This window comes from Methylophilus methylotrophus DSM 46235 = ATCC 53528 (genome assembly GCF_000378225.1).
GTDB classification, from domain to species: Bacteria; Pseudomonadota; Gammaproteobacteria; order Burkholderiales; family Methylophilaceae; genus Methylophilus; species Methylophilus methylotrophus.
In genome coordinates this window covers 228,814-286,484 of record NZ_KB905141.1, presented here as the reverse complement: position 1 = coordinate 286,484, position 57,671 = coordinate 228,814, and the positions used below count along the sequence as shown (strand labels likewise).

Sequence of the window (57,671 nt, the reverse complement as noted above, 5' to 3'; positions counted from 1 at the left end):
TGGCCTGAAATCCGAGAGCGTGATCAACGCTAGCGAATTTAAAAATGCTCAAGGCGAGCTGGAAGTTGCTGTTGGCGACTTCGTTAAAGTAGCGATTGAAAAACTGGAAGATGGTTTTGGTTCTACACAACTGTCTCGCGAAAAAGCGAAGAAAATGCAAGCATGGCTGGATCTGGAAGAAGCCATGAACGAAGGCCGCGTAGTTAAAGGCTTTGTAAGCAGCCGCGTTAAAGGTGGTTTGCGCGTATCCGTGAGCGGCATCATGGCATTCTTACCAGGCTCACTGGTTGATATTCGCCCCGTAAAAGATACGACACCTTACGAAAACAAAGAATGGGACTTCAAAGTCATCAAACTGGATCGTAAGCGTAACAACATCGTTGTTTCTCGCCGTGCCGTTATGGAAGACACTCTGGGTGCCGACCGTGAAGCATTGCTGGGCAGCCTGACAGAAGGCGCAGTGATCAAAGGTATCGTTAAAAACATCACTGACTACGGCGCGTTCGTTGATCTGGGTGGTATCGATGGCCTGCTGCACATCACTGACCTGGCATGGCGCCGTGTGAAGCACCCATCTGAAGTTCTGACCGTTGGTGAAGAAGTTGAAGCCAAAATCCTGAAATTCGATCAAGAGAAAAACCGTGTTTCCCTGGGCATCAAACAATTGGGCGACGACCCATGGGTGGCATTGAGCCGCCGTTACCCAGTAGGCACACGCCTGTTCGGTAAAGTGTCTAACCTGACTGACTACGGCGCGTTTGTTGAAGTAGAACCAGGTATCGAAGGTTTGGTACACGTGTCTGAAATGGACTGGACCAACAAGAACATCCACCCAGGCAAAATCGCTCAGCTGGGCGACGAAGTTGAAGTGATGATTCTGGAAATCGACGAAGACCGTCGTCGTCTGTCACTTGGCATGAAACAGTGCAAACCAAATCCATGGGATGATTTCGCTGCGACTCACGCTAAAGGCGACAAAGTGTCCGGCCAGATCAAGTCTATCACTGACTTTGGCGTGTTCATTGGCTTGCCAGGTGGCATTGATGGCCTGGTCCACTTGTCCGACCTGTCATGGACACAGTCTGGCGAAGAAGCGATCCGTAACTTCAAAAAAGGTGACGAACTGCAAGCCGTTATCCTGGGCATTGACGTGGAAAAAGAGCGCATCTCCCTGGGCGTTAAACAGTTGACTGAAGACCCAAGTGGCAACAGCGCACCAATCGGCGAAGACAAAGGTGGCAAACCAAAAGCCAAGAAAGCCAAAGCTGATGATGTGATGATTGACGAAGCTTCTGCAGGGACAACTAACCTGGGTGCTTTGTTGAAAGCCAAACTGGACAGCAAAAAATAAGAAGGCTTTAGATCATGACACGATCTGAACTGATAGACCTGCTTGCCCAGCGCTTTCCGCAATTAGTGCTGAAAGATGCCGAGTTATCCGTCAAAACCATCCTGGATGCAATGACGGAAAACCTGGCCACAGGCGAGCGTATCGAAATACGCGGTTTTGGCAGCTTCAGCCTCAATTACCGCCCGCCCCGTTTGGGACGTAACCCGAAAACAGGCACTAAGGTGCAAGTTCCGGCTAAATATGTCCCTCACTTTAAGGCTGGTAAAGAGCTGCGTGACCGCGTAGATGCTATCGAATCTTAATTTTCTGTGATTAACAGTCAAAAAAACGGTATCTTCGGATACCGTTTTTTTTACCTGTCATTTGTATATACATGGCGCATCCTTAGCGGCTTGGGTAAAATAAGGCCTGTTCTGAAAAGAGACCTCCTATGCTGGTTGAATTTGAATACTGGTGGCTATTGATTTTGCCACTCTTTTTTACTTTGGGCTGGATTGCAGCCCGCGTGGATATCAAGCAACTGATTGCCGAGTCAACCTCCCTGCCAGCCACTTATTTCAAAGGGCTGAATCTATTGATTGCAGATCAATATCACAAAGCGGTGGATGCGTTTAGTGAAGCACTTTACCTGAATAAAGATTCCCTGGAGCTGCATTTTGTGCTTGGTAGCCTCTTCCGCCGCACAGGTGAAACTGACCGTGCAATTCACCTGCACATGAATCTTTTGGAAAACTATGAGCTGACTGAACAGCAATCAACGTCTATCAAGGTAGAGCTGGCCCAAGATTACTTCAAGGCCGGGCTATATGATAGAGCTGAAGAGTTGTTCCTAACCTTGCGCCATACGCGTTATGAGCAGGCCGCCCTGCGCCACCTGCTTGAAATCTACGTGAAGGAACGGGAGTGGTCGCAAGCCATTGCGATTGCCATCGAGTTAGAGCGCTCATCCGGCATTTCTTTCCGTAAAGAGGTTGCACAGTATTATTGCGAGTTAGCGGTCAATGCCATGATCAGTCAGGATTGGAAACACGCTAAAGCCCAACTGGAACAAGCGCTAGATGCGAATAAAAATTGTGTGCGTGCCAATGTATTGCTTGGTGATATTGCGGCGCAACAAGGCCATCATAGTGACGCGATTGCTTTCTGGAAGCGTATTGAAATGCAATCTCCAGAACATTTAGGTCTGGTTGCACAGAAAATGCTCAAAAGCTATTCACTGCTGTATGGTGAAAGTGACGCTGAAACCAGTCATCAGATTGGCAAGGGACTGAGCGAGGGTTTAAACCAGCTGCATGAATATCTGGAAACCTACCAGATCAGCAGCATCATGTCGGTACTATATGAAGCCACACTGCAAACAGAAGGTGCTGAAAAGGCCGCAAAGCTTGCACGTAACGAACTCATCCGCAAACCCAGCCTGAAATCACTGGATCAGTTATTACAGGCGCGAGCCATGCAAGATGATGCTCAACATGATCTTCAGTTGATGCAGCAAACTGTTCGCAATGCGATTGGCGACCGTGCAGCTTATTATTGCGATCAGTGTGGTTTCCGCGCCAAGCAATATCACTGGCAATGCCCTGCCTGTAATGCTTGGGAGTCCCTGCCGCCAGAGCCTACAGAGGCCACCATTCGCGATATCAAATTACTCAAACGCAAGTGATGCGCCCTATTCAATCCATCTTTTAAATCTTCATATGACTGATAGCAAAATAATTGTCGCCCTCGATTATGCCGATGCAAGCGTTGCCATGGCGCTTGTAGATCGCCTCGAGCCCTCACTCTGCAAACTCAAGGTTGGCAAGGAACTCTTCACTGCAGCAGGCCCTGCTTTTGTCGAATCTTTGGTCAAGCGCGACTACGATGTGTTTCTGGATCTCAAGTTCCACGATATCCCTAACACTGTCGCAAAAGCCTGTCAGGCGGCTGCCAATTTGGGAGTATGGATGCTGAATGTGCATGCCAGCGGCGGCTTACCTATGATGCAGGCTGCCCGTGAAGGCCTGGATAAAGTGTTTGGCGACCGTGCTCCCCTTTTGATCGCAGTTACAGTGTTGACTAGTATGGATGAAGCCACATTACATAGTCTGGGTATTCAGCGTTCGTTAAAGGATCATGTCTTGGCACTAGCGACCCTTACTAAACAAGCCGGCCTGAACGGGGTTGTTTGCTCTGCACAAGAGGCCAGCATGCTCAAGCAATCTTTAGGTGATGACTTTTGCCTGGTCACGCCTGGCATCCGCCCCCAAGATGCCAGTCAGGATGATCAAACCAGAATAGTTACACCTGAACAGGCGTTGTCGCTGGGAGCCCATTACCTTGTTATAGGCCGCCCCATTACACAGGCCGCAGACCCAGTTGTTGCAATAAACACAATAATTAAAAATATTTAACATATTTTAATAAAATGGTGGGTGCGAATCCTTTATCAGGATCCCCTCTATGTAGAATAAAAACAGGCTTAGGAGCCTGTTTTTATTTTTATAACGGAGGATTTATGAAAAAAGTCATACTGGGTTATTTGATGTATTTCATGTTGTTGCCTGCTGCATATGCAGTTGTGGATATCAATGTTGCCAGTCAAGCGGAATTAGAAAGCCTAAACGGCATTGGGCCAGCAAAAGCACAGGCCATTATTGATTACCGCAAAAAGAATGGTGGTTTCAAATCTGTAGAAGAATTAGACCAAGTCCCTGGTATTGGCCAGGCTACATTGGCAAATCTTAAAAAGGATGTCAGCATTGGCGGCAAAAAAGCACAACCCGCTGAAGCTATCGTTAAAACAGAAAAATTAGGTGAGAAGAAGAGATAAATAGAGTATTTATAGGGTAACAAGATATAAAAGCACCCTAATGGGTGCTTTTATATTTTGTGCAGAGAGAGGGATTGTGGCGATGCTATCTTTCGGCATTCGCCTCAAGACCGCCTCCGCTGTCGGCGTCCAGGCTTCACTGATGTTCAGGCTGGTCGAAGCTGCCCTTTATTTATACTCGGGTTCGTATCCCTCTCACGCATAAAAAAAGCACCTTAGAGATGCTTTTCGTATTTGGCGGAGAGAGAGGGATTCGAACCCTCGATAGAGTTGCCCCTATGCCACCTTTCCAGGGTGGTGACTTAAACCGCTCATCCATCTCTCCGAAAGAAGGCGCGATTATACCCATAAAACGTCATCCCGCCAAATCATTTGACAGAATTTTTCTGGTTATTGGATTCATGAATTTCACAGCAAAAGCCACTCTAAAATACCACTCTGATATCTTATAAATCATCAAGAACTTAGTTAAAAAAGCTTGCTTTTGTGACTATGAAGGTTTAATGTTTAGCACACGAACAGACGCCTGAGCCTTATAAAATAAGGATTTAGTGTATGTTTATCGCGATATTCAATTGCGATTGTATGTCAGCGGTTTGGAGAGCAGTTCTGCTACGATATTAATAGAAAAAGCACAGGAGTAACTATGAGTTTGGATCTTCTTAAGGCCATGGGCGTAAAAGTGCCCTACAAAGCCAAGTATGACAACTTTATCGGTGGCAAATGGGTAGCCCCGGTCAAAGGTGAGTATTTTGATGTGATATCACCCATTACAGGGAAACCATATACCCAGGCTGCCCGCTCCAGCGCTGAGGATATCGAGCTGGCATTGGATGCTGCGCATGCTGCAGCAGATAAGTGGGGCAAAACGCCTCCTGCTGAGCGCTCCAACTTGTTGTTGAAGATCGCTGACCGCATTGAGCAAAACCTTGAACTGATTGCTACCGCAGAAACAGTCGATAACGGTAAACCGATCCGTGAAACCATGAATGCGGATATTCCATTGGCAGCTGATCACTTCCGTTACTTTGCTGGCGCATTACGCGCACAGGAAGGTAGCCTGAGCGAACTGGATGAAAATACCGTTGCTTACCATTTCCACGAGCCATTGGGTGTTGTAGGTCAAATCATTCCCTGGAACTTCCCTATCCTGATGGCAGCCTGGAAACTGGCACCGGCCGTTGCGGCAGGTAACGTGGTAGTGATGAAACCAGCTGAATTTACACCTATCAGCCTCTTAATCCTGCTGGAAGTGATTGCTGATCTGATCCCTCCAGGTGTGATCAACGTCGTAAACGGTTTTGGCCGAGAAGTGGGTGCACCACTGTCTACTAGCAAGCGCATTGCCAAGATTGCGTTTACCGGCTCTACAGCCACTGGTCGCTATATTGCACAGGCAGCTGCGAGCAATTTGATCCCGGCTACTTTGGAACTGGGCGGCAAGTCCCCCAACATTTTCTTTGAAGATATCATGGCTGCTGATGATGACTTCCTGGATAAGGCTGTAGAAGGCTTGGTGCTGTTTGCATTTAACCAGGGCGAAGTTTGTACCTGCCCTTCCCGCGCGTTGATTCAAGAGTCTATTTATGACAAGTTTATGGAACGTGTCCTCCCACGCGTGGCTGCCATCAAGCAAGGTAACCCGCTGGATCCAAACACCATGATCGGTGCCCAGGCATCGCAAGACCAGGTCAACAAGATCCTGTCTTACATGGACATCGGCCGCCAGGAAGGTGCGCAACAGCTATGTGGCGGTGAGCGTAATATCCTGGGTGGTGATCTGGCTGAAGGGTATTACATCAAACCGACTTTGTTCAAAGGCCATAACAAAATGCGTATCTTCCAGGAAGAGATTTTTGGACCGGTATTGGCAGTGACGACCTTTAAAGACGAGGCTGAAGCATTGAGCATCGCCAACGATACCATATTCGGCCTGGGTTCAGGCGTATGGACTCGTGATGGTAGCCGCGCTTACCGTATGGGCCGTGGCATCAAGGCTGGCCGTGTTTGGACCAACTGCTACCATGCTTATCCAGCTCATGCTGCTTTCGGTGGTTACAAAGAGTCAGGAATTGGCCGTGAAACCCACAAAATGATGTTGGATCACTACCAGCAAACCAAAAACCTGCTGGTCAGCTACAGCCCGAAAAAATTGGGATTCTTCTAATTTCAGGTTAAGTGTTTGGAATAACAAACGGCTATTAAAAGGAGCGAATTTTTCGCTCCTTTTTTTATCTATAATAATGCTTACTACAACGGGGGAATGCAACATGACAGATCGCGTTTCAGCAACACCGGCCGCAATCGCGCTCATCGAACAATTGACCGCACAACATGGTCCTATCGTTTTTTTTCAGTCTGGCGGTTGTTGTGAAGGCAGTGGCCCGATGTGCTTGCCGGCTGCTGAGTTCAAAGCCAGTCCGGCTGATGTCAAATTGGGCGAATTGCCCGGTGGAGCGATTTTTTACATGAGTGATAGTCACTTCAGCTTTATGCACAGCACGCATACCATACTGGATGCCATGCCCGGTTCAAGTGGCTCTTTTTCGCTGGATTGTGGCAGTGGTATGGCATTTATAACGCGTGGACGACTGTATTCGGATGAGGAGCTAGCGAATCTCCAGCCAGAGCAGCGTATTGGCTTTCAATAAATAAAAAAGCATCCGAAGATGCTTTTTTTATACAATCATGGCGATGACTCAGCTTAGAAGCTAGAAGCCCAAGCTATCCAGTAAATCATCTACCTGCTCTTGGTTAGCGACCACATCGACAGTATTATGTGGATCAATTTGTGGACCATTGAGCAAAGAGTCTTCATCTTTTTTCACGGCAGGTGCAAAGTCTACTAACACCTGAACCAACTGTCTTTCGAGGTCTTGTGCCAGGGTCGTCACTTTTTTGATCACCTGACCAGTCAGGTCCTGAAAGTCCTGCGCCATCATGATATCCATCAACAACGACTTGGTTGTCGCGGTATGGTCATTGGCTAACGATAAATATACTAATGTCTCTTTTACAACAGCGTCATATTCCGACTTGAGTGCCGCACGTTGCATCACCTCTTCCCAGCGCTTTTTAAGTGATGCGGCACGGTCAGACAATTCTGATTGTAGAGGTGTTGCCATATCCGTTGCATTCAACACGCGTTCGGCTGCCTGCTCGGTCATTCTTGCCACATAACTTAACCGGTCACGTGCATCAGGGATCTCCTGTGCAACCTGCTCAAGTACCTTGTCATAGCCAAGAGCGCTCAGGTTGTCATGCAGCGCGCGGGTCATATGACCAATCCGGCTGATCATGTCTTCTTGCTGGGTTTCATTCAGGCCGTGCATCATGGTAGAAGCAATATCTACGACGAGGTTTTCCTGCTTCGGATTGACAGCTTCGGTCATGGTTACACCTCGCCTTTTTCCATTTTCTCAAAGATTTTGGAGAGTTTTTCTTCTAGGGTGGCCGCTGTAAAAGGCTTCACCACATAGCCACTAGCTTTAGCCTGTGCTGCAGCGATGATATTCTCTTTTTTGGCTTCAGCAGTCACCATGAGTACTGGTAGTTTAGAAAGCTTGTTATCGGCCCGGATGTTTTGCAACATGGTTAAACCGTCCATGTTAGGCATGTTCCAGTCTGAAACAACAAACTCAAAGTCACCATTGCGCAGTTTGTTCAATGCGTCTGCACCATCTTCGGCTTCTTCCACATTGTTATAACCCAACTCCTTGAGCAGGTTACGTACGATTCTACGCATGGTGGAAAAGTCGTCCACTACCAGAAATTTAGTATTAGGGTTGCCCATTTGTTACTCCACTATCATTAGTTACCTATCCCGTAGCGTTGATTATCTACTGTTTTATGTGCAGTGTTATTGCCGATAAAACTGGGAATTGTCGGTTTATTCGCCGCTACGCTATACACGCAGGGCACGTTCACTATTAGTAGCTAAATAATGCAGCACCATTCGCGGTAGGTCTTTCAGATGGCCGACTTCATGGACGCCACCATGTGCGACTGCTTCACGTGGCATGCCATAGACGACACAACTTTCTTCGTTCTGTGCAAAATTGTACGCACCAGCATTTTTCATACGCAACATGCCGGCAGCACCATCTTTGCCCATGCCAGTAAGGATAATCCCAATCGCATTTTTACCTGCATTGGTCGCTGCAGAATCAAACAATACATCGACTGAAGGCTTGTGTCTATTCACCGGTTCAGCATCCGATAACTTGGTGATATAGTTTGCCCCGCTTCTTGCCAGCAACAAGTGCTGATCGCCAGGAGCAATATAAGCATGGCCTGGAAGCACACGCTCGCCATCGACGGCTTCCTTCACAGAAATCTTGCAAAGACTGTTGAGGCGCTCGGCAAAGGATTTGGTAAAACCTGCCGGCATATGCTGGGTAATCAGAATGCCCGGACAATCTGAAGGCATTTGCATCAAGACTGATTTAATCGCCTCGGTGCCGCCGGTAGACGCACCGATGATTAGCAGTTTTTCACTACTGATGAGCGGGTTGCGGATGGCGCTTTGCTGTACCTGGCTGTTGGACGCCTTGGCAATACTCTGCAAGGTACTGACTTTAGCACGTGAGGCGGTACGGATCTTGTCGGTAATTTCGTCTGCGTACTGCTGCATGCCTTGTGAAATCCCCATTTTGGGTTTGGTCACAAAATCTGTGGCCCCCAGTTCCAACGCGCGTAGCGTGATTTCTGAACCTTTTTCGGTCAGGGTAGACACCATGAGCACTGGCATAGGCCGTAGACGCATGAGTTTTTCCAGGAAGTCCAGGCCATCCATACGCGGCATTTCCACGTCCAGCGTGAGCACATCCGGGTTTAGTTGCTTGATCATTTCACGAGCCACCAGTGGATCCGGGGCGGTTCCTACCACTTCCAGATCCTTGGTGTCATTGATAATTTCACTCAGCAAGCTGCGTATCAGTGCAGAGTCATCAATCACAAGCACTTTAGTTTTCATGGCAATTCCTCTTTTAATTATTATTAGAACAAATCGATATCCCCACCCACATCGTTTGTCTGCAGCTTGCTGGAGTAAGCTTGCTCGCGTTTGACCAATGTGTAGTTGTTCAGTTGTTTCAGTTTTTTGACCAGCACCTTACCGGTTTTGGGAAAGAAGTAGACTTTGCGTGGATAGATATCCAGCAAGTCCTCGCCAGTCACTTTGATGCCCTCTTCTTTGAGGTATTTTTTGACGAAAGCAGCATTGCGGTCGCCAACGTTATTGGTCGTAAAGCTGCGCAAGACGTTGCCGCCACCAAAAATCTTGGCTTCCAGGTTTTCACGTTTGGCACCATTACGTAACAATTGGTTTATCAATACTTCCATGGCATAGGTCCCATAGCGCATTGATTCGGAAACCGGGCTGTCTTTATCGGCACTGCCTCCTTCCGGCAGCATGAAGTGATTCATGCCACCAATGCCGGTACGGCTGTCGCGGATACAGGCTGACACACACGAACCAAGCACGGTGACGATCAGCATGTCTTTATCTGTATAGTAATACTCCCCTGGCGAGATTTTGGCAGCGTTACAATTAAATGTTCTGTCAAAATACAGGGTGTTCGAAATTTCTTCTTGCATGACACTCATGACGATTTCCTATTCGTAAACAGGCTGGAACGTGCCGCGCCACTGGTTTTTAATTTATAGACGGTTTTCCCCAACAGCTGCAGGTGATCAGACACATACAAAAAGTTTTCTGAGTGCCCTGCCAACAACAAGCTGTCTTCATGCATTAAGGTGACAAATTTATCAATGATTTTGCCTTGCGTTGGCTTGTCAAAGTAAATCATGACATTGCGGCAGAAAATCACATCAAAGCCGTCATGAAATGGCCATTGCGCATCCAGCAAATTGAGCTGATGGAAATGGATCAACTCGCGTACCGCTTTTTTTACGCGCACCAGACCGTCGTGTTTGCCGGTGCCCTTCTCAAAAAATTTGCGTACCCTGGAGTCTTCCATTTTTTTGATGCGATCCACTGGGTAAACACCAGCTGCAGCCGTTGCCAACACATTGGTGTCAATGTCGGTTGCAATAATTTCAACTGGTGGCTTAAGCGAGTTAAATGCTTCGCATGCCGTCATCGCAATCGAATATGGCTCTTCCCCAGTCGATGCTGCAGAGCACCAGATGCGTATTGGTTTGGCATGCCTGCCAGTTGCGAGTTTGGCCAGATGGTCTGCCAGAATCGGGAAATGATGTTCTTCCCTGAAAAACGACGTCAGGTTAGTGGTCAGGGCATTGGTAAAGGCCTGCCATTCATCTGCATCATTATGCTGTTCGAGTGCATCCAGATAATGCTTAAAGCTTTGCATATCCAGTGCACGTAATCTTCTGCCGATACGGCTATAAACCATATCGGTCTTTGCATCGGACAAAGAAATGCCTGCATGGCGATAAATCAGACTTTTAATCCTGACAAAATCATCGCGCGTAAACAAAAACTCGCGCTCTTCCTGTTCTTGTTTTTTCAATGCACTCACTTCGTTATCCTATGCAAATCCGTTGACGTTGCTTGAAATTAAGCTTTAGTGGTATCGACACGTTCTTTCATTTGTGCGACTGCCAATTCAAGCTGTTTTTCTTCTCTGGCCTTGGCTTCTGCACTCTTGCGTACATAATGGCTACGCTCTTTCATTTGCGAAATCGCCAGAGCAGCTGCCTGGTCATCCGCACGGCGGTTTTGTGCTTCTGGTGTTTGTGCTGCAAATGGGTGCAATGCTTCTTTGTACTGTTTCACAACATCAGCAGCTTTAGGCTCACGGGCAACTGCGGCTTTAATCGCTATTTTGGTTGCACGGTAGTTCCAGTCCTGAATACGGTCATCCATATCAGCCTTGCTGTCGATAAATACGCCCACACAGATAAATACGTCATCTGCTTCTTCCAATGGGATGGTGCCATCAGCGACGCAATCCATCACAGCCATGGCTACGCCACGTTGTGCCGGACCAAACATTTGTGTTGCCTGGCGACCATCTTTGATCGTCACTTTGTTAAACATCACAGTATTTGGTTTTACCATCATGTTTGGCGCTGCAATCGCCAATAAACCGTTTACCCCTTGTTTTTGGTCGGTGAGCGTACGACAAAATGCGTCTTCTGCAGCGCTACCGCGTGGGCCCATAATTAAGTCAATGTGAGCCACATTTTTCAAATCCAGGCCACCTTCTGGACGTTCTTCGATGACCAAACCTTCACCAATCAATACTCGATCAATCACTGCCATTTTTAACTCCTGATAAAAAGTACTACGTTATTAAAGGGCGAGAGTTCACTTGCCCTAACCGTTGCTGACAAAGCGATAATTTTCGCCTAAGCCCGCATTTACTGCTTTGTGGCCGGACGATGCCGCATGTCCATCCACGATAAATACACCGACGGCGGTTGCCAGCTCGTTGGCATGATCCATGAGAGATTCGGCAGCCGCAGCTGCTTCTTCTACCAGAGCCGTATTCTGTTGTGTGACATCATCCATGCGGATAACGGCATCATTTACCAGAGCAATCCCGGCACTTTGCTCATTTGAAGCCGAAGCAATTTCGCCGATAATGACACTGACTCGTTTTACGGAGTCCACAATCTCATGCATGGTTTGGCCAGCCTCTTCTACCTGGCGGCTACCCTCTGCCGTTTTATTGACGGAGTCAGTAATCAATTCTTTAATTTCACGCGCGGCCACTGAAGAACGTTGTGCAAGATTGCCAACTTCGGCAGCCACTACCGCAAAGCCACGGCCTTGCTCGCCTGCACGTGCCGCTTCTACTGCAGCGTTCAAGGCCAGGATATTGGTCTGGAAAGCAATACCGTCGATGACAGAAATAATGTCTTCAATTTTGCGAGCACTTTCATTGATATCGCTCATGGTGCTCACGACTGCATTCACCACCTCACCACCTTTTACAGCCACCACTGACGCTTGTGATGCCAAATGATTGGCTTGCTTGGCATTTTCTGCATTCTGTTTCACAGTTGATGCCAGTTCATCCATACTAGAAGCGGTTTTTTCAAGGTTAGCAGCCTGGTCTTCGGTACGACGACTGAGATCCGCATTGCCTTGAGCAATCTCCTTGGCAGCAATGTTGATCGACTCAGCAGCCGCTTTCACTGTCAGCACTGGTTCAATAATCATGTCTAGGGTGTTATTCATGCCCTCAACAATCTTGCGGTAGTCGCCAGGATGTTTTTCAGCATTAGCCCTCACAGTCACGCGGCCTTCACGAGCAGCCTCCGCAAGCATCTGCGCATCGGCATTCAATGCTTTCAGGTTGCTGCGAACCTTCTCAATCGTTTTATTGATTTCTGCTTTCTGGCCAGGGAACTGTTCCAGTGGTGCATCAAAGTTACCATCGCCAAACGCTTGTACGCAGGCCATGGCTTTCTGGTTCAATTCAATGTGGCCAGTCACAATATTGTTGATGCTGGTTGCCAGCAGAGAAAACTGGCCTTTAAACATATCGGCACGCAAAGTCATGTCGATATTGCCTTTTTCATGTTCGGCATTCACCCAGTTAACGGAGTCCACGATGCCCTTCAGGTTGCCGCGGATACGGTCCACACTCTTGTTCATGGCTACTTTTTTACCTGGCATCGCTTCCAGTTGAGCAGTTAAGTCACCGCGGCCAATGCTGTCCATCACGGCAATGAATTTCTCAATTTCTGCCACATAGGCATTGACCATCGTATTAACACCATTGGCGATCGTTCTAAAGTCACCATCAAAATGCTGGGGATCCATGCGTGTTTCTGTTTCGCCATTGGCATGATCGGCAGACATGGCTGACATTTCCTGAATCAGCATCTGGACGTTGTTTTTTAATCCATCAAACCCTTGGTTAAGTACTGCAAGATCACCAGGCAATGCTTCGAGTTGCGCATTGAAATTACCTTGGCCCAATGCCTGTATGGCCACACTGGTTTTATGCAGTGTCTCGATATGCATGCTCAGCAAGCGATTCATGGCTTGTGCCATGTTGCGGTATTCGCCAGTAAATGCATCTACATTGATGATTGCATGGATATTGCCTTTTCCATGCTCAGATTCAACGCTCTCCATTTGCTGCTTTAAAGCAGCAAGCGTCTCTTTTGACAGGTTCAATGCACCAATCAGGCCATCTTGTTCCAGCGCTGATGTATGGCTAAAATCGCCATCCGCAATGGATTGTGCTATTGCACATGCTTGGCTTGTAGTACGTTGGACTGACGAGACGAACAGCAAACTGGTGATCACAGCGATAGGCGCAAAAATGCCATATGCAATCCAGTGATTATTGATAAGCAAAGGCGAGACCATGCAGATACCAACGCTGGCAAGCAGGATCCCCAGCTGAGATGATAGTTTTACATGGGAGAATTTCCCCACCAAGGCACTCCAGTTCTCTCCGGACATGTGTGCTACTCCTTTTTGATTCCAAATCCATTAATCGCCAACTCGTTTTTATTTATCGGCTTATGTCAGCGATTATTCAACATTCAAGGTGGATTTGAATCGCATGTAAAAAGGGAAATATACGCTCTGTTGCTTTAATTGCAAGCCTAAAGAAATCAGAATTGGCGAAATGCAGGCTTAAAACTAAGTGAAAAAGTAACCCCAGAAATCCAATCCTGCCCGAATCAAGTCAAACCAGAAAATAACTCATTAAGGTTGGTAAAAAACAAAACCGACTGCCTTGGCAGTCGGTTTTGTTTTGTTGCAGATAGCCCTCTAGAATTCTTCCCAATCACTGTCATCGGTACCCGTTTTGGCCGTCATCTTGGGACTGCCGGACGAGGGATTTGGTTTATCCACATATCCTGTTGGCGCCGAGACTGACCTGCCGCCGATGCGGTTATCAGCAACCGTCCTTGGGGCTGACGATACGCTGGCACTGGCAGTAACAGATTTGAAGCTTCCATGACTTGTATGGCTAGACCCACTGCTAATCCGCCCTTCAAGTTTGAACTGGCTGATGGCATCTGCCAGCTGATTGGCTTGATCAACCAGGGATTCAGCCGCAGCTGCCGCTTCTTCCACCAACGCCGCATTCTGTTGTGTGGTTTCATCCATGCTGGTTACAGCCTGGTTCACCTGGTCAATACCAGTGGTCTGCTCGGTAGACGCTGCTGAGATCTCACTGATAATGTCAGCCACACGCTGGACGGATGAAACCACCTCTTCCATGGTGTTACCCGCATTCTCAACCAGCTTGGTCCCCTCGGTGGTTTTATTCACTGAGTCAGTAATCAGCTCTTTGATCTCTTTCGCAGCACTGGCTGAACGCTGTGCCAGGTTACGTACTTCGCCTGCCACCACTGCAAAGCCACGGCCCTGCTCACCTGCTCGCGCCGCTTCTACCGCTGCGTTCAAGGCCAGGATGTTGGTCTGGAAGGCGATACCGTCAATGACAGAAATAATGTCTTCGATCTTCTTGGCACTTTCGTTGATCGCACTCATGGTGGCAACCACTTCATTGACCACTTCACCGCCTTTCACGGCGACGCCTGAAGCCGTCAGTGCCAGCTGGTTTGCCTGTTTGGCGTTCTCAGCATTCTGTTTCACGGTAGAGGCCAACTCTTCCATGCTGGCCGCCGTTTGCTCCAGGCTGGAAGCCTGTTGCTCAGTACGGGCAGACAAGTCTGAGTTGCCGCTGGAGATTTCATTGGCGGCTGTGGTAATGGTTTCCACGGCTTCTGTCACGGCAATGATCGGTTCTACGATCATGTCTAAGGTGTTGTTCACCCCTTCGATGATCTTGCGGAATTCGCCATTATGTTTGTCGACATCCGCACGGACGGTGATGCGGCCATCATTTGCGGCTTCAGTCAGCAAGTCAGCATCTGCGACCAGCATGTTAACTGCATCAATACAGGTATTAAGGTTGTTCTTCAGTTCGTTGAAATCACCATTGTAATGGTCGGTAATCCGCTCAGGGATATCGCCTTTGGAGATACGGTCTACGTAGTTCGCAGCCACATTCAATGGGCCAATCACAGAGTCCAGGGTGTTGTTGACGCCTTCGACAATCTTGCGGAAGTCGCCATTGTGTTTGCCAGCATCGGCTCGGGTTGAGAGCTGACCATCGACGGCTGCTTGTGACAGCATGTTGGCGTCTGCCACCAGGGCGTTGACGGCGTCAATACACTGGTTCAGGTTGTCTTTAATAGTATTGAAGTCACCATTGTAGTGATCGGTAATCTTGGCCGGGATATGGCCTTGGGAAATGTCAGCCACGTATTTGGCCGCCACATTCAATGGGGTAATCAACGCATCCAATATCTGATTAATGCCTTGGCCAATTTCTTTGACAAATCCCTCTGGTAGCTTGCTAATATCAACGCGCTCTTTCAAATGACCAGCCGCAGCAGAGTTGACCAGCCTGAATACTTCCTGCTGTCCCATGTACTCCGCTGTTTTATCCTCCCATTGTGTCATGCGGCCAAGATACTCTCCCTGAGTGTTAAATGCAGACATTACGGCAACCTGCATTTTTTTGCCGTAAATAGAAAGTTCTATCACCCGGGGTGTTCTTGAGACCTCTGAAAATGTTGGCCGGATATCCTCAGGAAGATAATTCGCCAAGTTGTGACCAATCATATCCTCCACTTTAAACTCTGGGTGAGCCCTGACAATATCAGCGGCCATCTCTTCCCACAGTTTACGCGCGGAGTCATTCATGTATTGCAATTGTTGACGACTGTCACTGTAGGTAAAAGCCGTAGCACTCTGGTCGAGTGCCGTTTGTAATCGGCCTGCTTCTTCAGCCATTTTTCTAGAGTCATTCACATCAAATCCAATCTTGATTTGCATGGATTTGAGTGCCTTCATCAAACTGCCAAATTCATCATTGCCACGGGTGTCTATTTTGCAGTTGAGTTCACCACCGGCCAGGCCTTGAATGGCATCAGTCATCACAGCCACTGATTGTTTCATCTTAAGTGAGAATAAGCCTCCTGCCACGATGGCTGCAGTCAACCCCAGCCCCATACCTAACCAAGCATCAGGATGATGACGATAGAAATCAAAGCCAGACATCACAGCGACCGGTGTCAACATGGCGGCTGAAAGCTTATAGAGAATCGGCAAGTCTTGAACTTTTGCAATCAGTGCTTCGCCCCAGGCAGGTTTTGGCATTTTTCCCTCGCGCATTTGCTGATAGAGCTTTTCCGCCTGCTCAATCTGCACTCGGGAAACTTTATTACGTACAGACATATACCCAACCACCGTGCTGCCTTCACGGATGGGAGCCACGTTGGCCTCAACCCAGTAGTGATCACCATTTTTACAACGGTTTTTCACCATGCCATTCCATGGTTTTCCTGCCTTCACCGTACGCCACAAGTCCTCAAATGCCGCGGCTGGCATATCCGGATGACGAATAATGTTATGATTTTTTCCAATCAATTCGGATTCGCTGAATCCGCTGATCTCAAGAAACTCCCGATTGATATAGGTAATTGCCCCTTTCAAATCGGTTTTGGATACGATAGAGGCCCCCTCTTTAAGCTCAATCTCTTTTTGAGTCACTGGTAAGTTGATTTTCATAATCAGATCTCTTTCGCAAACTTGTACTTTCACTAGGACGAAATTACATTTTTCACTTCTATCATTCAGTCTAATCCATTGCTGCAAAATCAAATGCGCAAAAGAAACGGGTATTTTTGCTTCAATACCTCCTTTAGCAAAAGAAAAAGCCGACCTGCTGATCGGCTTTTCATGATGCTAGGCAATCAAAATATGAGGGCGCTGAAATAAGTATTGACGATGCATCACATTGGATAACCAATCAGCAGAGAGGCCCAAAGTTTCAATGCCTCAATGAGCTTTTCAACCTTAGTAAGAACTGCATACATTATGCACCCCCTTTGAGACTGCATTAGAACATTAGAACTCTTCCCAATCCTGATTATCGGTGCCGGTTTTAGCGGCTTTTACGGGCTGATGACTGGTTTGCTGGCTGGCTACAGAAGGTTTGGGCTGGCGCACAGGCATGGAGGCCACTGGCGCGCGACTGGTCGCAGGGCGGGCCACATGCGACGTTTGACTTGAGCCACGCAGTTTAAACCTGTTCACTGTATCCATGAGGTTAGATGCTTGCTCTACCAGGGACTCCGCAGCTGCTGCCGCTTCTTCGACCAACGCCGCATTCTGCTGTGTCACTTCATCCATATGGTTCACAGCATCATTGACCTGGTTAATTCCAGAACTTTGTTCTGCGGATGCAGCCGTAATTTCGCTCATGATATCGGTCACGCGCTGTACTGAAGTGACGACTTCATGCATGGTTTCACCAGCTGTTTGCACCAGTTTGGTCCCATCAGCCGTTTTATTCACAGAGTCGGTAATCAATTCCTTGATTTCCTTGGCTGCACTGGCTGAACGCTGGGCCAGGTTGCGTACTTCACCAGCCACTACCGCAAAACCTCGTCCCTGCTCGCCGGCACGAGCGGCTTCTACCGCAGCGTTCAAGGCCAGGATATTGGTCTGGAAAGCGATTCCATCAATGACAGAAATAATGTCTTCGATTTTGTGGGCACTTTCATTAATGGCGCTCATGGTAGTGACGACGTTACCTACTACGTCACCGCCGCGAATCGCCACTTGCGATGCTGCTTCAGCCATCTGATTCGCCTGGCGGGCATTCTCGGCATTCTGTCTGACAGTAGAGGCCAATTGCTCCATGCTGGAAGCGGTTTCCTCAAGGTTAGATGCCTGTTGCTCCGTCCGGCTGGAGAGGTCGTTGTTACCGCTGGAGATTTCATGTGCAGCCGTATTAATGGTTTCACCTGCTTCACGGACACTCATCAGAATCTCGCTGAAAGTATCCAGCAACTGGTTTATGGCAACCATGGTTTTCGCGGCTGAACCTTTGGCCTTACTCTCATCTAACCTGGAAGACAGGTCGCCATCCACCGCGTTTTCAACCACGGTTTTAATTTCATTTTCAAGACGCTTTTCTTCTGTTAAATTCACCCATTCAACCACGCTGCCAATGCGCTCGCCATTTTCGTCGATCAATGGGTTGGCAGTCAGTCGGAAAAACATATTACCAACTGGCAACTCAGCCACATGCTTGCCGGTCAGGCTGGCAAGTAAATTACGCTGGTGCGATGGACTTTTGTGAAACAGATCAAAATTCTGACCGATCAGTTTGTCCGGATTAAAAGACGGGAACAACTCTTTAAAAGTGCCAGCTGACTCGCGCATCAATTCCAGTGTGCTTGAGTTCATATAAGTAATGATGCCTTCATTGTCAGCCACCATCAGGTTGTTTGAAGAAGATTCCAGTGCATGTTTAATCATGGCGGCTTCGCGGGATTTGACTGCTTGCGCTTTGTCTGCCAATACCGCTTTGGTAATATCTGTTGCGTACTTGACCACTTTATAAGCTTTGCCATCCAGTCCAATAATCGGGCTGTACGCAGCCTGCAACCAGATATCCTGGCCTTGTTTGCCATAGCGATGATAAACGCCGGCATCTTCCTCACCACGTCCCAGCTTTGCCCAAAAGTCTTGGTATTCCTGGCTATTTTTATAGCGATCGCTCACAAACATGGCGTGATGTTTACCGACAACCTCAGCCAAGGTGTATCCGGTCAATTTGAGGAAATTGTCATTGGCATGCAGAATGTTCCCTTTCAGGTCAAACTCAATCACGCCTTGTGCTGCGTTGATTGCCGCCACCTGACCTTGCAGATCTAGCGTGCGTTGTTTCTCTTCTGTAATGCAGTATGAATACACTTTAACTTTAACTGGCTTACCATAAGCGTCCTTCACTGGCACATAACTGGAGCTAAACCAATATTCCTTGCCAGATTTTGAAACACGACAAATCTCAAGCTTGCAATTCTGACCTTGCCGCAGATTTTCCCACATTTGCTTATATTCATTGCTTTGTGCGGTCGATGCTTTAATCAGCATAGAAACATGTTTTCCAATCACTTCTTCATGACTGAATTCAAGCGGGGCTAAAAACATATCATTGCAGGAAAGAATATGGCCTTGCATATCGCATTCCATAACGCCAAAAGATTGATTCAAGGCGCGTTCTTCTTCCTGCAAAACCAGGTTACGTTGTTTATCCGCTGTGATATCCGTTAAGTAGGCCACCACTTTACGCAACTGTTTGCCTTGCATCACAGGCGCGTAATATCCCTGAAACCAGGTATCCTGCCCGCCTTTATTGACCAGCTTGAATGACCCTACTTGAGATTGACCTGACTGCAAGGCAGCCCAGAACTTTTGGTACTCTGGGGTATTGGATTCAGACTGGGGCAATAAGCTGCGATGCTGCTGCCCTACCAGCTCATTTGTCTGGTATCCCAGTGATTGACACAGATTGTCGTTCACATGGCTGATTTTCCCCTTGGCATCCAGCTCAACAATGGCTCTCGCTTTGTTGATTTCTGCCCTGAGTGCACTAAATTCCGCCACTTGGTTTAATGTATCCTGATAACCCCGAGTGCCTGCTGCCAACTTGTTAATGATGGTAGAAAACATTTTTTTATCCTTGAATTAGCTCTATCGAAGAGTGGCCGAATTTATGTTTTTTGTTATGGTTGCCGATTTAGTATTAATGTACCGCGCTATCTATCAGTTGCATTTCATCGCTGGTCATCAGTTTTTCGATGTCAACCAGAATCAGCATTTCTTGCTCAATGGTTGCCAATCCAACGATGTATTTTGTGTCTATGCGTGTGACCAGTGAAGGTACTTCACGTAAATGCTCTTCACGTAACTCACGGACATCGGACACGCCATCCACGACAATGCCAACAATGCGGCCATTGAGATTGAGGATAATCACCACGGTGAATTCGTTATACTCGACCTTGCCTAAGTTAAACTTGATACGCAGGTCAACAATCGGCACGATCTTACCGCGCAAGTTAATGACGCCTTTAATAAATGAAGGCATGTTGGCGATCTGGGTGACTGCATCATAGCCGCGAATTTCCTGTACCTTGAGAATCTCGATACCGTATTGTTCGCTGCCCAGGACAAAGGTCAGGTACTCGCCAGCGGCTGTTTTCAGGCCGCTACCTGCGTTACCACTTAAGGCATTGTTCATTTCTGTCGTAGTGCTCATTGCATATACTCCTTATGCATTGATGTGATTTTTTGAGGTTGGGTAATTCTGGCTGGAAAAAGCAACGCCACCAGTCACGTAATTCGTGGTTTGTCCCATTTGGATAATCGCCGGTACATCCAGAATCAGTGCTACTGAACCGTCGCCCATAATGGTGGCGCCAGAGACGCCGGGAATACGTTTGAAGTTGGTTTCCAAGCTCTTGATCACCACTTGCTGCTGGCCGACCAGTCGGTCGACAAACAAGGCAGATTTTTTGCCATCTGCTTCCAGGATCAACAACACACCATCGGTCGGGTTGGTGATCTGGGTCGGGTGATTAAACAAGGCATGCAAGGCAATAATCGGCAGATATTCACCACGCACGTGCACCATCAGGCCTTCGCCAGTCACCGTTTTCAGGTCCTCGGCGCGAGGCTGCAGTGTTTCTACAATCAGGTTTAAAGGCACGACGTAGACACTCTTGTCCAGAGAAACGGACATGCCGTCAAGGATTGCCAGTGTTAACGGCAGTGAAATCGAAATTGTCGTGCCATAGCCCAATGCAGAACGGATCTCGATATTGCCGCCCATAGCCGTAATATTCCGTTTCACGACATCCATGCCCACACCTCGGCCCGAAACGTCAGTTACCACTTCTGCGGTAGAGAACCCTGGTGCAAAAATCAGGTTATACACTTCTGCATCTGTCATGCTTTCGTTGACAGGCAGGCCATTGGAAGCGGCCTTAGCCAGAATTTTATCGCGGTTCAAACCGCCACCATCATCCGTCACTTCAATCACAATGCTACCGCCTTTATGTGCGGCAGACAGGGTCAGGGTCCCGTTCTCTGCCTTGCCCATCTGTTTACGAACTTCAGGCTTTTCAATGCCATGGTCTACACTGTTACGTACCAGGTGGGTCAATGGATCCACGATACGTTCAATCAAGCTCTTATCCAGCTCGGTGGTTGCACCACTGGTGACGAAATCCACTTTCTTGCCGAGTTTGCCAGCCAGGTCACGCACCATGCGTGGAAAGCGTGAAAACACGAAATCCATTGGCATCATACGGATAGACATGACAGACTCTTGCAGGTCACGCGTGTTACGGGTGAGCTGGCTCACGCTATTGATCAAAGCTTCGTTATCCATAGGATCCAACGCATTGACACGTTGCTCAATCATGGCTTGTGTAATCACCAGTTCGCCCACCAGGTTAATCAACTGGTCAACTTTTTCGATGCCCACACGGATAGAGCTGCTTTCAGCATTTTGGGTAGCGGCAGGTTTGTCAGACTCGCGACGGGACTGGTTGCGGCGCTCTTCCTGTGCAGCAGGTGCGGCTGCCACAGGTGCGGCTACGACCTCCTCTTTCGCCTTGGTCAACGCTTCGGCAGCATTATCATCACCGATCATTTGTGCTTTAGGCGCATCAGGATGCGGCTTGAACGGGGCAAAGAAACCATATCCCTCTTCTTGCTGATCCTTGCCATTTTCGGCAAAGAGGCCATAGCCCATTTCTTCGGCTACTTTTACTTTGCCATCAGCAGCGGTCGCTTCAGCGTTAATAATGGGATCGTCATCAAAGAAACCATAGCCAAGATCGGCTTCTGCTGCCGGGGTTGCGGCCTCCGCGGTCACTTCGGCCGGGGCAGTCTCTGGTGGTGCAGAATCGGTCGTAGCAGCTGTTTCACCTGCCACCTGGATCACCAGGGCGTTGGCGTCTACGATAAATGAACAGATAGAGACGATATCATCGGCGCTGGAATCGGTTTTCACCAGTAATGCATGGGCATTCTCACCACGCTGATACGCAACAACCTCACCCAGCAAGGCCAACTCATCTTTCAGATTGGTCAAGTCTCTTTCAGTCACTTGAGGTAACCCAACATCATATAGGGTAATCCCTTTTGCTTTTTCCTCATCGGTAATCGTCAGTGCGGGTTTTTCAGTGGCGACGACGAATACTTCAGGTTCTGGCGTAGAGGCAGCAATCACCGGGTCGGCAGGAATCGCGCTGTTACCTTCAGACAGGGATTTGAGCATCATGGCAACATCACTCACCTGCTCAGCATTGACTTCAGAACCATGGCGATGGCCGTCAACCTGCATCTTGATCACATCCTTGGCGGCTAAAAAGGCATCGACGTGTTCGGTGGTCAATGCCATTTCATTCTTGCGGATTTTATCCAGCAGGTTTTCCAACACATGGGTAATTTCCGCCATGTCCATAAAACCAAACGTCGCAGCCCCCCCTTTGATAGAGTGGGCTGCCCTGAAAATAGCGTTTAATTGCTCAATATCAGGAGACTCTACGTCAATACTCAGCAACAGGTGTTCTGCTTCAGCCAATAATTCTTCGGCCTCATCAAAGAACACCTCATAAAACTGGCTCATATCCACTGTCATTGTTTACTCCAGTCCTTTACCTATCGATGCCTAAGCACCGATTACTTTTTGTACAACTTCAATCAGGCGTTTTGGGTCAAAAGGCTTGACCAGCCAGCCATTGGCTCCGGCGGCTTTTCCTTTGGCTTTCATTTCGTCAGAAGACTCTGTGGTCAGCATCAGGATAGGCACTTTTTGATACGACGCCAAAGTACGCAAATTGGTGATCAGGGTCAGGCCATCCATCACTGGCATGTTTTGGTCAGTCAACACCAAATCCACCGTTTTTTCTTTGGCCTTGTTCAGGCCATCTTGGCCATCCACTGCCTGCACAACATCATAGCCGGCGGCTTTTAGGCTAAAAGCCACCATCTGACGCAATGATCCGGAGTCGTCTACTGTTAAAATTGTTTTCGCCATGTTTGATTCGCCTTTTTCACTAATTTGTTAACGCCATTGTGATTAAAATAAATCGATGTCACCGGTAGCCAAATCCTGCTGGTTGACCGACTTGCGTAAATTGCCGGTCAGATGCTGGCTACCCTGATCAAAATTCTGGTTGAGCTGCATGATGAAATTCCTGATTTCTTCATGCTCGTCCTCTGCCGCCATCGGAAACTGATGGCTGGAAAGCTCATGTAATAATTCCTTCAACCCGTTCACGCGGTTAATAGTGCGCTGTAACAACTGGTTGGTCATGTCTTGAAACTGCATGCCGGTGACCACTTTGTTCACTTCCTGGCCAATATTGTCCTGGAACACCCGCAATTGCTGCATTTCTTCCGGCTGCAATTTACCGGCATCGGCCAACAGTTTTAAGGCAGATTGCTGCTCCAGCAATTGGGCATATACCGTCATAAAACTGGCACTCAATTTTTCGATCGCTTCATTGAGCAAAAAGGTTGTTTGCTGCAGATCGGTTTCGATCTCGAGCAAATGCCAGTCCCCATGACGCGAGACCGCGGCCAGTAATTCTCGTAGTTCTTCTATGGGCAATGTTTTCATAGTGGTCCTATCTTGCCTGATTCCCCTGGTTTTCAATCAAGAAATAAACCATGTAAAAATGATTCATTTCTTGTACGTAACGGCTAGCCATGTTCTATTGCACAGACTATTCCGGTTTTTTCTGCAGTGCTTCCACCTGCGATTTATCCTGTTCACTCACAGAAATCTGTTCGTTATCCTTGAGCAAGTCCTCTTCGGTTTCTTTGTTCATGACGATGAGGCTGATACGCCGATTAATCGGGTTAAACGGATTTTCCTTATCCATCATAATGGCTGAACCCAGGCCCACTACCCTCATGAGTTTGGTTTCATCCATGCCGCCCGCAATCAGTTCGCGTCGTGAGGCATTGGCGCGGTCCGCAGATAATTCCCAGTTGCTGTAGCCTTGGTCGCCACGCGCATAAGCCGTAGCATCGGTGTGGCCAGACAGGCTGATTTTGTTATCTACCCCATTCAGGGTTTTGCCAATTTCACGCAAAATTGTTTTGGCGTAGGGCTGTAATTCAGCTTTGGCGTTTTCAAACATGGGCCGGTTCTGCTCATCAATGATCTGTACGCGCAAGCCTTCACTGGTGATATCCAGCTTGAGTTGGGACTTGAACTGTTGCAGCGTCGGGTTATCTTCAATCGCCTGCTCAATTTTGGCCTTGAGTGCTTCCAGTTTGACTTTTTCGGCTTGCTTTAATGCTTCTTTAACGTCCTCAAGCTTCACTGTCTTGAGTTTACCCGGATCGCCTTCTACCGGTTTCACCTGGCCTTGTTTCTTGGTGACATCCTTACCGCCGGTATTTTTCAATGCCGAGTCACTCTGGCCCAGTGACGGTCCCATGAGTACCATATGCAAAGGCGTTTGAAAGTACTCAGCAATGCCCTCTTTTTGCGCTTTGGAAGTTGAGCCTAGCAGCCACATTAGCAAGAAAAACGCCATCATCGCTGTCACAAAGTCAGCGTAGGCAATTTTCCATGCACCACCGTGATGGCCGCCGCCGTTCTTTTTGATCTTTTTAACGATAATCGGGGCAATACGTTCTTCAGCCATGACGCTCTCCTGGCGGTCTTGATGTGATTACTTGGATTTGGTCTGTTTGACGTGCTCTTCAAGCTCGGTAAAGCCAGGGCGCTCGGTTGAGTACAATACTTTGCGGCCGAATTCCACTGCAATCGGTGGCGCATAACCATTGAGGCTGGCCAGTAATACGACTTTAACGGTCTGGAAACTCTTGCTGGACTCTTCCAGCTTCTGTTCCAGCAAACCGGACAAGGGACCAATAAAACCATATGCCAGTAAAATACCGAGGAAAGTCCCTACCAGCGCATGGGCAATCAGGATCCCTAGCTCAGCGGGTGGCAACGCCACGTTTTCCATGGTGTGGACCACACCCATCACGGCAGCCACGATACCAAACGCTGGCAAACCGTCACCCAGTTTGGCAATACAATGCGCGGGCACATGGCCTTCCATATGGTGCGTTTCCAGTTCGTTATCCATCAGGTTCTCGACCTGAAAGGCATCCATATTGCCAGACACCATCAAACGCAGGTAGTCGCAGATAAACTCGATCAAGTGGTGATCGTGCTGAATGGTTGGATATTTACTGAACAAGGCACTGGATTCAGGATCCTCAATGTCTTTTTCAATCGACATCAGCCCATCCTTGCGGATTTTGGTCAGGATTTCAAACAGCAAGGCTAGCAAATCCATATAAAGCTGTTTGTTGTATTTGGAACCTTTGAACAAGGTTGGTATTGATTTCATGGTTGCCTTGATCGCTTTACTATCATTACCGACAATAAAGGCACCAAACGCACCACCGAAAATCATCATGACCTCCAGCGGTTGCCATAATGCGCCCAAGTGACCGCCGGCCAGCGCATAACCCCCAAAAATCATGCCACAAACGACTACGTATCCAATGATGACAAACATGCTTTACTCCGCTTTTAGCATTTAATATGGACAGCATATCAACCTGGCATGAAATTCATTTTTCCAAATAAAAGGGATTTAGCTAGCCAAATTGGTTGGCTAAGTGAACGCAGGTCGCAGGGGTGAAATTAAAATTGACAGAAAAAATATGGAAGCAAAAATACACAATATTATTAATGCGATATTGCTAGGAAAAGATGGATGGCGAAACCACTCAAAATATCGTGGCCTTTGTTGGCTGGTGCTACAAGGATATTAGCCTATTTGATAGACGTACAAGGCCGGTGCGTTGACGGCGGGATAAATGATTCGACTTGCATGAACATCAGGCACTGGGAACTCAGAACTGACAAACAAACTGCCTGGCTGCATCTCTTGTTGTACTTTTTGCCAGACGTCATTCATGACCGCAGGCGAAAGATAGGCGAAGACCACGTCGAATTTCGCAAAATCCAGTTGGCGGTAGTCACCCAACGTAAATTTGACACTGGTACCTGAGAAAATAGCCCTTACAGCACTGATGGCCCATGGTAATGGTGCAATCTCTATGCCTGAGACATCATCGTGAATACGCTGTTTGGCGAGAAACATGGCAATATCGCCGATGCCACTACCAATATCCAGCACTTTCAGTGAGTGATCATCCGCATGTTGTTCCAAGATACGGTGCATGGCACGCCAGGTGGACGGAAAAGAGGGGTAAAAGGGAACGCGGGTGTTATACACTGACCAGTAAAGCGCCAGGGTCATGATAAACCCGGCAAAATACACACCAGCAGGCAATGCGACCTGCTGCATGAACACGACGGCCAACGGGAAAATGACATTGATCCAGCGCCACCACACCGGCATGCCGGCTAATTTTGCCAGCAGGCTGACCATGCATATATGCGACAACAGCCAGAACCAGAGGGAATCCAGCGGAATCCCCAGGCTATGCAACTCAAACGCAAATACGCTGTTGATGACGCTGCCCGCGAGGCTCGTCAACAACAGCATACTCACACACTGGATAAGCAAGGCCTGCGCCCATAATCTTTTTGGCAAGAGACGCTGCATCCATGCTTGGGATGGTAACGCCTCTGCCGAGAGTTTTACTGAGTGCATGCTAATCCTTCATTTCGCAGGAATCATCACTTGCTCACTACTTAAGCAGTCATGGAAACCAGTTTGTAGCTGAGCTCTTTGGCTTTTTTGGTTTTGCCGGCACGTGAAGGAACGTGGCACAGGTTACATACATAGTTCTGGTTCAGGTCGTAGCTGTTGACGATGTATTGACCGCCACAGCAATGACAGACTTTGGTTGTCAGCATTTTGCTTTCAATAAAGCGTACCAGGGTCCAGGCTCGGGTCAGTGATAATACTGGTTCGTCTTGTTGGGCTGGATCAGGATTTTGCACTTGCTGCATATACAGGGTATAGGCTTTAATGATGGCCTGGATACCGTCTACGCCAGCGTACTCCACCATAAAGCGGTAAATGTTATAGAAAATTGAAGAGTGGATATTAGGCTGCCAGGTCAAAAACCAGTCAGTAGAGAATGGCAACATGCCTTTAGGTGGAGAAACGCCTTTCATCTCTTTGTACAGCTTGATCAAACGCTCACGTGACAAAGTGGTTTGTGATTCCAGCAGTTGCAGGCGTGCGCCCAGTTCAATCATTTGCATGGCCAGTTGAATTTGTTCAGCCTCGTTGACTACACTCTTCTTTTGCATGATAACCCTCTTTTCTATTTCTAATCGTCAGATGGAAACGGGAAAACCGTTATATAGTAGATTCTGCAGCCTGGGCAGACATCAATACTGCTGTGTGCAAGTGCGCTTGGGCTGGGTCTTTGGCATAGCTGGTCAACATGCCCAGGATTTCGCTATCATCAAAACGGAAGCGAGTCAGCAACATATTGGTGTTACAGAGTTTGAGGAGTTGCAAGTTAGTCAGGTTTTCCAACAAGTCTGCAATTTCCTTATTGATACCAAGACGGAAGATGGCAGTGGCTTTGTCAGCGCGGATCAGTTGTTGTGCCAACATCAGGTAGTTCAGGTTGGCATCCTTGATTTCAGCGAGTAAATCGTTTTGCATGTTCATGATCTTTTCTCCGTTTTTTAGCGTTGATTTAAGTACGCCTGAGCGTTAGGCGTACTTTGCGCGCAATCATGAACTGCAACAAGCAGGCTTTGTCGGTTTCTTTTGTAAGACAGACGAAAACGGCCACGTAGGTGTTTGTCTTACAAACGCTTACGTGGCTACTCTCATAACTATAAATATCAATAAGTTATGATTTATATTTAAAGTTAAAATGCAATAAAAGTATGACTATCTTCCCAGTATCTTGTCCTTTCCAATTCAAAAAATAATTAAAGTTTTCCGGTGGTATTCCGTAAACAACTGTTTTTTGTTTGCTTTAGTTTGTCTTTTCTCTTTCATCAATCCATTTTGCCCTATCCCGGTTATCGACAGCACGAACTAAAACTTTAGGGTCAGACTATAAAAAAATCTCAAAAATTTCATAAATCATTGTTTTAAAAGTAAAAATAATTTTTAACTTTGCACTCATTAACATTTAAAGCAATGTAACTGATAGAAAGCGGTCAATAAGTCCTTTTATTCCGATTATAAAAATACGCTTTTCTGTCCAATAATCACTCTCAAGAAATGCAACCTGTGTTGTATCCGTGAAACGAAAGAGTTTAGGACATGGCAGCTGAAGACAGCGATATGGAAAAAACCGAAGACGCGTCCCCCAAGCGATTGGAGAAGGCACGCGAAGACGGCGATGTTCCCCGGTCGCGCGAATTGGCTGCGTGTGCTGTGCTGTTTACCAGTGGCATGGCGATCATGATGTTGAGCCGCCCCATGGGGGATGCCATGAAGAATGTATTGCGGCAAGGCCTGAGCATAGACCGGGCTATGGCATTTGAACCGCAGCTGTTGATCGTACATATGGTGAAAGTGATTGAGCAGGCGATGTGGGCTTTTCTACCACTGGCAGTGATTATTGTTTCTGTGGCAGTGGCTGCCCCTATTCTGGTCGGCGGCTGGGTAATGTCACAGAAGTCTGTGGTGCCTAACTTTGGCAAGCTGAACCCGATGAAGGGACTGGCTAACCTGTTCTCCAAGAACTCACTGGTTGAATTAGTGAAATCGATTGCCAAAACAGTGCTGGTCGCCTCGGTGGGCTACGCGATCGTCAAGAAAGATTTGCAACCGATGTTGGGGTTGTCGCAAATGCCGTTGGAAGCCAGTATCAGCACCGTGAGTGATTATATGGTCACCGGATTCCTGACCATTGCTTCTGCATTAGTGCTCATTGCAGTGATTGATGTGCCCTACCAGCTTTATCAATATGCGCAGAAACACAAAATGACCAAACAGGAGTTGAAGGACGAAGCGAAAGAGTCTGAAGGTAGTCCAGAGATTAAAGGCCGTATTCGCCAGCAACAACGCGAGATGGCCCGCAGAAGAATGATGAGTAACGTACCCCAGGCGGATGTGGTGATTACCAACCCAACCCACTACGCGGTCGCGATACGTTATAAAGAAGGTGAAAACGGCGCCCCTATCGTGGTGGCCAAAGGGGCGGATGTGATTGCCCAAAAAATCAAGGAAATTGCTGCTGAACATCAAGTCATGACCTTGGAATCCCCAAAACTGGCACGTGCCTTGTACGCCCATGCCGAATTGGAGCGTGAGATTCCACAGACTTTGTATTCAGCAGTGGCTGAAATTCTGGCTTATGTATTTCAACTGCGTGTATTCAATCAGCATGGTGGTGTGCGTCCGGTCATGCCGGCTAATGTACCAGTACCGGATGCATTGGATCCACATGCACTAAATGCCGCGCCTGCAACTGCGGCTGAGATTGAGTAATTGAAGGTTTAGGAGTTTAAGATGAATAACTGGCAACAATGGATGGGGAAAATGGACGGACGAGCAATCGCTGCACCACTCATTATTGTATTGCTGCTGGCCATGATGATCCTGCCGTTACCGGCCATCATGCTCGATGTGTTCTTCACCTTTAATATTGCGCTGTCTATCCTGGTCCTGATGATAGGCCTGCAAACCACCAAGCCACTGGACTTTATCGCCTTCCCTACCGTGTTGCTGATGACCACCATGCTGCGCCTGGCATTGAACGTAGCCTCTACCCGTGTAGTGTTAACTGAAGGCCATGCCGGCCCTGATGCTGCAGGTAAAGTGATTGAAGCTTTCGGCCACTTTCTGATTGGCGGTAACTATGCGGTGGGTATTGTGGTATTCGTAATTTTGACCATTATCAACTTCACCGTCATCACCAAGGGTGCGGGCCGTATTGCTGAAGTGGGCGCACGTTTTACCTTGGACGCGATGCCAGGTAAACAAATGGCGATTGACGCTGACCTGAATGCTGGCCTGATTGGCGAAGATGAAGCCCGCCGCCGCCGTAAAGAAGTGGGCCAGGAATCCGAATTCTACGGCGCCATGGACGGTGCCAGTAAATACGTACGTGGTGATGCCATTGCCGGTATCCTGATCATTATTATCAATATCGTTGGCGGGTTGATTGTGGGCATGGTGCAGCATGACCTGAGTTTTGGTGATTCAGTTAAAAACTATACCTTGCTGGCAATTGGCGACGGCCTGGTGGCCCAGATTCCATCCCTGGTGATTTCTATCGCTGCCGGTGTGGTGGTCTCCCGTGTTGCCAACAATGAAGATATCGGCGGCCAGTTGATTACACAGTTGTTTGAGAATCCACGCGTCTTGACCATCACTGCGGGCATCATCGGCGGTATCGGCCTGATTCCAGGCATGCCTCACCTGGCGTTCCTTGCCTTAGGTGGCTTACTCGGTGGCATGGCCTATTCTGTCAAGCAAAAACAGGAAAAAGCCAAACAAGAGGCTATTCTGGAGCCGAAAGCAGAAGACAAGCTGGCCCCAGCCAGTGAAGCCGAAGAAGCGACCTGGAACGATGTGCTGCCTGTAGATACGATTGGACTCGAAGTTGGTTATCGTCTTATTCCACTGGTTGACAAAGGCCAGGGGGGCGAGCTGCTCAAGCGTATTAAAGGTATCCGCAAGAAATTCGCACAGGAAATCGGCTTTTTGGCGCCGACAGTGCATATCCGCGACAACCTGACACTCAAGCCGAATGCATACCGCATCACGATGAAGGGCGTGGAAATGGCCACGGGCGAATCCAACTTCAGCCAGATGCTGGCGATTGATCCAGGCGCCGTGACCGGCGAGCTCGACGGTGCCAAAACCACAGACCCGGCTTTTGGCCTGCCAGCAGTATGGATTGAGCCTGACCGCAAAGAATATGCGCAAAGCCTGGGCTATACGGTGGTAGATGCTGGCACTGTGATTGCCACCCACCTGAACCATATCATTTCACTGAATGCCGGTGAACTGCTGGGGCGCCAGGAAGTGCAACAACTGTTAGATCATTTAGGCAAGGATTCCAGCAAACTGATTGAGGAAATCGTCCCCAAAATGATCACCCTCTCCAGCTTGCAGAAAGTATTGCAAAACCTGCTCAACGAGGGGGTGCATATTCGCGATATGCGCTCGATTCTGGAAACGATTGCAGACCATGCACAATATACGCAGGATGCCAACGACCTGACCGCCATGGTGCGTATCAAGCTCGGCCGCGCCATTGTGCAAGACCTGTTCCCATACAGCAATGAAATTACCGCCATGACGTTGGATGGACAGCTTGAGAAAATGTTGCTGCAAGCCCTGCAAAACAATCAGTCCAGCCAAAGTGTGATTGAACCTGGCATTGCCGAGAGACTGTCACAACAGACAGAAGTGGCAGCCAGACAACAAGAGCAAATGGGCCTGACGCCGGTATTACTGGTGGCTGCCCCGCTACGCCAGGCTTTATCCAGATTTTTAAGAAGAACCGTCCCGCATCTCAGAGTGTTGTCACATGACGAGCTGCCAGACAACAAATCCATTCGTGTCACCAGTTTAATCGGAGCGCAATAATTATGAATATCAGAAGATTTTTTGGCAAAAATGCACGTGAAGCCCTGGCGCAAGTCAAGCAAGCATTAGGTGATGATGCCATTATTGTCGCGAACCGCAGTGTAAACGGTGGTACCGAAATCATGGCGATGCTGGAAACCGATATTGCGACTACCTCTGGCCAGTCCGCAGTAGCAACATCGATGGATAACAGTCGTAGTCTGCTCGACTTTGTGACTGCCAAGGATCAGCCTCGCCAGGCAGCGCCTCAAGCAACCGCTGCGCCTGCCATGCCCGCGAATGCCCAAGCCGCTGAAGAAGCAGCAGTACAAGAATCAGCCATTATGGATATGCTGAAACAGCACAATGAACAGCAGGAACAGGCTTACCAGGTAGCCACACAAACACTGGAAGAAAAAATGATGGGCATGATGCAGGAAATGCGCCAAATGCGCAGCCATTTTGAAACCCAGATGAGTGCCATGACCTGGCAACACCATTTGCAACACAGCCCGGCCAAATCCAAGGTGCTGAGCACCCTGCTCTCTGCCAGTTTCAGTGCTGCACTGTCGCGCCAGATTGCCGAAAAAATGCCTAACCATATTGATGTGAACAAGGCTCCAATGTGGGCGAAAGAAGTGATCACCCGCAACCTGCATACGCTGGACGATGAAGACGCACTGCTGGACCGTGGCGGCATTTACGCCCTGGTGGGCCCAACCGGTGTGGGTAAAACAACCACCACCGCCAAACTGGCCGCCCGTTATGTGATGAAACATGGTACGCAAAACCTGGGGCTGATCACGACAGACAGCTACCGGATTGGTGGTTACGAGCAACTGCGTATCTACGGCAAGATCCTGGGTGTCATGGTACATGCCGTCAAAGACGAAGAGGACCTGAAAATTGCCCTGAATGAATTGAAAAACAAGCACATGATCCTGGTAGACACTGTGGGCGTCAGTCAGCGTGATCAGGCAGTGACTGAGCAGCTCTCGATGTTGAGCCGCGCCGACTCGCCGATCCAGAAACTGTTGTGTCTGAATGCAACCTCCACAGGCGACACCTTGACTGATGTGATGCGTAGCTACAAAAAACATGACATTGCTGGCTGTATCGTCACCAAACTGGATGAAGCCGCTGCCATCGGCAATGTGTTGGACGTGCTGATTCGCGAACGGAAGCGCCTGTTCTATACCACCAGCGGCCAGCGCGTGCCTGAGGATATCGAAGTGGCAGACAAACAGGCACTGGTAGAACGCGTGCTGACACCACATCAGGCCAGCCTGCCTTATCAATACCTGGATGAAGAGTTACCCCTGGTGATATCCAGCATGATGCAAACGGCCGCACAGGAGCACTAGCATGTTTAATTACCGTGACCAAGCAGATGGTTTGCGCCGGATCATGGCCAAGTCCTCAGCCCGTATCATTAGTGTGATTGGTGCCAATGGTCAGCCTGCGACTTCATGGATCCGCAACCTGGCCATGAGCATGCTGATGCCAGAACAGCGTTTGCTGTTGATTCATGCCCATCGCCAGCCTGCAACGCCCTACTCTTTACAGGCCATTGCAGCCAATAACAGCGCTATCAAACGTGGAATTATTAAACATCCGCAAGGATATGATCTGAGCTGTTTGGCTGAAAATGACCTGTTAACCTCGCCTTTATCACAAGATTTAAAAACACAACTAGACGGTATAGTGAGACAACTTGCATATGACTACGATACCGTCATGATTGAGACACAGCTGGATACACAAGCGTATGACCTGACATTGCCAGTCAGCGCCGAGCATGAACTGGTGATTCAAATGGACAGAAGCGATACCGCCATCAAAGCGGCTTATGTGACCATTAAACATATCAGCCAGCAGCATGGTGACGTCCCGTTGAGCGTCGTCGTCACTGGTGCGAGTCATGATCAAGGCCAACAATACTTTATGCGTTTGAATCAGGTTTGCAAACAGTTCCTGGGCGTGACGCTTGAGTTTCTTGGTGCGATACCGACCGATGAAACCAGACCAGCGTCAACAATGTCAGGCCACAGGGCTGACAATGCCTTACCTAATACTCACAAACCAGGCCAGACAGCATTGGCTTTTAAATCAGTGGCACATCGTCTCGAAAAGCAACGTAACACCATGCCTTCAATGGCAGTTGCCTGACGTAGAAGAGGAAAAACATGTATACCGCTAAAGGCACAACTCACAATACCGACCAGATGCTCAAACAGCATAGCGGCCTGGTCAAAAAAATGGCTTACCAGCTAAAAGCCAAACTGCCCTCCTGTGTTGAGCTAGATGATTTGGTTCAAGCTGGCATGATAGGCCTGATGGATGCCATCCAGCGTTACGAAGATACGCATGGTGCACAGTTTGAAACCTATGCTTCACAGCGTGTGCGCGGTGCCATGCTCGATGAATTGCGCGGTGCAGACTGGTTGCCACGCGGCATCCGTAAAAGCATGCGTGATATCGAAGTGGCCGTACAGCAACTGGAACAAAAGCTGGGGCGGCCACCGACTGAATCAGAAATTGCCAAGCACATGAACTTCAGCCTCGAAGACTACTATGATGTGCTGAGCGATTGCCAGGGTCACCAGCTGATTTATTATGAAGATTTTCAGGATGACGACGGCGGCGAACATTTTCTGGACCGTTACGTCGATGACGATAGCAGTGATCCGGTGAAAGCCTTGCTGGAAAGCGATTTCCGCGAAGCCTTGATTGACTCGATTGAACATTTGCCAGAGCGCGAAAAAATGTTGATGGGCTTGTATTACGAACAGGAACTGAACCTGAAGGAAATCGGCGCAATCATGAATGTGTCCGAATCCCGCGTATGCCAGCTGCATAGCCAGGCGGTCGCACGCTTGCGTGCCTCCATGCGCGACAGGGCCTGGACCGGAGTTGCCTGATGGATTGGGGTAGCCTGGCCGGCCTCCTGATTGCCCTTTCCGGTTTGGTACTGGGCCAGGTGATTGATGGTGGCCACCTTAACTCATTGATGCAGCCGGCAGCGTTTGCGGTGGTGATGTTGGGCACCGCAGGTGCCGTATTACTGCAAACCGAGCTCAAGTTATTTATCAAAGGCCTGCGCATGCTACGCCTGGTCTTTGTGCATCCCCAGGATGACCGGAAAAAGCTCGCTATCAAAATCAACCAATGGAGCCAGCAAGCCCGAAAGGAGAGCGTGCTGTCACTGGAAAATTATATCAAGCGAGAGCAAGATCCATTTGTACGCAAGGGATTACAGCTCCTGGTCGATGGCACCCCTGCTGACCGTATCCGTGAAGTCTGCGCCATTGATATGTATTATTATGAGATGCAAGAGCGTGAAGCCGCCAAGATCTGGTCTGCGGCCGGTGGTTATGCCCCTACTGTCGGCATCCTCGGCGCGGTACTGGGACTGATCCATGTCATGGAAAACCTTTCTGATCCGGCAAAAATCGGGAGCGGCATTGCCGTTGCATTCGTAGCCACCATTTATGGGGTTGCCTTGGCAAACCTCGTTTTCCTGCCCATTTCAAACAAACTCAAAGGCCATATTCAGCATGAAATGTCGCGCCGCGAAATGTTGCTGAACGCTTGGGTTTCCATCGCCCGTGGCGACAACCCAAAACTGGTCAGTGAGCGTCTTGAATCATACCTGCATCTGCGGGGATCCTAATGTACAGACGCAAACAATGGGACGATGAGGAAGAAAGCCACGAACGCTGGCTGATCTCCTATGCCGATTTTATTACCCTGCTGTTTGCTTTTTTTGTGGTGATGTATGCCACCTCTACCATCAACCTGAATAAATACCGTGCGCTTTCTGACGCGGTGGTGACGGCTTTTCAAGGCAAGCCGGGCCAGGTCACCACACTCGATGCGCAAACACAAACCAGCTTGCAGAATCAGAGCTCTGTGCTTAAACCGCTGCCTTTAAGTTATTTGTACCAGGAAAAAAAACAGCGTGACCAGGAAAAGGTTCATGCGATTGGTCAGCAACTAGCAAACACGCTCACCCCTTGGATTGAGCAGAAGTTGATTGCGGTGTATCAGTCCGATCTTGGAATAGAGGTGGATATACAAAGCAGTCTGCTGTTTAATAGTCTCCAGGCCACCTATACACCCCAGGCGCTGGCGGTATTGAATGCTGCCAGTAGCCAATTAAAAAACGAGTATCGCACCATACAGGTAGAAGGTCACTGCGACAGGCATTTGTTTAATGGTCAGGTAGATGCAGAAACCAAGCGTTGGGAACTGAGCGCAGCGCAAGCTGCACATGTGACCGCTAGCCTTGCGGGGCAAGGCATTGCCAGCAAATGGCTATCCGCAACTGGCATGGCAGAAACCAAGCCGGTTTCAAGCAGTGACAACGAGTTTGCCCAGGCGCTGAACAGCCGCATTACCCTACGGATTTTAACGGCAGAAAGTAGCACACAGCAGAGCAGCAATATCGCGAACAGGCAAGAGATACAGCCAGCGATACTGACCTCCCCGACCTTGCCTGAAACTGAGCCACCAATTTTGCCAGCGCAAGCTACGCCTTAAGTCAGTCTCTCTCCCAGCCATTCGTTAAAGGCTTCTATCGGCATCGGTTTGCCAAATAAAAAGCCTTGATAACGACGACAACCGTTATTCGATAACAACTCCAACTGTGCTTGCGTCTCAACACCTTCGGCAATCACATTGAGGTACATGCTTTGTGCCATCGCAATAATTGTACGCACAATGGTGCGGTCGTGACTGTCAGTGACGAGGTCATGCACAAACGAACGGTCGATTTTAAGCTGGTACAGCGGTAGCTTCTTCAAATATTGTAGCGAAGAATATCCCGTCCCAAAATCGTCTAATGAAAATTGTATGCCCAGCTGACTAAGTTCTTCCATAATCAACACGGCATCGTCTACGTTCTCCAGCAACAGGCTTTCTGTTAACTCCAGACGTAATGCATTCGGATTAATCTGGTGGCGCTGGATACAGGCTTTGACCATGTCTACGAAGTCGGCCTGACGGAACTGGCGGGCACTGATATTCACCGATAAGCTCAGTTCCCGGGTATTTAGAGATTGCTGCCAATATGCAATCTGCGCACAAGCCTGGTCAATTACCCAGTGACCCATTTCCACAATGAGGCCACTGTTTTCGGCAACCGAAATAAAGGCCGATGGGGAAATCACACCGCGTTGGGGATGGTGCCACCTGAGCAATACTTCTGCCCCAAATGGCCGCCCAGTATGGTCTACCTGGACTTGGTAATACAGGCGTAGTTGTTGCTGGGCAATCGCTTCACGCAAGTCAGCCTCAAGCATGACCTGGGTTGCAATTTCGGTTTGCATGCCAGGCTCATACAGACAGGCTTGATTGCGCCCGGCTTGCTTGGCTTTATGCATGGCAATATCGGCCGCTTTCACATAGTCTGTCTCGCCAGGACCAGTTTCATTAAAACTACATAAACCCATACTCGCCGTGATCGACAGTTTCTGTGCCCCTATCTTGAACAGGCGCTGAAACACTTTTTGCAACTGGCGCTGCATGTGCCACATTTGCTCAGCAACTTCGTCAGCATCTGATGCAAGACCAGATAACAGCACGACGAACTCGTCTCCGCCCATGCAGGCGATGAAGTGGGGTTCAGCTGCCTTCTGCAAGCGCTCTGCAACTTGATGCAATAGCTGGTTTCCTGTGGTGTGACCATGCGCTTCATTCACCCATTTAAAGTGATCGAGGTCGATATAAATCATTCCCCATTGGCCATGGGTTGCCTCTTTGCGTAATTGATGCAGGTGTTCATACACCTTTCTACGATTGGGTAAACCTGTGACAGGTTCATAGTAAGCCAGGCTCTGGATAGACTCTTGAGATAAATGGCGGTCAACGACAATACTCACGAGTTTTGCCGCCTGCTCTATCATGGACAGCTCAAACGCGGTTGGTGTTTGGGGTTGCCGATAATACATGGCAAACGCGCCTAGCACCTCTCCTTCAGCGCTTAAAATAGGTTCAGACCAGCCCGCCTGTATGCCAGACGCCGTGGCTGCTTCACGGTGATTGAGCCAGTACGGGTGCGTCATTACATTTTCTACAACGACGCGCTGTTTTGTCGCAATCGATGTCGCAAGGGAACCATTCCCCTTATCTAGTTGCAGCTGGCGCAATGTTTGCAACATCGGGTGCGGCAACGAAGATGCAATCACTGTTTGCACCAGCTTGCCCAGGTTTCTCGTTAGCACAATCGCGCAATACACTTCTGTGTGTATGCTCTCAATATCATGCACGATTCTCTCTAAAATCCTGAGCGCATCCTGCTCTTTTAAAATCAGTTCCAGCAGAGAAAATTTAATGCGTTCATAAGCAATCGCACGTAATCTTTCCTGCTGGAAATCAGTCGCAGACTGAGTGTCATGTGTTGTTTCGCGGATCAATAGCAAGCAGCGCGACTCGCCTGTCGCTGATTTAAAATAATGCGCAGAGCATTCCAGCCAGCGGTTCTCATGATCATGACATGCCACGTGCAACGTACGATGCCTGATGTCTGGTGCGGGCGGGGATAAAATCGCCCTGACCGGGTCATGTGCCACCAAAGGCAAACATGTCCAAAGGTCACATTCCAATGCAGGTGAATGACTAGCGAGTACTGAGAGGTAATGGCCATGGTCGTCAGTGACTACTGCGATATAAAAACCGAAAGAATCAACTTGTGAGCGCCATTTTTCAAATGAATGGTTCAAGCCATGACCTGCCAAAACGACTTCATTTGGCACGAGATTTACTGTAGACATCGCATACTTTCACAACCGCAGTGCAAAATCCAACTGCCGACACATAGGCACCCTCTGCCTGTCGGTTGTTCAGATGCTACACCCCCGAGGAATTTTAGTTATAAGCCCATCTTGAGAAGAGCTCTTGTATATTTACAATAATGTGTCCAAAAAGCCGTGTGCTGTCAAGAAAAATGACTATCCACTCATTCATATTTTCTATACATTATGTGCATAATCCAGAAAGTGCTATTCGCCAACTAGGGGATCAAAACACTACTCCAGAATAGTGACCTCAGCTTTGTTTAACTAGATGCTTTATTTATACCAGGTCGCCATCTTGCAAACATCAACATGGCGAAAACAATGCTATATATCACTGGTTCGGTGACATCCTTTTTCACCAACCACCAATAATGCAGCAGTGCCAGCACACCGATCAGATATACCAGCATGTGGAGGCTTTTCCAGCGTTGTCTAAGCATCCTGATGGCTTTCTCATTGGACGTCGCGGCCAATGGCAAAGTTAACAGGAATGCAGACGCACCGACCAGCACATAAGGATGCTTGAAGATGTCTTTGGCAATGTCTGGCCAGTCAAACTGGTAATCGAGCCACACATAGCTGGTCAGATGCAGACAGGCGTAGGCAAACATCCACAAGCCCAGCAAACGGCGTACTGCAATCAGCCAAGGCTGTCCGGTGAGATGCCGCAAGGGAGTGATGATCAGCGAAAGTAATAAAAACACCAATGCCCATGTGCCCGTAGAGCGCTCGATAAACTCGATGGGATTGGCACCAAGATTTTCTGTCACCCCCAGAATGACCAACCGCAAAATAGGTAAGCTGGCACCAAACCAAATCATGGCTTTAAGCAGGCGTATCAAGACTGTTGGTTTTTTTAAGGACAGCCTGTGAAGTGTTAACATGAAAGGACCTCTAAAAATACTTTTTCAAGTCCATGCCCGCATATAACTGGCCCACTTCATCATAGCCATTGAACATCCTGGTTTTGATGCGACCCGCAAACAACCCGGCACCGATGCGCTTTTCAGAGGACTGTGTCCAGCGCGGATGATCCACCGACGGATTGACATTGGCATAAAAACCATACTCGCGTGGGCTGGCCTTCATCCAGGTGGTATTGGGCATGTGTTCAACAAAACGAATCGTACTGATGGCCTTGGCGCCCTTAAAGCCGTATTTCCAGGGCACCACAAGACGTACCGGCGCACCGTTCTGATTGGGCAGGACTTTGCCATACAAACCCACCGCGAGGATGGTCAATGGCTGCATGGCTTCGTCCATGCGCAACCCCTCAATATAGGGCCAATCCAGCACAGGAATACGGGCACCGGGCATATGCCGTGGGTCGTTATAGGAAACAAATTCGATATATTTGGCATTGCCCGTCGGCTGCGCCCAGTCAATCAAGGCTTTAAGCGGCAACCCCAGCCATGGAATGACCATAGACCAGGCCTCCACACAGCGCATGCGGTAAATGCGCTCTTCCAACGGCGCAAGCTTCATGAGCTGTTCAAGGCTGATCGTTTTGGCCTGCTTGACAGCACCTTCGATCTTGATTGCCCAAGGGCTGGGTTTAAACAAGGTGGACTCACGTGCCGGGTCTTCCTTGCCTGTGCCAAATTCATAATAATTGTTGTAGCCGGTCACATCCTCAAAGCTGGTCAGCTTCTCTTCCTTGCCATAAGCGGTTTTTTGGAAATCCAGGGTTTGGGCAGCTTGCAGGTGAGTGGGAAATAACACACTCATCGCAGCCACACCTGCTACTTTCAGCAATTGACGACGCTGTTCAAACATTTCTTGTGGCGTGATTTCCGAGGGTAAAATTCCGCTGGGATTACGGCGATTGTTATCCAGTAGCATAAAGGTTCCTGTGTATCATTGATGATGCATGTTTGTCGCATATGACACGGAAACCTTACAGCAGATTCCCCAAGGGCGTCACTGCGTTTAACGCCAAATGAAAAAAGGGCTCATCGTGAGCCCAATAAGTTATGATATTCAAGCCAGGATCTGTTAACACTATTTCAACTGTCGATGTTGACTCTGTGATCCGTACTATCAATGTTTTGATGGCAGTTTGAAGGTTAAAATCCGGTCGCCCTGTTTAAAACCAAAGAGTGAGTTACCTCCGCTCACCACCGCAATATACTGCTCACCGTTGACTTGGTAGGTAATCGGCGGCGCATTCACACCGTATTCAGATTGATATTGCCATACCCGTTGCCCGGTCTGGCTGTCATAGGCAGAAAACTTGCCATCCCCTTCTCCGCAAAACAAGAGACCGCCTGCAGTCGCCAGTACACCACCGACCAATGGCTGGCTGGTTTTTTGTTGCCAGGCAATCTGACCAGAACGCAGGTCAATCGCGCTTAACACCCCCCAGCGTTCATCGTTAGTGGGTTCGCTGGCGGCATAACGTATCGGTTTTTCGCCTGCCTTTACTTCAGTTTCGTGCACGGTATATTTGATCGGGCTGTGCATGGCGGCCACATAAACGGTTTGCTGGCGCTCATTCAAGCTAACCGGTGACCAGTTGGCACCGCCAAGAATCCCCGGATATATAACGGTTCCCTCCGCACTCGGCTTTTTGAACAAATTATGCTGTGGGACAAAAGCGGCCGATTTAGCCAGAAACCGACCTGTGGCTCTATCATGAATATAGAACCAGCCTGTTTTACTTGCCTGGCCAACGGCTGGGACGCTTTTGCCTTGGCCATGATAATGAAACAGTACTGGCGGACTGGCTAGATCATAGCCCCATAAGTCATGTGGCACTTGCTGGTAGTGCCATTTGTATTGACCTGTCTCCGTGTCCAGGGCAACTAATGACACGGTATAAAGATTGTCCCCAGGCCTGGAGACATCATTCATTTGCGGCGAAGGGTTGCCAGTCCCAAAATACAGTGTATGGGTGACAGTATCAATCGCCGGGGTACTCCAGGCAGAACCGCCGCCAAAACGGGCCGCATCCGGGTATTCATTCAAGGCAGCCTTTTCTGATGAAATATCTCGGTCGAATTGGCTGCCATCGGCTGTTTGCGTTGTAAACTGTCCTTCCCAACCTTGTTGCGGAATGGTATCGAACTGCCAAATCTGATGACCATCGTTGATATCAAACGCCGCCAGGAACCCGGGGCGGCCGTAACGGCCAGTAACACCAATTACGGCACCAAGAGGAGCGTCACTGCGCGGATTATCAATATGCAGGCCATAGCCGACACCGGTGATGCCGATGATCACCTTATTCCGATAAACCACAGGCGCCATGGCAATGCCTACGCCTGTGCCGCCCGTCACTTTGCGGGTTTTGTTTGGATCGCTGCCGTTCAATGCATCCTGGTGCTCAGTGTTGACCTGACTTCCGGCAACATCAATATCCCATAGCTTTTTACCGCTTGCAGCATCCAAAGCGATCAGTCTGGCATCGACAGTCCCTATAAAGACCTTACCTGCTGCGACGGCAACACCCCTATTAGCTGGCCCGCAACACATGTTCCACTCAGCCTTGCGTGTATGCGTGTATTTCCATAATTGCTTGCCAGTAGCGGCATCTAATGCCAACACATGGTTAAAAGGCAAGCTGACATACATGATGCCATTCACCACAATAGGTGTGGCTTGAAAGGTAGCTTTTATCCCGGTTTCCACCGACCATGCCGCTTGTAATTGCGCCACGTTGTGTTGATTGATTTGTGTCAGGCTGGAAAAACGTTGTGACTCCAGATTCAAACCATAACTTGGCCAGTCAATATTGCTATCACTATTGGCAACAGGTTTAGCTGTATGCGTGCAAGCGAATAGCAGACAGGAGATGCCCGCAACTACACCAGATAACAGGAGGTTTTTCAGGACTGTTTTCATATCATGCATCCCATAGACTATACAGGTTAGTATACACGTTATGATGATCCTGTTGAAACGCTCACCGACCTCTTTTGAAAATTTTTTTTAATTGGTGAAACTAATCTGGTCGTAGACAGCCATAGACAAGAATTGTTAACTTGTACAACAATCATAATCATGACAATTACATCGACAAAAACATCAATTGCATTACAACTAGCTGAAAAAGGATTACTCTCTGATGCAGTGATCCGCATGGGAATACGCAGACTTTGCCAATCCAGGTTACGCGAAATTGCCGAACAGGATTGCGAACGAACACAAGCTAACCTGGTTGCATTTATAGAGCAGATGCAGCTTGCCGAGATTGCACCATTACCTGAAAAAGCGAATGCCCAACACTACGAAATCCCGGCAGCCTTTTATCAATACTGCCTGGGTATCAACCGCAAATACAGCAGTTGCTTCTGGTTGCCTGACACACAAACGCTGGATGAAGCAGAGGAGCTGGCACTGGCACAAACCTGTGCACATGCACGCTTGGGTGGCCCCCTGAAAATTCTTGAACTAGGGTGTGGGTGGGGTTCACTGACCCTGTGGATGGCCAGCCATTATCCGGATGCCCAGATTACCGCCGTGTCAAATTCGGCCTCGCAACGCGAATATATCCTGCAACAAGCAAAAACCCGGGGGTTGTCCAATATTCATATCATCACCGCTGATATGAATGTCTTTGACATTGATCAGACGTTTGACCGGATTGTTTCAGTAGAGATGTTTGAACATATGCGCAATTACGCTCTGTTATATGCCAAGGTGGCGCGCTGGCTCAAGCCAGGTGGCCTCTTTTTCAAGCATATTTTTGTACACAGGAGCGCCGCCTACACTTTTGATGTCAAAGCAGAGGATGACTGGATGAGCCAATATTTTTTCAGTGGCGGCATGATGCCCAGTGATCAATTGCCTCTTTACTTTCAGGACGATCTCAAAATCATTGATAGCTGGCGCTGGAACGGCACCCACTATCAAAAAACAGCCAATGCCTGGCTGGCAAACATGGATAGTCACCATGCCGAACTGACCCCGGTTTTACAGTCAATTTACGGGCAAGCGGATGCAGAGCGCTGGCGTCAGCGCTGGCGTATATTTTTCATGGCATGTGCCGAGTTGTTTGGTTACAACCAGGGACAAACCTGGTGGGTCAGCCATTATCTGTTTTCAAAGAGATAAGTGGAAAGACTGAATATGCCCTCCTCCAAGCTGGTCATCTTTAATTTTGTTTCTTTTCAATTGTTGTGGTGGGCATGCGTGCTCTCTGCCGGGACTGGCAAAGAAGACACCCTGCTTTGCCTGATTGGTTTATTAACTTTGTTGCATTTACACTGGGTGGAAGGCTGGGAGCAATCCCTCCCTTTGATACTCACTGCACTCACCGGCTGCATATTCGACCAAGTGGTATACAGCATGGGCTGGGTCAGCTTTGATAATCAGTCCGAGGCGATCAGTTATATCCCCAGCTGGATGATTGGGTTATGGCTGGCTTTTGCATGTACATTGAATGTCAGTATGCGCTGGTTACAGCATCAATTAACGCTTGCCGCCTTACTGGGCGCCATTTTCGGCCCATTAGCCTATGTAGGTGCTGAAAAATTAGGTGCTGTTACCTTGCCCGGCCCAACATCAGAGTTGGCCTGGATTGCACTGGAATGGGGCCTGGTCTTGCCATTGCTGCTCTGGATCCGTGCCACGTTCAACGCAACCCTGCAAGTGAGGCCAGTATGATTTACAGCTATGCTTTGATTGCCATTGTTGCGTTTGCCCTGACAGGCTGGCTGTTGAGTTTTGCGACGCATAAATACAGTCACGTCGATAGCATGTGGAGTCTGTTCATGCTCATGACGGCTTGTGTAAGCGCCATATTCATGCTGGATTTATCCCTGCGCGCCTGGCTGGTGCTGGTCGCAGTGAGTCTATGGGCATTGAGGCTTAGCATTTTTCTCACCTGGCGTAACTGGGGCAAAGAAGATCATCGGTACGACACCATCCGCAAAAATAACGAACCCCACTTCTGGTTAAAAAGCCTGTACATCATCTTTGGATTTCAGGCCCTCCTGGCCTGGGCCATTTCCTATCCTCTGTATGTCTCTATCACCAGCCAGTCATCCTTGCAGTGGCTGGATGCTGCGGCAATAGTGTTATTCCTCACAGGTTTTTATTGGGAGGCCGTTGCCGACTGGCAATTAATGCAGTTTCGCCACAAAAATATGGGCGCAGATGGCGTACTGCAAACCGGACTCTGGCGATACAGCCGCCACCCCAATTATTTTGGTGAGTGCTTGATCTGGTGGGGGTTTGCCTTATTTGGGGCCGCAACTGGCAATCCCTGGGTCTGGCTTTCGCCTGTGATCATGACCTTTTTACTGCTCAAAGTCAGCGGAGTCAGCCTGATGGAGCAGACCATCCATAGCCGTCGCCCAGGCTATGCCGAGTATGCCAAACGTACCAACGCATTTATTCCAGGGATTCCAAAATGAACGCGCGTATGATCCCTGTGATCAGATACTTTGCAACCATAGTTGCCGTGCTTAATTTTATTTCTGTCGCCGAGGCTAAAGAATGGTTTTTTGAGGTTTGGCTGGATAAACAAAAGATTGGTACGCACAGTTTCACATTCAATCAAAACCAGTTACAAAGCCGGGCAAACTTTAAGGTCAAGGTGCTTTTTATTAACGCCTACCGTTACCAGCACCAGGCCAATGAAACGTGGCAAGGTACTTGTTTAAGTGAATTACGTGCCCATACCGAAGAAAATAAAGAGATCACTGATGTCGCAGGCGTACAACAAGGCAACCAATTTTTGGTTGATAAAAATGGGAAAAAGCAAACCTTACCTGCGTGCGTGATGACGTTTGCTTACTGGAATCCGGATATCTTGAAGCAACAACGCCTGCTTAATCCGCAAAATGGCGAATATCTGGATGTCAGTGTTATGGATGAAGGCAAGCAAGTCATTATGGTGAAAGGGCAACCAGTGAATGTGCACCAATACCGATTAACAGGGCGCTATCAGGGCAAGGATAAATTGAATATCACGCTGTGGTATGACGACCAGCAGGAATGGGTCGCTCTGGAATCCGTCACGCCAGAGGGCTATAAGATTATTTATAAACTTATTTAATCAATATGTTAAACAATTTTATTAAAGTGATTTGCATCATGAGTTTTTTAGGATTATCTGCTTGCCAATCTATGCCTCCCATCAAAACGGTGGCAGAAGTCGATCTCGACCGGTTTATGGGTGACTGGTTTGTGATTGCGGCAATCCCGACAATCATAGAAAACGACCCGTACAACCCGGTAGAGCGTTATGAAAAGAATCCTGACGGCTCCATAGCCACCACATTCAGCTTTAACCAAAGCAGCTTTAACGGCAAATTAAAAACCTACCACCCCACCGGGTTTGTGGTCCCAGGAACTGGCAATGCAGAATGGAAAATGCAATTTATCTGGCCATTCAAGTCCGAATACCTGATTGCTTATTTGAGCGAAGACTATCAGCACACGATTATCGCCAGAAATAAACGCGATTATGTCTGGCTGATGTCACGCCAGCCTCATTTAAACCGGGAGATTTACAACGATTTAGTGTCCAAAATCCAGTCTATGGGTTACGACACCAGCAAGTTACGGGCGTTTCCCCAACAGCTACCAACAAAAAAATAGACGATTAAAAAAACAAGTAACAAATGACTTATCCCAGGAGAGGGGATTCCATGTCGCAGAGAATATACAGCTGTTTATGGCGGTTGATTGGCTGGCTCGATAATCACCGTTACCAGGCGCCAGCCTATGCGAATGACAACAGCATAGATTGGTGGCGGGTGTTGCCGTTTGTCGCCATGCATATTTCTTTAATTGCACTATATTGGGTGGGCTGGAGTCCATTCGCAGTTTTTTTCGCCATAGTGATGTATCTCATACGCATGTTTGCCGTGACTGGTTTTTACCATCGTTATTTTGCTCATAAGACATTCCAGACTTCACGTGCAGGACAGTTCATATTTGCTTTGATTGGTGCCACTGCGGTACAGCGTGGGCCCCTATGGTGGGCCGCACACCATCGCAATCATCATGTGCATGCTGACCAACCGCAAGACGTACACTCTCCGCATCAGCATGGTTTGTTATGGAGTCATTTAGGCTGGTTCCTGAGCCATGCCAATTTTAAAACCCAACTGGAACGGGTCAGGGAGCTGACCCGTTATCGTGAATTATGCTGGCTAGACCGATTTGATAGTCTGGTTCCCATCGCGCTGGCCGTGTCGATTTATGCATTGGGTGATCTGCTAGCGCATTACGCGCCACAATTGCACACCAATGGCTGGCAATTGCTGGTTTGGGGATTTATCGTATCTACGATTGCCCTTTATCACGCCACGTTTAGTGTCAACTCCCTGGCACATGTATGGGGTAACCGACGTTACGCCACACGTGACCATAGTCGCAATAACTGGCTGATAGCGATCATCACGTTAGGGGAAGGCTGGCACAATAACCACCACCACTTTCCAGGATCGGCAAAACAGGGTTTTTACTGGTGGGAAATAGATTTGACCTATTACGGCTTGAAGTTACTGGCAAGCATGGGGCTGATCTGGAACCTCAAGCAGGTACCGTTGAATGTGCGTGAGCAACACGGCGAGATGAGGGGTTAACCATGAAAATTGCCATTATTGGCGGCGGGATCGCCGGCAATACCCTTGCTTATTATCTGCATCAAACGCATCAAATTACCCTGTTTGAGGCCAATGATTACCTTGGTGGGCACACCCACACTCACCAGGTTGAGGTGGCAGGTCAAACACACGCCGTGGATACCGGCTTTATTGTGTTTAATGATAAAACCTACCCTCAGTTCGAGCGCATCCTGCGTAAAACTGGCGTCAGCTGGCGCGATAGCACCATGAGTTTCAGCGTACGTAATGAGGTGACCGGGCTGGAATATAACGGTACCTCCCTGAACAGCCTGTTTGCACAAAGGCGCAACCTGTTATCGCCTGCTTTTTATCGCATGGTGCGCGATATTTTGCGCTTTAACAAAGAATCCCTGGCCTTGCTTTCTCCCGGCAATGAAATCTCGCTGGGCGACTACCTTAAAGTGAATAGATATTCACAGCAATTTATCCGTGATTATATTGTGCCAATGGGGGCTGCCATCTGGTCAACGGATGCGGAACAGATGTTGCAATTTCCTGCCCGTTTTTTTGTGCGTTTTTTTCACCATCATGGCATGCTTACCATTGATGACCGTCCGCAATGGCGCACGATTGTTGGGGGTTCGGCTGCCTATCTGGAAAAAGTGACGGCCGGCTATCGTGAACACATTCAACTGAATACATCGGTCATGTCCATCAAGCGACTACGTGATGCGGTCACTGTCTACACTTCGGATGGCAAGTCCCAGCAGTTTGATTACGTGTTTTTTGCCTGCCATAGCGATGAGGCATTAAAAATCCTTGGTGATGAAGCCACAGCAGATGAAAAGCAGATATTGGGCGCCATCCCTTACCAGGATAATACGGTGTACCTGCACACCGATGCCAGCCTCATGCCCAAACGAAAACTGGCCTGGGCGGCCTGGAACTATCATGTGACCGACAAGCCTGGCGGTAAAGTGCAAGTCACCTACAATATGAACATCCTGCAAGGCATACAATCTGCAGAGCCCTTATTGGTGACGCTTAATTACATTGATGCCATCGATCCAGCAAAAGTCATCAAAAAACTGCATTACCGACATCCACTGTATACCCTGGAAGGAGCACATGCTCAGACCAGGCATGGAGAGATCAGTGGGCATCACCACACGGGTTATGCAGGAGCTTATTGGCGCAACGGTTTTCATGAGGATGGTGTGGTGAGTGCAATCACTGCAATAGAGCACTTTCAAAAGGCCATGGTATGACAGTCAATGAAGCGCCAGCACAGTTACAACAATCTCCATGTCAGGGTGCCCAATTACACAGTGCGATTTATACTGGCTGGGTGAGTCATCAGCGTTTGCAACCCAAGTTGCATGGCTTTAAGTATCAGCTATTTATGCTATATCTGGACTTGGATGAGCTGCCATCTTTGTTTAAAAACAATAGATTGTGGTCATATCTTAAAGTTAATCTTGCATACTTCCGGCGACAGGATTATTTAGGCCCTGCTGAAAAACCACTGGATATTTGCGTACGTGACCTGGTGGAAAAACACACAGGCAAGCGTCCTCAGGGACGTATAGGCTTGCTGACGCATTGCCGCTACTGGGGTGTTTGCTTTAACCCGGTGAGCTTTTATTACTGCCATGATCTGGATGGTAATCTGCAGGCGATTGTCAGCCACATCACCAATACGCCGTGGAAAGAGCAGTTTGCTTATGTCCATGACGTCAAGCAAGACCACGCTTTGCTGTTCAAATTGCAAAAAGACTTTCATGTGTCGCCGTTTATGCCCATGGATATCCAGTATCAATGGCAGTTTTCAGCCCCCGGTGAGACTCTAAATGTGCATATGCAAAACTGGCAGCAGGACAAAGCCATGTTTTATGCCACGCTGAAGATGCAACGTCAGCCCTGGCAAGCCAGCGCCCTTAACCGCATGCTATTCGCCTATCCCTGGATGACACTGAAAGTCATTCTTGCGATTTATTGGCAAGCGCTAAAACTATGGCTGAAAAAAATTCCTTTTTATCCTCATCCTGACCCACACGCTAGAATCGGAGATTGATCATGACGACGATGCCATCCCCTGCCCCATTGGTCGTTGACCCGCTTACCAAACCATTAAAATCCAAAAGCCGCGCCAAATGGGTGGCCAATTTAGCCAAATCGCAGGTGCTCAAACGACTACAAAACTTGACTATTGGTCAGTTAACGCTGATTGATGGTGCGGATCAATATGTGTTTGGTCAAACAGTGAATCGGGCGCCTGTAGCCACCATTACTGTCCTGGACCCCCGCTTTTATGGGGAAATTGCGTTTGGTGGCAGCATAGGCGCCGGGGAGGCTTACATGCTGGGTTACTGGCAGGCAGATTCTTTAACTGATGTAGTACGCTTAATGGTGCTGAATCAAGCAGTCATGGATACGTTGGAAGGTGGTTACCAATGGCTGAGCAAACCGTTATTGAAAGTCTTTCATTGGCTAAACAGCAATAGCGAGGCAGGTAGCCAGAAAAATATCTCGGCGCATTACGACCTGGGCAATGCCTTGTTCCAGTTATTCCTGGATCCTACCATGATGTACTCCTCGGCAATCTTTGACGAAGACACTGCCAGTTTGCAAGCGGCTTCAGAACTTAAACTGAAAACCATTTGTGAAAAACTACAATTAACACCTGATGACCATGTGATTGAAATCGGCACCGGTTGGGGTGGCTTTGCAATATATGCTGCCAAACATTACGGCTGCCATGTCACGACGACCACAATTTCTGAGCAACAATACTCCCTGGCAAAAGAACGCGTGATCGCAGAAGGCCTGCAAGACCAGATTACGCTACTCAAACAGGACTACCGTCATTTGCAAGGGCAATATGACAAGTTGGTCTCCATAGAGATGATAGAGGCCGTGGGCCATCAATACTATGACACTTATTTCAACAAGGTCAGCCAGTTGTTAAAAGCCGATGGTGTGGCGTTGATTCAGGCCATCACCATCGTCGACCAGCGTTACGATAGTGCTATCCGTTCGGTAGACTTTATCCAGCGCTATATTTTTCCGGGATCCAACATTCCGTCTAACACGGCCATGCTTGCTAGTATGACGCGTGCCAGCGACCTGCGGCTGGTTGATTTGCAGGATATTGGCTTACATTACGCCACCACCTTGCGTCACTGGCGGGAAAACTTCTTTGCCAATATCGAGGCGGTAAGGCAGCTTGGGTATAGCGAAGCCTTTATCCGCATGTGGGATTTTTACCTGAGTTATTGTGAAGGCGGCTTTGCTGAATGCGCGTTAGGCGATGTACATCTGTTACTGGCAAAACCTGGTTACCGCATCAAGCATCGGGTGTAAGGTGCGCATGCGCATGATAAACTTGCGCCCATGAGCACACACGCAGTATTGGAATGGCGGGATGGCCTGCCCTATTCCACAGCATTCGATGATGTCTATTTTTCAGTCAGTCCAGATCACCCGCAGCATGGGCTGGCTGAAACTCGTTTTGTGTTTTTACAGCATAACCAGTTGCAACAGCGCTGGCAGCAGTTAGCCACCGACCGCCCCAGCCACTTTGTGATTGTTGAAACCGGTTTTGGCAGCGGGCTTAATTTCCTCGCTGCTTTACAGCTTTGGCAGCAGACTGCACCACCACACGCCCATTTACATTTTGTCAGTGTTGAAATCGCCCCGTTTACCTTGCAAGACTTGCAAACGGCCCATGCCCATTTCCCTGAACTTGCTGATGTCAGCCAGGCGTTATGCCAGCAGTATCGTTTGCTACAACCTGGCATCAACCAGATAGAGCTGCCAGCATTTTCTACCAGCTTAACCTTGCACATCGGTGATAGCACGCAGATATTACCGCAATTAAATCTCAAAGCAGATGCGTGGTTCCTCGATGGCTTTGCCCCGGCGAAAAACCCACAAATGTGGCAACCTTATTTATTTGAGTGTATGGCCAGATGTGCACATAATGGAAGTACCTTTGCTACCTTCACCAGTGCAGGTCTGGTGAAACGCGGTCTGCAATCGGCTGGTTTTGCAGTGAATAAAACAAGAGGATTTGGTCACAAGCGTGAAATGTTGTACGGCCACTGGCCTGAGACTAGCCAAGCCCCTCATTTAAAACCACCCCGGATAGCAGTGATTGGAGCAGGCATTGCCGGTTGCAGCAGCGCGTGGTTCCTGGCGAATTTAGGCTGCAAAGTGGAGGTGTTTGAGCGTGCAGCAACCATTGCCAGCGGCGCCTCCGGTAATCCACGTGGCATGCTCTATCCACGCTTAAACGCAGAAAAACCGCTCAATGACCAGCTAGCGTGGCGCAGTTACAGTTTCAGCCTTAGGCATTATGCCAACCTTGATTTGGGAAACGATGGATTTCAGGTGTGTGGTTTGGTACAGCTTGGCGGAAGTCCAAGGGAACTCAAACGCGTACAAAAGGTGGCTACCAGATATGCTGATTTAGGCTTGCTACAGAAGCTGGATGCCGAACAGGCCAGTGTCCAGGCCGGTGTCTCGTTGGCGCATGACAGCCTGTTTTTTGAACAAGGTGCCTGGGTGAATCCAAACAGTGCTTGCACACGCATGCTAGATCACAAGAATATCAGCTTGCACGTAAACCACGAAGTCACCAGCTTGGTAAAGCAAGCCTCTGCTTGGCAGTTGCAAATGAATGATGCCAAGTTGAGCGAGCAGTTTGATGCTGTGATTGTTTGCAATGCGGCCGAGGCCAACAAACTATTGCCGGATAGTGGCATGTGGTTGAATCCGGTACGCGGGCAGATGGGTATGATTGCTGCACAACCGTCCATGAGCATGCTGAAAACCATTCTTTGCGGAGATGGTTATCTCACACCGCAGCATAATGGCCAGCACGCGATGGGCGCCACATTTGCCCCGGGTGACCACGGCACCGATATCCGTGAGGAAGACAATATTGGCAATCTCGACATGGTCAGCCGACTCAGCGCAGACTTTAATGACGCTAAAAACACAGAGATCACATTTGCACGCGCTTCATTAAGATGCGGATCGCCTGATTACCTGCCTTATGTTGGCCCAATATTAAACGGACTCAAATTACATGTTGCGCCTATCGAAAAGCATACAGACTTGCCTTCACCGCAAGGACTGTATGTACATGTCGCACATGGCAGCAAAGGCCTGTTGACAGCGCCTTTTTGTGCGGCGATATTGGCAAGGCGCTTATTAACAGATTTTGGGTACTCTCTACCCCAGCTCACTGAAGACACTTTCTGGCATGGCTTGCACCCGCAACGACATTTGTTCAAGCAATTGGGATGGCAATCGTTGACGCAGCCTTTTAGTGACAAGGTGCCGACATGAACTCAACCATTGAGCGATTACAAAAAAAACTGCAGCTTTCGCCGCAAGACCCAGAGCTACATTATGAATTAGGCCGCTGTTACCTGGCACTCAGGCAGGCAGATGCCGCGGAGCAAGCGTTTAAGCAGGCGCTACATTGGGCGCCAGATCATCCGCAAATTCTCATGCAGTTGGGCAATGTCGCAAGCCTGAAAGGCAATGAAACTGTTGCTGCCGAATATTTCAGGCAGTCATTAAAGCAGGATGCCCAGCAGGCCGACGTGCACTTTAACTTTGCCAACAGCCTGCGCAAGTTAGGAGAAAATGCAACAGCGATTCAACATTATCTGGCGTCTTTGCGCCTCGCACCGCATGATGCCGAGTGTCATAACAACTTGGGAAATGCTTATCGCGAGCAAGGCCAGCTGGATCTTGCAGTCGCTTCATATGCACAAGCGATGCAACTTGATCCTCAGTTATTGCATGCCAAAGTACACTGGATTCATCAAAAACAGCATATGGCCGATTGGCAAGGGCTGGATGTCTCCATCGCAGCGGTCAGGGAGGCATTGAGATCAAATACTCAGGCACGCATTCCTCCCTTTGCCTTTTTGGCCATGCCGGGCACCACTGACAAAGAGCAACTGGCCTGTGCCAGCCTATGGGCGCAACAGCATTACGGTCATATCCAGCCTTTGCCACCCCCTGCTTCTAAAGCTGCTCATCAGCGGATCAGAGTGGCTTATATTTCTTCTGATTTCCGCCGTCATCCTCTGGCTTATTTGGTCACAGATGTTATTTCAGCCCATGATCGCCATCAATTTGAAGTCACCCTATATAGCAATGCCAAAGATGACCAATCACCAGAACGGCAAGCTTTTGTGACAGCAGCAGATCAATGGGTGGACATCACTCATATGACGGATGCAGACGTTGCGGTGCATATGCGTCATGCAGGTATCGATATTCTGATAGACCTGACCGGTTATACCCAAAACAGCCGCTGTGGCGTCACTGCTTACCGCCCTGCCCGCCGACATATTAACTGGCTAGGATATCCTGGCAGTATGGGCTTTCTTCATGGCAGACCATTATTTGATGCTATCGTGATTGATGAAACGCTCAAGTCGGCTACATTGGCTGAACAACCTGTACTGCTACCCTGCTATCAACCTAACAATGCGCGCCGCCCGGAAGCGGATGCAGGGACGCGTGCACAGCATGGCTTGCCTGAACAAGGCTTCGTATTTTGCTGCCTGAATCAGAGCTTCAAGATCACGCCAGACATCTTTGCCATCTGGATGCGCATTCTCCAGCACGTACCTGGCAGTGTGTTATGGCTATTACAAAGCAATGCCTGGGCGACACGCAACTTGCAGCAACATGCGCAAGCAGCGGGCATCCAGGTTGACCGATTGATATTTGCACCCCGTATGCATATTGATCAGCATATCGCCCGGCAACAACATGCAGACCTCATGCTGGACACCAGCCCTTACAACGCACATACCACGGCCAGTGATGCCTTGTGGCAAGGCATCCCGATACTCACTGTGGCAGGCGATACTTTCCCGGCGAGGGTCAGTGCCAGCCTGCTCCATCGCGTTGGTCTGCCTGAATGTATCTGTGAGGACTGGAAAGCATTTGAGCAACGCGCGATTGATTTGGCGCGTGACGCCGCTGCCCTGGCTGAACTCAAAACAAAGTTAAAGACTCAAGCACAGGTATTATTTGAACCAGAGACTTTTTGCCGACAATTGGAACAGTCTTTGGCGAAATTATTGTCTTGAGCTACCCAGACTCGCCCACACTGACCGACAACATTCCCGCAGCAAGGATACAACAGCCGCCGGCCATTTCAATGATAGACATAGTTTCATGCGCCAGAAAATAGGCTGCAATGGCCGCCACAATCAGCTCGGACATAAATAAGACCGATGCCTGGATGGCAGGGATTTGAGTGACACCATATTGCACGAGCAACGTGGCTGAGACCAGCAGCAAGGCAATGATAAAAAGAGTGATATAAACATGTGGCGCTACAGCAGAGGCCATGACAAACACCATGCCAGAGGCTCCAGATTGCCACAACAATATCAGCAATGACAATGCAAAAACGCCCAACCAGACCAGCATGCCTTTTGCAGCAATGGTCAAATGGGTTGAAAAACGGGTGATGACGTTGGTGAGCGAAAAACCTACCCCCGCCGATAATGCCAGCCAGTCAGAAGTGGATTGTGGCCATGGCCAGACCCATTGGCCATCCGTCAGCATCAGCACCGCCCCCAGCAAGGATAAACCGATGGCCAGCAATTGAGGTCTATGCCAGGGTTCATGTAGCCAGATTCTGGCGAGCAATAGCGTCCATAACGGTGATAGGTAAAACAGCAGCATCACACGCATCACTTCACCATCAATAATCGCCAGCACATAAGCCAGATTTGTCCAACCAGCCACCACACTCAGCCAATACGCAGATGCAGGCACGTGCGAGATCCTTTTGAAGCGCGGCCAGAACAGCATGCCACCCAGCAGCAAGGCCAAGCTGTAACTTAACAAGCTGGATTGTACCCCTGACAGGCCTGTTTCATTTAATAACCGGTACGGATACCAGATAATGCCCCAGCACAAAGCGCCATAAATCAGGGCAGCAGAAGCAATATATTTTTGCCGGGAAGTTTTTTGTTTATGCGACAGGCTCACTTATAATACACACCTATGAATCCAAATTTAAACCACCTCCAACCCTACCCGTTCCAGCGTTTACGTGATCTGTTCCAGGGCCTGACACCCAATCCGGCATACAGCCATGTCAACCTGTCGATTGGTGAGCCTAAACACGCTACACCAGGCATCATCAGCGAAGCACTTGCAAACAATTTGAGTGGATTGGCCAGCTATCCTACCACAATCGGTGTGCCCGCCTTACGGGAGGCCATCAATCTCTGGCTACAACGCCGTTACAAGATTCCAGCGCTCAATATAGACAAGGCGATTCTGCCTGTGAATGGCAGCCGTGAGGCCCTGTTCGCGTTTGCACAAGCTGTGATTGATAGCAGCGCGACTCAACAGCCTGTGGTGATTTCCCCCAACCCGTTTTACCAGATTTACGAAGGTGCGGCTTTTCTGGCAGGCGCACAGCCCTACTTTATCAATACCACACCTGACAACGACTATGTCATGGACCTGACACAAGTTCCGGTGGAAGTCCTCAAACGAACCCAACTGGTATTTGTCTGCAGCCCTGGTAACCCATCCGGTAAAGTCATGGATATCCAGGCTTGGAAAACCCTGTTTGAGTTATCAGATAAATACGGATTCGTCATTGCATCAGATGAATGTTATTCAGAAATTTATTTCGATGAAGCACAACCTCCGGTCGGTGCTCTGCAAGCCGCGCATCAACTCGGTCGCGACGACTTTAAACGGATTGTTATGTTCAGTTCTTTATCCAAACGCTCCAATGTACCGGGCATGCGCTCAGGCTTTGTCGCCGGAGATGAAGATATTATTGAGAAATTTACACTCTATCGTACCTATCACGGCTGCGCGATGAACCCGGCTGTTCAAGCAGCGAGTATCGTTGCCTGGAATGACGAAACACATGTTCAACAGAACCGAGCCCTTTATCGTGAAAAGTTCGCAGCTGTCACGCCGCGCTTGCAAAGCGTCTGGCCGCAAACGCACCTTCCTGATGCAGCTTTTTACCTGTGGATCAACACGCAGCAAGACGACACACAAGTGGCGAAAAAACTTTATGAAAATCTCAACATTACAGTACTGCCAGGCTCTTTCCTCGCTCGCGAAGCCCACGGAATGAACCCTGGAAAAGGATTTATCCGTATGGCGCTAGTTGCTTCATATGAAGAGACAATCTCTGCAGCAGACAGGATGAGTGAGTTTTTGAAATAAACATTAAAAAAGTGCTACGGCATCAACTAAAAAGCCAGCGGTTATATAGCGCTGGCTTTTTTGTCATTGATCATTATAGATCAAGCAGATTTCCTGCGGACAATCAATCCGAGTATACCCAATCCCATTAACATCAGTGCGCTACTTTCAGCTTCTGGAACTGGCGAAGCGCCTATGGCTGTTTGACCACTAATAGACCCTAAGGCAGAAGTAAATGAACCTTTGGCATCCAGCACCGAAGTATTAAAAATCAGAGAATAGTTACCCGCAATAAATGAGGTAAAGCCCAGCGCAAACTGATTGGTATTCGTATCCTTGTTCAGGCTCAACACTACATCACCAGCTGCATTTTGAATATCCAGAACAGTCGCTGTTGCTGAAAAAGCATACCCACTGAGGACAAAGTTACCTGTTTCGCTCACAACAGGAATTGCAAAGCCTTTAGCCTGATTGAATGAATACGTAGCGGCGAAAACACCTGAAGACATCCCAAGCAATGCTAAACCGATAACGCTTTTTTTAATGAATTGATACATGATGATCACTCCGATATGAGAATAATTAGGCTGATTTAGATTTGCCAAAGGCAGCTGCAACCGCTAACAAACCAAACAACATCATCATGTTGGTCTCTGGTTCCGGGACAGGCGTTGCAGGAATAAATGTACCCAGTGTTGTTGTGTATTGACCAGTCCACGCTCCTACTGCAGTGATATTCAGGTTATATAAACCAGGCATGAAGTTTGTGGCGCTAAATTCCCAGATATCGGTAATGAAATTCTGCGTAAAAGAATAGTTGGTCGGGCCAGACAAACTCACCGCTGTCACTCCTAAACCATCAAAAGAGGCATTAAACAACGTGTCAGCGACGTTAATAGAGAATGTTTGCGTCCCAGTCTCTGAAATATAAGTTGTTGTTGAAGCTGCAGAAGCGGAACCTGCAAACATGAGAGCACTTGCTGCAATGATGCTGTATACAATTTTTTTCACAATCCTTCTCCCAAATAAATTAAACACTTGGGAGTATGATGCTTTAAATTAAGACTAACTAATATGACCCAGATGGGCTAATGCCAATAAAAAAGGCCATGTGAAGACATGGCCTTTTGAAAAGCAGGAAAGATTACTGTTTCTTACGACGTGAGATCAAACCCATCAAACCTAATCCCAAAGCCATCATAGCTGTCGTCTGTGGTTCAGGAACAGCAGCAGTAACTGCTGACAATGTATAAGTAAATTGACCAGATGCAGAGGTCAGGTTACCAAAAATATTGAATGAATAATTACCAGCACTTAACAATGTACCGCTTGCAAATGTGTTTGCAGGCACAGCTTTATCTGTCAGTGCAGGAACAAACAATGAATAACTACCTGTTAAACCACTAAAACTGTAGCTTACAACTGAAGCCTCAGAAATAGAGAAATTCAATTGTTCAAAAAACATGCCTGGATTAAACAGATACTCAGTTGAGGATACGGTAAATGTCGCAGCATTCGCACTTACTGCAAATACTGAAGACATTAACAATGCTGACAATAATGTCATTTTTTTTGCAAGCTTCATAAGATCTCCTAATAAATAAACGTACTATTATTTAAAA

The 57,671-nt window shown here is 48.5% G+C and carries 52 protein-coding genes and 1 tRNA gene (1 of these 53 running past the window's edge); 26 read left to right on the top strand and 27 right to left on the bottom strand.

Annotation, left to right across the window (positions count from 1 at the left end; all coding sequences use genetic code 11):
- From rpsA to F463_RS0101335, 5 genes are all read left to right on the top strand, one after another.
- A protein-coding gene (gene rpsA, locus F463_RS0101355; protein ID WP_018985242.1) for a 30S ribosomal protein S1 crosses the window boundary here: on the top strand, positions 1 to 1,351 show its 3' portion. It extends 116 nt beyond the left edge of the window; the window shows 1,351 of its 1,467 coding nt (coding positions 117-1,467); its start codon lies off the left edge, out of view; it ends in the stop codon at positions 1,349 to 1,351.
- A 14-nt stretch (positions 1,352 to 1,365) separates the two neighbouring features.
- A complete protein-coding gene (locus F463_RS0101350; RefSeq protein ID WP_018985241.1) occupies positions 1,366 to 1,653 on the top strand; it encodes an integration host factor subunit beta in 288 nt (95 codons plus the stop codon).
- A 128-nt stretch (positions 1,654 to 1,781) separates the two neighbouring features.
- Positions 1,782 to 3,014 (top strand): lipopolysaccharide assembly protein LapB, encoded by a 1,233-nt coding sequence (gene lapB, locus F463_RS0101345; RefSeq protein ID WP_018985240.1) that lies wholly within the window; start codon positions 1,782 to 1,784, stop codon positions 3,012 to 3,014.
- Positions 3,015 to 3,048: 34 nt separating this feature from the next.
- A complete protein-coding gene (pyrF, locus tag F463_RS0101340) occupies positions 3,049 to 3,744 on the top strand; it encodes an orotidine-5'-phosphate decarboxylase (RefSeq protein WP_018985239.1) in 696 nt (231 codons plus the stop codon).
- A gap of 104 nt (positions 3,745 to 3,848) precedes the next feature.
- The gene (locus F463_RS0101335; protein ID WP_018985238.1) at positions 3,849 to 4,163 is read left to right on the top strand and encodes a ComEA family DNA-binding protein; all 315 of its coding nucleotides are present in this window, start codon (positions 3,849 to 3,851) and stop codon (positions 4,161 to 4,163) included.
- Between the two features lie 235 nt (positions 4,164 to 4,398).
- Here F463_RS0101335 and F463_RS0101325 read toward each other — a convergent pair.
- Positions 4,399 to 4,488 (bottom strand) — tRNA-Ser (locus F463_RS0101325).
- Between the two features lie 321 nt (positions 4,489 to 4,809).
- On the opposite strand from F463_RS0101325, the gene exaC reads away from it, so the two are divergent.
- Both exaC and F463_RS0101315 read left to right on the top strand, forming a co-directional pair.
- Positions 4,810 to 6,330 (top strand): acetaldehyde dehydrogenase ExaC, encoded by a 1,521-nt coding sequence (exaC, locus tag F463_RS0101320; RefSeq protein WP_018985236.1) that lies wholly within the window; start codon positions 4,810 to 4,812, stop codon positions 6,328 to 6,330.
- Positions 6,331 to 6,433: 103 nt separating this feature from the next.
- Positions 6,434 to 6,814: a DUF779 domain-containing protein gene (locus tag F463_RS0101315; protein ID WP_018985235.1), complete on the top strand. Its 381-nt coding sequence runs from the start codon at positions 6,434 to 6,436 to the stop codon at positions 6,812 to 6,814.
- A gap of 60 nt (positions 6,815 to 6,874) precedes the next feature.
- Here the strand turns inward: F463_RS0101315 and cheZ are convergent, their stop codons facing one another.
- The 18 genes from cheZ to flhD form a co-directional block, all read right to left on the bottom strand.
- Positions 6,875 to 7,555, bottom strand: a complete 681-nt coding sequence (cheZ, locus tag F463_RS0101310; protein WP_018985234.1) for a protein phosphatase CheZ — start codon at positions 7,553 to 7,555, stop codon at positions 6,875 to 6,877.
- Positions 7,556 to 7,557: 2 nt separating this feature from the next.
- Positions 7,558 to 7,956 (bottom strand): chemotaxis response regulator CheY, encoded by a 399-nt coding sequence (gene cheY / locus F463_RS0101305; RefSeq protein WP_018985233.1) that lies wholly within the window; start codon positions 7,954 to 7,956, stop codon positions 7,558 to 7,560.
- A gap of 111 nt (positions 7,957 to 8,067) precedes the next feature.
- Positions 8,068 to 9,138 (bottom strand): protein-glutamate methylesterase/protein-glutamine glutaminase, encoded by a 1,071-nt coding sequence (locus F463_RS0101300; protein WP_018985232.1) that lies wholly within the window; start codon positions 9,136 to 9,138, stop codon positions 8,068 to 8,070.
- A 23-nt stretch (positions 9,139 to 9,161) separates the two neighbouring features.
- Positions 9,162 to 9,770: a chemoreceptor glutamine deamidase CheD gene (cheD, locus tag F463_RS0101295; RefSeq protein WP_018985231.1), complete on the bottom strand. Its 609-nt coding sequence runs from the start codon at positions 9,768 to 9,770 to the stop codon at positions 9,162 to 9,164.
- Positions 9,767 to 10,666: a CheR family methyltransferase gene (locus F463_RS0101290; RefSeq protein WP_018985230.1), complete on the bottom strand. Its 900-nt coding sequence runs from the start codon at positions 10,664 to 10,666 to the stop codon at positions 9,767 to 9,769. Before F463_RS0101290 ends, cheD begins: the two co-directional genes overlap by 4 nt.
- A 38-nt stretch (positions 10,667 to 10,704) precedes the next feature.
- A complete protein-coding gene (fae, locus tag F463_RS0101285; RefSeq protein ID WP_018985229.1) occupies positions 10,705 to 11,412 on the bottom strand; it encodes a formaldehyde-activating enzyme in 708 nt (235 codons plus the stop codon).
- Between the two features lie 54 nt (positions 11,413 to 11,466).
- Positions 11,467 to 13,572, bottom strand: coding sequence for a methyl-accepting chemotaxis protein (locus tag F463_RS0101280; protein ID WP_018985228.1), 2,106 nt, complete (start codon positions 13,570 to 13,572; stop codon positions 11,467 to 11,469).
- A 315-nt stretch (positions 13,573 to 13,887) separates the two neighbouring features.
- Positions 13,888 to 16,704, bottom strand: coding sequence for a methyl-accepting chemotaxis protein (locus F463_RS14670; RefSeq protein ID WP_018985227.1), 2,817 nt, complete (start codon positions 16,702 to 16,704; stop codon positions 13,888 to 13,890).
- Between the two features lie 339 nt (positions 16,705 to 17,043).
- Positions 17,044 to 19,659, bottom strand: coding sequence for a methyl-accepting chemotaxis protein (locus F463_RS0101270; protein ID WP_018985226.1), 2,616 nt, complete (start codon positions 19,657 to 19,659; stop codon positions 17,044 to 17,046).
- A gap of 73 nt (positions 19,660 to 19,732) precedes the next feature.
- A complete protein-coding gene (locus F463_RS0101265) occupies positions 19,733 to 20,248 on the bottom strand; it encodes a chemotaxis protein CheW (protein ID WP_018985225.1) in 516 nt (171 codons plus the stop codon).
- A gap of 12 nt (positions 20,249 to 20,260) precedes the next feature.
- Complete coding sequence (cheA, locus tag F463_RS0101260; protein WP_018985224.1) at positions 20,261 to 22,639, bottom strand: chemotaxis protein CheA; 2,379 nt, start codon at positions 22,637 to 22,639, stop codon at positions 20,261 to 20,263.
- Positions 22,640 to 22,669: 30 nt separating this feature from the next.
- Complete coding sequence (locus F463_RS0101255; RefSeq protein WP_018985223.1) at positions 22,670 to 23,038, bottom strand: response regulator; 369 nt, start codon at positions 23,036 to 23,038, stop codon at positions 22,670 to 22,672.
- A gap of 42 nt (positions 23,039 to 23,080) precedes the next feature.
- The gene (locus F463_RS0101250; protein WP_018985222.1) at positions 23,081 to 23,623 is read right to left on the bottom strand and encodes a hypothetical protein; all 543 of its coding nucleotides are present in this window, start codon (positions 23,621 to 23,623) and stop codon (positions 23,081 to 23,083) included.
- Between the two features lie 106 nt (positions 23,624 to 23,729).
- Complete coding sequence (gene motB, locus F463_RS0101245; RefSeq protein ID WP_018985221.1) at positions 23,730 to 24,662, bottom strand: flagellar motor protein MotB; 933 nt, start codon at positions 24,660 to 24,662, stop codon at positions 23,730 to 23,732.
- A 27-nt stretch (positions 24,663 to 24,689) separates the two neighbouring features.
- Positions 24,690 to 25,550 carry a flagellar motor stator protein MotA gene (gene motA / locus F463_RS0101240; protein WP_018985220.1) on the bottom strand — a complete coding sequence of 287 codons (861 nt, stop codon included), beginning with the start codon at positions 25,548 to 25,550 and terminating at the stop codon, positions 24,690 to 24,692.
- 255 nt (positions 25,551 to 25,805) lie between these two features.
- Positions 25,806 to 26,657, bottom strand: a complete 852-nt coding sequence (locus F463_RS0101235; protein ID WP_018985219.1) for a class I SAM-dependent methyltransferase — start codon at positions 26,655 to 26,657, stop codon at positions 25,806 to 25,808.
- Positions 26,658 to 26,698: 41 nt separating this feature from the next.
- The gene (flhC, locus tag F463_RS0101230; RefSeq protein ID WP_018985218.1) at positions 26,699 to 27,265 is read right to left on the bottom strand and encodes a flagellar transcriptional regulator FlhC; all 567 of its coding nucleotides are present in this window, start codon (positions 27,263 to 27,265) and stop codon (positions 26,699 to 26,701) included.
- Positions 27,266 to 27,314: 49 nt separating this feature from the next.
- Positions 27,315 to 27,635: a flagellar transcriptional regulator FlhD gene (gene flhD / locus F463_RS0101225; protein WP_018985217.1), complete on the bottom strand. Its 321-nt coding sequence runs from the start codon at positions 27,633 to 27,635 to the stop codon at positions 27,315 to 27,317.
- A 609-nt stretch (positions 27,636 to 28,244) separates the two neighbouring features.
- Between flhD and flhB the strand changes: the two genes are divergently transcribed.
- The 7 genes from flhB to F463_RS0101190 are packed head-to-tail and all read left to right on the top strand — an operon-like array spanning position 28,245 to position 36,047.
- On the top strand, positions 28,245 to 29,417 hold the full coding sequence (gene flhB, locus F463_RS0101220) for a flagellar biosynthesis protein FlhB (RefSeq protein ID WP_018985216.1): 1,173 nt from the start codon (positions 28,245 to 28,247) through the stop codon (positions 29,415 to 29,417).
- Between the two features lie 21 nt (positions 29,418 to 29,438).
- Entirely contained in the window at positions 29,439 to 31,526 is a 2,088-nt protein-coding gene (gene flhA, locus F463_RS0101215; protein WP_018985215.1) for a flagellar biosynthesis protein FlhA, read from the top strand.
- Positions 31,527 to 31,528: 2 nt separating this feature from the next.
- Positions 31,529 to 32,869 carry a flagellar biosynthesis GTPase FlhF gene (flhF, locus tag F463_RS0101210; RefSeq protein WP_018985214.1) on the top strand — a complete coding sequence of 447 codons (1,341 nt, stop codon included), beginning with the start codon at positions 31,529 to 31,531 and terminating at the stop codon, positions 32,867 to 32,869.
- 1 nt (position 32,870) lies between these two features.
- Positions 32,871 to 33,674: a MinD/ParA family ATP-binding protein gene (locus F463_RS0101205; protein WP_018985213.1), complete on the top strand. Its 804-nt coding sequence runs from the start codon at positions 32,871 to 32,873 to the stop codon at positions 33,672 to 33,674.
- Between the two features lie 17 nt (positions 33,675 to 33,691).
- Entirely contained in the window at positions 33,692 to 34,426 is a 735-nt protein-coding gene (locus F463_RS0101200) for an RNA polymerase sigma factor FliA (RefSeq protein ID WP_018985212.1), read from the top strand.
- On the top strand, positions 34,426 to 35,178 hold the full coding sequence (locus F463_RS0101195; RefSeq protein ID WP_018985211.1) for a flagellar motor protein: 753 nt from the start codon (positions 34,426 to 34,428) through the stop codon (positions 35,176 to 35,178). Before F463_RS0101200 ends, F463_RS0101195 begins: the two co-directional genes overlap by 1 nt.
- Positions 35,178 to 36,047, top strand: a complete 870-nt coding sequence (locus F463_RS0101190) for a flagellar motor protein MotB (protein WP_018985210.1) — start codon at positions 35,178 to 35,180, stop codon at positions 36,045 to 36,047. The genes F463_RS0101195 and F463_RS0101190 overlap by 1 nt, the downstream gene beginning before the upstream one ends.
- Here the strand turns inward: F463_RS0101190 and F463_RS0101185 are convergent.
- The 4 genes from F463_RS0101185 to F463_RS0101170 all read right to left on the bottom strand — a co-directional run bounded on the left by F463_RS0101185 (position 36,044) and on the right by F463_RS0101170 (position 42,145).
- Positions 36,044 to 38,278: a putative bifunctional diguanylate cyclase/phosphodiesterase gene (locus tag F463_RS0101185; protein ID WP_081620772.1), complete on the bottom strand. Its 2,235-nt coding sequence runs from the start codon at positions 38,276 to 38,278 to the stop codon at positions 36,044 to 36,046. The genes F463_RS0101190 and F463_RS0101185 overlap by 4 nt on opposite strands.
- A gap of 284 nt (positions 38,279 to 38,562) precedes the next feature.
- Positions 38,563 to 39,186: a protein-methionine-sulfoxide reductase heme-binding subunit MsrQ gene (locus tag F463_RS0101180; protein ID WP_018985208.1), complete on the bottom strand. Its 624-nt coding sequence runs from the start codon at positions 39,184 to 39,186 to the stop codon at positions 38,563 to 38,565.
- 10 nt (positions 39,187 to 39,196) lie between these two features.
- Positions 39,197 to 40,144, bottom strand: coding sequence for a protein-methionine-sulfoxide reductase catalytic subunit MsrP (msrP, locus tag F463_RS0101175; RefSeq protein ID WP_018985207.1), 948 nt, complete (start codon positions 40,142 to 40,144; stop codon positions 39,197 to 39,199).
- Positions 40,145 to 40,342: 198 nt separating this feature from the next.
- Positions 40,343 to 42,145 (bottom strand): pyrroloquinoline quinone-dependent dehydrogenase, encoded by a 1,803-nt coding sequence (locus F463_RS0101170; RefSeq protein WP_018985206.1) that lies wholly within the window; start codon positions 42,143 to 42,145, stop codon positions 40,343 to 40,345.
- 159 nt (positions 42,146 to 42,304) lie between these two features.
- Between F463_RS0101170 and F463_RS0101165 the strand changes: the two genes are divergently transcribed.
- The 11 genes from F463_RS0101165 to F463_RS0101115 are packed head-to-tail and all read left to right on the top strand — an operon-like array spanning position 42,305 to position 53,948.
- Positions 42,305 to 43,357 carry an SAM-dependent methyltransferase gene (locus F463_RS0101165; protein WP_018985205.1) on the top strand — a complete coding sequence of 351 codons (1,053 nt, stop codon included), beginning with the start codon at positions 42,305 to 42,307 and terminating at the stop codon, positions 43,355 to 43,357.
- The gene (locus F463_RS0101160) at positions 43,358 to 43,909 is read left to right on the top strand and encodes a DUF2878 domain-containing protein (protein WP_026295199.1); all 552 of its coding nucleotides are present in this window, start codon (positions 43,358 to 43,360) and stop codon (positions 43,907 to 43,909) included.
- A complete protein-coding gene (locus tag F463_RS0101155; RefSeq protein WP_018985203.1) occupies positions 43,906 to 44,661 on the top strand; it encodes a DUF1295 domain-containing protein in 756 nt (251 codons plus the stop codon). Before F463_RS0101160 ends, F463_RS0101155 begins: the two co-directional genes overlap by 4 nt.
- The gene (locus F463_RS0101150; protein WP_018985202.1) at positions 44,658 to 45,305 is read left to right on the top strand and encodes a DUF6134 family protein; all 648 of its coding nucleotides are present in this window, start codon (positions 44,658 to 44,660) and stop codon (positions 45,303 to 45,305) included. The genes F463_RS0101155 and F463_RS0101150 overlap by 4 nt, the downstream gene beginning before the upstream one ends.
- Before the next feature lie 38 nt (positions 45,306 to 45,343).
- Positions 45,344 to 45,850, top strand: a complete 507-nt coding sequence (locus tag F463_RS0101145; RefSeq protein WP_026295198.1) for a lipocalin family protein — start codon at positions 45,344 to 45,346, stop codon at positions 45,848 to 45,850.
- Positions 45,851 to 45,900: 50 nt separating this feature from the next.
- Positions 45,901 to 46,842 carry an acyl-CoA desaturase gene (locus tag F463_RS0101140; protein WP_018985200.1) on the top strand — a complete coding sequence of 314 codons (942 nt, stop codon included), beginning with the start codon at positions 45,901 to 45,903 and terminating at the stop codon, positions 46,840 to 46,842.
- Positions 46,843 to 46,844: 2 nt separating this feature from the next.
- Positions 46,845 to 48,092, top strand: a complete 1,248-nt coding sequence (locus tag F463_RS0101135) for an NAD(P)/FAD-dependent oxidoreductase (protein ID WP_018985199.1) — start codon at positions 46,845 to 46,847, stop codon at positions 48,090 to 48,092.
- Complete coding sequence (locus F463_RS0101130) at positions 48,089 to 48,898, top strand: DUF1365 domain-containing protein (RefSeq protein ID WP_018985198.1); 810 nt, start codon at positions 48,089 to 48,091, stop codon at positions 48,896 to 48,898. Before F463_RS0101135 ends, F463_RS0101130 begins: the two co-directional genes overlap by 4 nt.
- Before the next feature lie 2 nt (positions 48,899 to 48,900).
- Positions 48,901 to 50,187 carry an SAM-dependent methyltransferase gene (locus F463_RS0101125; protein ID WP_026295196.1) on the top strand — a complete coding sequence of 429 codons (1,287 nt, stop codon included), beginning with the start codon at positions 48,901 to 48,903 and terminating at the stop codon, positions 50,185 to 50,187.
- Positions 50,188 to 50,217: 30 nt separating this feature from the next.
- Positions 50,218 to 52,179, top strand: coding sequence for a bifunctional tRNA (5-methylaminomethyl-2-thiouridine)(34)-methyltransferase MnmC2/FAD-dependent 5-carboxymethylaminomethyl-2-thiouridine(34) oxidoreductase MnmC1 (gene mnmC / locus F463_RS0101120; protein ID WP_018985196.1), 1,962 nt, complete (start codon positions 50,218 to 50,220; stop codon positions 52,177 to 52,179).
- Positions 52,176 to 53,948, top strand: coding sequence for an O-linked N-acetylglucosamine transferase, SPINDLY family protein (locus F463_RS0101115; protein ID WP_018985195.1), 1,773 nt, complete (start codon positions 52,176 to 52,178; stop codon positions 53,946 to 53,948). Before mnmC ends, F463_RS0101115 begins: the two co-directional genes overlap by 4 nt.
- Before the next feature lies 1 nt (position 53,949).
- Here the strand turns inward: F463_RS0101115 and F463_RS0101110 are convergent, their stop codons facing one another.
- A complete protein-coding gene (locus F463_RS0101110) occupies positions 53,950 to 54,861 on the bottom strand; it encodes a DMT family transporter (RefSeq protein ID WP_018985194.1) in 912 nt (303 codons plus the stop codon).
- Between the two features lie 15 nt (positions 54,862 to 54,876).
- Between F463_RS0101110 and dapC the strand changes: the two genes are divergently transcribed.
- Positions 54,877 to 56,070 carry a succinyldiaminopimelate transaminase gene (gene dapC, locus F463_RS0101105; RefSeq protein ID WP_018985193.1) on the top strand — a complete coding sequence of 398 codons (1,194 nt, stop codon included), beginning with the start codon at positions 54,877 to 54,879 and terminating at the stop codon, positions 56,068 to 56,070.
- Positions 56,071 to 56,150: 80 nt separating this feature from the next.
- On the opposite strand, the gene F463_RS0101100 is transcribed toward dapC, so the two are convergent.
- The 3 genes from F463_RS0101100 to F463_RS14555 form a co-directional block, all read right to left on the bottom strand.
- Positions 56,151 to 56,606: a PEP-CTERM sorting domain-containing protein gene (locus F463_RS0101100; protein WP_018985192.1), complete on the bottom strand. Its 456-nt coding sequence runs from the start codon at positions 56,604 to 56,606 to the stop codon at positions 56,151 to 56,153.
- A 25-nt stretch (positions 56,607 to 56,631) separates the two neighbouring features.
- A complete protein-coding gene (locus F463_RS0101095; protein WP_018985191.1) occupies positions 56,632 to 57,060 on the bottom strand; it encodes a PEP-CTERM sorting domain-containing protein in 429 nt (142 codons plus the stop codon).
- A 133-nt stretch (positions 57,061 to 57,193) separates the two neighbouring features.
- Complete coding sequence (locus F463_RS14555; RefSeq protein WP_018985190.1) at positions 57,194 to 57,634, bottom strand: FxDxF family PEP-CTERM protein; 441 nt, start codon at positions 57,632 to 57,634, stop codon at positions 57,194 to 57,196.
- Positions 57,635 to 57,671 lie beyond the last annotated feature (37 nt).

Coding starts and splice junctions, on each gene's coding strand:
- F463_RS0101350 (WP_018985241.1), top strand. CDS start 1,366: ATGACACGATCTGAACTGATAGACCTGCTTGCCCAGCGCTTTCCGCAA.
- lapB (WP_018985240.1), top strand. CDS start 1,782: ATGCTGGTTGAATTTGAATACTGGTGGCTATTGATTTTGCCACTCTTT.
- pyrF (WP_018985239.1), top strand. CDS start 3,049: ATGACTGATAGCAAAATAATTGTCGCCCTCGATTATGCCGATGCAAGC.
- F463_RS0101335 (WP_018985238.1), top strand. CDS start 3,849: ATGAAAAAAGTCATACTGGGTTATTTGATGTATTTCATGTTGTTGCCT.
- exaC (WP_018985236.1), top strand. CDS start 4,810: ATGAGTTTGGATCTTCTTAAGGCCATGGGCGTAAAAGTGCCCTACAAA.
- F463_RS0101315 (WP_018985235.1), top strand. CDS start 6,434: ATGACAGATCGCGTTTCAGCAACACCGGCCGCAATCGCGCTCATCGAA.
- cheZ (WP_018985234.1), bottom strand. CDS start 7,555: ATGACCGAAGCTGTCAATCCGAAGCAGGAAAACCTCGTCGTAGATATT.
- cheY (WP_018985233.1), bottom strand. CDS start 7,956: ATGGGCAACCCTAATACTAAATTTCTGGTAGTGGACGACTTTTCCACC.
- F463_RS0101300 (WP_018985232.1), bottom strand. CDS start 9,138: ATGAAAACTAAAGTGCTTGTGATTGATGACTCTGCACTGATACGCAGC.
- cheD (WP_018985231.1), bottom strand. CDS start 9,770: ATGAGTGTCATGCAAGAAGAAATTTCGAACACCCTGTATTTTGACAGA.
- fae (WP_018985229.1), bottom strand. CDS start 11,412: ATGGCAGTGATTGATCGAGTATTGATTGGTGAAGGTTTGGTCATCGAA.
- F463_RS0101280 (WP_018985228.1), bottom strand. CDS start 13,572: ATGTCCGGAGAGAACTGGAGTGCCTTGGTGGGGAAATTCTCCCATGTA.
- F463_RS14670 (WP_018985227.1), bottom strand. CDS start 16,704: ATGAAAATCAACTTACCAGTGACTCAAAAAGAGATTGAGCTTAAAGAG.
- F463_RS0101270 (WP_018985226.1), bottom strand. CDS start 19,659: ATGTTTTCTACCATCATTAACAAGTTGGCAGCAGGCACTCGGGGTTAT.
- F463_RS0101265 (WP_018985225.1), bottom strand. CDS start 20,248: ATGAGCACTACGACAGAAATGAACAATGCCTTAAGTGGTAACGCAGGT.
- cheA (WP_018985224.1), bottom strand. CDS start 22,639: ATGACAGTGGATATGAGCCAGTTTTATGAGGTGTTCTTTGATGAGGCC.
- F463_RS0101255 (WP_018985223.1), bottom strand. CDS start 23,038: ATGGCGAAAACAATTTTAACAGTAGACGACTCCGGATCATTGCGTCAG.
- F463_RS0101250 (WP_018985222.1), bottom strand. CDS start 23,623: ATGAAAACATTGCCCATAGAAGAACTACGAGAATTACTGGCCGCGGTC.
- motB (WP_018985221.1), bottom strand. CDS start 24,662: ATGGCTGAAGAACGTATTGCCCCGATTATCGTTAAAAAGATCAAAAAG.
- motA (WP_018985220.1), bottom strand. CDS start 25,550: ATGTTTGTCATCATTGGATACGTAGTCGTTTGTGGCATGATTTTTGGG.
- F463_RS0101235 (WP_018985219.1), bottom strand. CDS start 26,657: ATGCACTCAGTAAAACTCTCGGCAGAGGCGTTACCATCCCAAGCATGG.
- flhC (WP_018985218.1), bottom strand. CDS start 27,265: ATGCAAAAGAAGAGTGTAGTCAACGAGGCTGAACAAATTCAACTGGCC.
- flhD (WP_018985217.1), bottom strand. CDS start 27,635: ATGAACATGCAAAACGATTTACTCGCTGAAATCAAGGATGCCAACCTG.
- flhB (WP_018985216.1), top strand. CDS start 28,245: ATGGCAGCTGAAGACAGCGATATGGAAAAAACCGAAGACGCGTCCCCC.
- flhA (WP_018985215.1), top strand. CDS start 29,439: ATGAATAACTGGCAACAATGGATGGGGAAAATGGACGGACGAGCAATC.
- flhF (WP_018985214.1), top strand. CDS start 31,529: ATGAATATCAGAAGATTTTTTGGCAAAAATGCACGTGAAGCCCTGGCG.
- F463_RS0101205 (WP_018985213.1), top strand. CDS start 32,871: ATGTTTAATTACCGTGACCAAGCAGATGGTTTGCGCCGGATCATGGCC.
- F463_RS0101200 (WP_018985212.1), top strand. CDS start 33,692: ATGTATACCGCTAAAGGCACAACTCACAATACCGACCAGATGCTCAAA.
- F463_RS0101195 (WP_018985211.1), top strand. CDS start 34,426: ATGGATTGGGGTAGCCTGGCCGGCCTCCTGATTGCCCTTTCCGGTTTG.
- F463_RS0101190 (WP_018985210.1), top strand. CDS start 35,178: ATGTACAGACGCAAACAATGGGACGATGAGGAAGAAAGCCACGAACGC.
- F463_RS0101185 (WP_081620772.1), bottom strand. CDS start 38,278: ATGTCTACAGTAAATCTCGTGCCAAATGAAGTCGTTTTGGCAGGTCAT.
- F463_RS0101180 (WP_018985208.1), bottom strand. CDS start 39,186: ATGTTAACACTTCACAGGCTGTCCTTAAAAAAACCAACAGTCTTGATA.
- msrP (WP_018985207.1), bottom strand. CDS start 40,144: ATGCTACTGGATAACAATCGCCGTAATCCCAGCGGAATTTTACCCTCG.
- F463_RS0101170 (WP_018985206.1), bottom strand. CDS start 42,145: ATGAAAACAGTCCTGAAAAACCTCCTGTTATCTGGTGTAGTTGCGGGC.
- F463_RS0101165 (WP_018985205.1), top strand. CDS start 42,305: ATGACAATTACATCGACAAAAACATCAATTGCATTACAACTAGCTGAA.
- F463_RS0101155 (WP_018985203.1), top strand. CDS start 43,906: ATGATTTACAGCTATGCTTTGATTGCCATTGTTGCGTTTGCCCTGACA.
- F463_RS0101150 (WP_018985202.1), top strand. CDS start 44,658: ATGAACGCGCGTATGATCCCTGTGATCAGATACTTTGCAACCATAGTT.
- F463_RS0101145 (WP_026295198.1), top strand. CDS start 45,344: ATGAGTTTTTTAGGATTATCTGCTTGCCAATCTATGCCTCCCATCAAA.
- F463_RS0101140 (WP_018985200.1), top strand. CDS start 45,901: ATGTCGCAGAGAATATACAGCTGTTTATGGCGGTTGATTGGCTGGCTC.
- F463_RS0101135 (WP_018985199.1), top strand. CDS start 46,845: ATGAAAATTGCCATTATTGGCGGCGGGATCGCCGGCAATACCCTTGCT.
- F463_RS0101130 (WP_018985198.1), top strand. CDS start 48,089: ATGACAGTCAATGAAGCGCCAGCACAGTTACAACAATCTCCATGTCAG.
- F463_RS0101125 (WP_026295196.1), top strand. CDS start 48,901: ATGACGACGATGCCATCCCCTGCCCCATTGGTCGTTGACCCGCTTACC.
- mnmC (WP_018985196.1), top strand. CDS start 50,218: ATGAGCACACACGCAGTATTGGAATGGCGGGATGGCCTGCCCTATTCC.
- F463_RS0101115 (WP_018985195.1), top strand. CDS start 52,176: ATGAACTCAACCATTGAGCGATTACAAAAAAAACTGCAGCTTTCGCCG.
- dapC (WP_018985193.1), top strand. CDS start 54,877: ATGAATCCAAATTTAAACCACCTCCAACCCTACCCGTTCCAGCGTTTA.
- F463_RS0101100 (WP_018985192.1), bottom strand. CDS start 56,606: ATGTATCAATTCATTAAAAAAAGCGTTATCGGTTTAGCATTGCTTGGG.
- F463_RS14555 (WP_018985190.1), bottom strand. CDS start 57,634: ATGAAGCTTGCAAAAAAAATGACATTATTGTCAGCATTGTTAATGTCT.